This window comes from Companilactobacillus metriopterae, assembly GCF_004117915.1.
GTDB lineage: Bacteria > Bacillota > Bacilli > Lactobacillales > Lactobacillaceae > Companilactobacillus > Companilactobacillus metriopterae.
On sequence record NZ_RSTD01000001.1, the window covers coordinates 748,125 to 805,795 of the forward strand.

Genomic DNA, 57,671 nt, shown 5'->3' on the forward strand with positions numbered 1-57,671 from the left:
AGATTCAATTGACCATCAACAAAATACTTTTCTGACTCTGCTTTCTTAAACAATCCCGAAAGCATATCAATAAATCCACTATCAGAATACATGTATTGCGTTAATATAGCTGGAATTTCTGTTTGAAGTAATTTTTGAACTTGAATTAAAGGTTTACCAATCAATTTGTCATTTACAATTCGAACGATTTTTTCTATTAATTCTGAGTCAACTTTTTCATCTACTGTGTATATATTACTTTCGACATTATTATCACTTGTAACAATAATTGCCATTATCTGATGTGGATTTAAAGGGACAATTCTAAATCCTGTTAAGAGGATCGACTGCCCTTCTGGTCCCAAAGTAATAGCCGTATAACTTGTTAGATGTGATAAAATTTTGGCAGATTCCTGAATCAAATCATCAATTTGATGATATTCACGACCAAAATTCTGATCAATACTTCTAGAAATTTCGTCAGATACTGAAACTGGTTGCACCAAATTATCCAGATAATAACGATATCCTTGAACAGACGGAATTCTTCCAGAAGATAAATGTGTCTTCTCCAAATACCCTGAATCTTCTAAGGCAGCCATCTCATTTCTGATGGTAGCTGAACTTACCGAAAATGGTAAATTATTCATTAGTGTCTTGGAACCAACTGGTTGACCAGTATCTGTATAAATACTTACAACTTCGCGTAAAATAGCATCTTGACGTTGTGTTAGCATTACTACCAGCCTCCTTTAGCACTATTAAACCTTGAGTGCTAACATCCTAAAATATATCAATCTAAACGCTTTGTGTCAAGTGATTACACATAAAAAAGAAAGTTCATAATGAACTTTCTTTTTATTTAAAATATTCTTCTGTATCTTTTTGATCTTGATGAAGTTGATCGATTAACTCATCCATACTATTGAATTTCACTTCTCCACGCAAATATTTTAACCATTCAATTCTAATAGGTTCGTCATATATATCATCATGGAAATTTAAAATATTTGATTCAATTGTTAATCCTGTCTCTTCTTCAAAAGTAACATTGTAACCAACTGAAGTCATTGCTTCATACCATTTTCCTTTTATAAAAACACGTGTCACATAAACACCGACACCAGGAATCAGCTGATCCGTTGTTGGTTTAATATTAGCTGTGGGAAAGCCCATTTCACGACCTCTTTTTAATCCGTGAACTACAATCCCTTGATTCTGATAGGCGTAACCCAATAAATCATTGGCCTCAGTTACTTTATTATTTTTAAGTAATTCCCTAATTTCACTAGAACCAATTTTTCTATCTTTCTTATCAAGTCTAGGAACACTTATTACTTCAAAGTTACCTTTAGAATATTTAGGTAATAAATTCATATTAGCTATATCTTTTTTACCATATGTATAATCAAACCCAGCAACTACGAATTTTGCATTCATATCAATCATATATTGATTTACAAAGTCCTGAGGACTCAGACGAGCTAGTTCGTCACTAAATTCTAAAAAGTAAACGTCATCTACTCCTAATTCTTTAATTAGTTCTGATTTTCGGCGCATAGTAGATAAATAAGTATAGTTTTTTTCATTTTGATAAACTACTCTTGGCGATCTATCAAACGTGATCAAGACTGATTCCAAGTTGTTTTTTTGTGCTAATTCAACACCCTTTTGGATTACTTCTTGATGACCCTTATGAATTCCATCAAAAAATCCCATAATCAAAACAGTATCTTTTTGTGGTCTTTCATTCTTTTTAATTGGATAACTTACATAGTATATTTTCATATTTTTACTCTTAATTATTTTGAAGTAGCATAGTAGATGCTACCCAAAGATTTTTACTGTGATCATACTTATATATTGCTTTTATTTTATCTTCAAAATAGAGTGCTACCTCGGAGTTTTTATCACTATTTAGTTGCAAACCTACACCATTACCCACAAGATTCCATTCATCATCGTTTAATGTATACTTTGGTAGATATGAAAGAACACTTTCTATTGAAGTTAAAAATTCATAATTTTCATTTTTTACCATCTCTTCTATTTCACTTAAATGATAAGTATTTTCTATCAAAATACCTGCACTTTCAACTCGTGTTAGTTGTGACATAAATGCTGGATATCCCAGTTTTTCACCAACTTGAACTGCTAGTGTTCTAACGTAAGTTCCCTTAGAACAACGAACTCTAAAAGGTACTGTTTGTTCATTTGTGTCTTCATTTAATTCTATTTCACCATTTAATTCAAATTTATAAATATTTATTCTTCTGACAGGGCGCTCGACCGTTTCCCCAGCTCTAGCATATTCATATAATTTTTTACCATTTACTTTAACTGCAGAAAACATAGGAGGTATTTGTTCTATTTCTCCTTCCATAGAACTAAGGGTTTCTCTAATATTATCAATAGAAATTTCATTTAAAACTGGTTTGGAATCTACTGTTTCACCTTCTCTATCTTCAGTAGTTGTAGATCGACCAATAGTAATTTCTCCACAGTATTCTTTAGGTGAGCTAGTCAAACGCTCAACCAATTTTGTAGACTGACCAACACATATAGGTAATACACCATCAACTAGTGGATCCAAAGTCCCAGTGTGTCCTATTTTTTTTGTTTGCAAAATCTTACGTAATTTATATACATAATCTGAACTAGTTTTACCTAGATCTTTATTTAAAGGAACAATTCCATTCATTCTTGAATCTCCTGTTCTAAAGCTATACAGAGATTAATTATATCAAATTTTAGACAAAAAAAGAGCTAAGTCAGATATTAAAATATCTGACTTAGCTCTTTTTGATTTTATTTATTTGCTTCATCTTGATGAAGTTTTGCTATAAGTTGATCAATTTTTTCACCATATCTAACAGATTCATCTTGTTTGAATTTTAGATCTGGAATTTTATAAAGAGTTAATCTTGAACCTAGTTCTTTTTTTATTATACCTTTAGATTTATCGAGACCAGTTTGTGTTTTTTCAGCATCACTAGCCTTGTTAGATAAAATACTATAATAAATAGTAGCTGTTTGTAAGTCACCTGTCATTTCAACACCAGTAACTGTAACACCTTGAACACGTGGATCTCTGACTCTCTTCAATAAAATATCATTAACTTCTTTTTGAATTTCTTGTTCAACTCTACCAATTCTGTGTTTCATATATAATTATCTCCTATTTTACAGGAACTTCTTCCATTACATATGCTTCAATTTGATCAGCAATCTTGATGTCATTGTAGTTTTCAATTGTTACACCACATTCGAAACCTGCCTTGACTTCTTTAACATCATCTTTGAATCTCTTAAGTGATGCTAGCTTACCTTCATAGATAACAACTCCATCACGAACAAGGCGAACGCCACTTTCACGATTTATGTATCCATTGTCAACAATACAACCGGCAATTGTACCAATCTTAGAAACATTGTAAGTTTCACGAACAGTAAGGTTACCTGTGATTTTTTCTTCATAAACTGGTTCTAGCATACCCTTCATGGCAGCTTCAATTTCATCAATTGCTTGATAAATAACTCTATGTAGACGAATATCTACGTTATCTTCTGTTGCTTGAAGTTTAGCTTGTGCTGTTGGGCGAACATTAAATCCAATAACAATAGCATTACTTGCTGCAGCAAGGTTGATATCACTTTCAGTAATAGCACCAACTGCTTGATGGATAATATTTACTCTAACGCCTTCAACATCAATCTTCTTAAGACTTCCTGCAATAGCTTCAGCAGATCCTTGAACGTCGGCCTTAATAATAACGTCAACTTTCTTAAGATCTCCTTCTTGCATTGTTTCGAATAGATTATCTAGAGTAACTGGATTTGTTTTTTGACGTTCAACTTGAAGAGCACGGTTAGCACGTTCTTCACCAGCTGCACGAGCTGTCTTCTCATCTTCAAAGACAACAAACTTATCTGCTGATTCTGGAACATCATTTAATCCTGTAATTTCAATTGGTTGAGAAGGTAATGCTTCAGTTATTTCTTTACCTTGATAGTCAGTCATTGTTCTAACACGACCAAAGGTATTACCAACAACAATTGGATCTCCTACATGAAGAGTACCTTGTTGAACTAGTAGTGATGCAACTGGTCCACGCCCCTTATCAAGTTTAGCTTCGATAACAGTACCAACAGCTTTTTGATCAGGATCTGCTTTCAATTCAAGTACATCTGCTTGTAGAAGAATCATTTCTAGCAATTGATCGATATTAATATCTTGTTTTGCAGAAATTTGAACAAAGATTGTATCTCCACCGTATTCTTCAGGAATCAATTCATATTCCATAAGTTGGTCAATTACATGTTGTGGATTTGCACCTGGTTTATCAATTTTATTAACAGCCACGATGATTGGATCACCAGCTGCCTTAGCATGGTTGATAGCTTCAATTGTTTGAGGCATAACACCATCGTCAGCAGCAACAACAAGTACAACAATATCAGTAACATCAGCACCACGAGCACGCATATTAGTAAATGCAGCATGTCCAGGAGTATCAAGGAATGTAATTAATCTATCAGACAATCTAACTTGATAAGCACCAATATGTTGAGTAATTCCACCAGCTTCAGAATCTGTAATGTGAGAATTTCTCAAATTATCTAGCAAGGTTGTCTTACCATGATCAACGTGTCCCATAATTGTAACAACAGGAGGACGAGGAACCGTATTCTCTGAATTCTTGATTTCTTCTTCATAGAATTGATCGATATCAGCAATATCTTCTTGAACTTTTTCTTCTGATTGAATTCCGTAATCTTCAGCTATAAGTTCAATTGTATCTTTGTCTAGTGATTGATTTTGATTGATCATCATTCCTAGCATGAACACTTTTTTAACAATTTCAGCTGGTTCACGATGAAGAATTTTACCTAAATCTTGAGCATTCATACCAACTGTATAAACAAGTGTTTCTGGTAATGGACGTTCTTTTCTTTGTGGCATAACTTTTTTAGGTTCATTGTTACGCTGTTGTTGTTGCTTCTTGCGATTCTTCTTTTTCTTACGAGATCCATAAGGATTTCCAAGATTTTGCTTATTATCAAAGTTACGATTTACAGGTTTCTTACCGCGTGTATTTTCAGCAGGACCATTTGAAGGAGCAGCTGAAAATGCTTCTTTTGGTATTTCAACATTTGGCTTATTAGCAGCTGAATTTTGCACTGGTTTTTGATTATTATTAGTAACAGGTTTCTTGTCTCTATTTACATTATTAGCTGGTCTATTGTTACTTCCAGCATTGTTTGTAGGACGTGAAGTATTATTATTACGTCGTGATTGATTGTTGTTAGTACTTCTTTCTGGTGTTCTAGAAGCACTTTGCATATCAGTCTTAAATTGATCTAGATACTTAGCACCTGCTCCTCCTTGACGAGGTCTTGGCGCTTGTTGTTGACTAGAAATATTGTTATTACGACGATTATTGTTGTTATTATTAGGGCGACCTGAATTGTTATTGTTATTAGGTCGTCGATTATTAGGTCTTTGACCGTTAGAGTTATTTCTAGAATTATTATTATTAAATTTATTAGTTTTGTTCTTGTTTGGATCACGACGAACAGCACTAATTTTAATTTTTGTCTTTTCAGATGATTTGTTGCTATCTGAAGAAGCTGGTTTGGCAGCTGTAGATTTTTCATCTGATTTAACTGCTTTTTTAGCTTTTTCAGGTGCAGCAGAATTATTTCCACCCTTTAAAGTAGAAATAATTTTCTTTTCAGCATCTTCATCGACAGAAGACATGTGATTTTTCACATCAATGTTTAGTTTTGCGGCAGCATCTAGTACAGCTTGATTTTCAACACTATTTTCTTTTGCAATAGTATAAATTCTCTTTTTAGCCATCCTATCACTCTCCTTATTTTTCAGTTATTTCAACTAATCTCTTAGCAAATCCGGCATCAGTAATACCTATTACTTTGCGCTTACGACCAATTGATTTTATTATCTCTTCGCTACTAAATTGGTCAACTACGGGAACTTTGTAAAAAGTTGCTTTATTGTTAACTTCTTTTTTTGTTCTATCACTACAATCACTACCCATAATGATTAGCTTAACACTATGATTTCTCACACCGTCTATTGTAATTTCAGTTCCACCAATTATTTTTCTTGCTCTATTGGCAATTCCAAGTAAATTTAAAAATTCATTTTTCAATGTTTTTTACCTAAATCTCCAAATAATTCCTTACGTGCTTGTTGATGTTCCACAAAATCATGAAGTTGATCATAGAAGTTTTCAGGTATAGAAACAGAAAAAGTTTTTTCCAAAGTTTTCTTTTTCTTTGCCTTTATGACAGCTTCTGGATCTAATCCAACATATGCACCTCGACCAGATTTTTTTCCGGTTGGATCAATAGATATATTACCCTCTTTATCTTTCACAATACGAACCATTTCTCGTTTGGGAAACATTTCATTGGTTAAAATATCTTTTCTCATAGGAATCTTTTTAGTACCCAAAGCTATCACCTCCTTAAAATTTATTAGATATCTTCAATGTCTACATCTTGATCATTTTCATCAACGAATTCAACTTGAGATTCTGGCTTGATATCAATCTTATAACCAGTCAGCTTGGCAGCTAATCTAGCATTTTGACCTTTTTTACCAATGGCAAGAGACAGATGATAGTCAGGAACAATAACTAAACACTTCTTACTATCTTCTTCTTCAAATTGAACTGCAATTACTTCTGCAGGATTCAATGCATTAGCAATGAAATCTACCGGATCATCAACATATGGTACAACATCAATATTCTCACCGTTCAATTCATCTACAACTGCTTGAACACGTGATCCCTTAGGACCAACACATGTACCAACTGGATCAAGATCAGGATTTGTTGATTTAACAGCAATTTTTGTTCTATCTCCTGCTTCTCTAGCAATAGATACAATCTCTACAGTTCCATCATAAATTTCTGGAACTTCTTGTTCGAATAATCTCTTAACCAAACCTGGATCAGTTCTTGAAACAAAGACTTGAGGACCTTTTGTAGCATTTTCAACTTTTGTCACATATACCCTAATTCGATCACGAGGATTATATATTTCACCAGGCATTTGGTCTTGTTTAGCCATAACCGCTTCAATACGTCCATATGTAATATAAACAAAGCGACTATCGATTCTTTCTACAGTTCCTTGAATAATTTCATGCTCATATTGACTGTATTCATTGTAAATTATGTCTCTCTCTGCTTCACGAACTCTTTGCATTATAACTTGTTTAGCAGTTTGAGCAGCAATTCTACCGAAATCTTTAGGTGTTACTTCAAATTGCATATGATCACCAAGTTCGTAACCTTTGCTCTTCTCAAGTGCTTCTTCAAGACTTACTTCAAGTCTATCATCAACTACTTCTTCAACAACTTCTTTAACGGCATATACATGAATGTTACCTTTTTTAGCATCAAATTCTACTTCAACGTTTTGAGCTTGATTGTAATTTCTCTTATAAGCTGCAACAAGTGCTGCCTCAAGTGACTCAATCACATACTCTTTTTTGATACCTTTTTCTTTTTCAAGCGCATCAAGCGCATCAACCATTTCTTTACTCATAAATTCTCTCCTTAGAATTCAATAGCCATTCGAATTTTGGCGATCTTATCTCTAGATATTTCAACTTTTTTCTTTAAGTTTTTTACTTTAATTTCAAGAGTAATCTGATCATCAGTTAATTCTAGTAATGTACCCTCGTAAGACTTCTCCCCATCAAGCTTTTGATATAGAGAAACATTAATATATTCACCAATACTATCTTGTAATGATTCATCGTTCTTCAAAGGACGTTCTGCACCTGGTGAAGAAACTTCCAAATAGTAAGCTGGTGAGATAGGATCAAGTTCGTCCAATTTTTCACCGTATTCTTCACTTATCAATGCACAATCTTCAATGTTGATTCCACCTGGTTTATCTGCATAAACTCTCAAGTACCAATCACCACGTTCATGTACAAATTCTAGATCTACCAAGAAAAAATCATGTTCATCTAGAATGGGTTGCAAAATAGCTTTTAGTTCTTCGATTTTTGTATCCAAAAATTAACCTCCATAAAATATTGGCAAAAAAATGAGTGAGCATTTCTGCTCACTCAATACACAAATATTAACTTCATATAGAATACCATAAACTAGCGCCATATACAAATTTTGCTAATTAGAATAAAGAAAGTTGATTCTCATCTGGCATACCATCTAAAACTCCATTATCAGTCATATATTCAATAATTGTTTTAGACACTTTACCACGTGTTGATAAATCTTCTTTTGATAAGAATGGTTTTTCTTCGCGTGCTGCAACTATTTGCTTAGCAACGTTATCTCCTAGTCCAGGAATAGCATTGAACGGAGCTAGTAATGTGTTTTCATCGACAATCTTAAAATCAAAAGCATCTGATTTTTCAATATCAACCATTTTAATTGTAAATCCACGTTCCAAACACTCATTAGCTATTTCTAAAACTGTAAGTAGATTTTTCTCTTTCGTTGAAGCTTCCATACCCTTATCGTTGATAACTTGCATAGAATTTTTAACTGATAACTTACCTTTAGACATGGCAACCAAATCAAAGTCGTCTGCACGTACCGAGAAGTAGGCACTGTAATATTGAACTGGGTAATGAACCTTAAAGTATGCAATACGTAATGCCATAAGAATATAGGCAGTTGCATGTGCCTTAGGAAACATATATTTAATCTTTAAACATGATTCAATATACCAATCTGGAACATCAGCTTCTTTCATTTTTTGTTTCCACTCGTCTTTAATTCCTTTACCCTTACGTACACTTTCCATTATTAAGAATGACGTTTGGTCGTCCATTCCGTAGTGAATTAGATCGACCATGATATTATCACGACATCCAATAACTTCCTTCAAAGTAACAATACCCTGATCAATCAAGTCCTCGGCATTTTGCAACCATACATCGGTTCCATGTGATAATCCTGATATCTGTAGTAACTCTGAAAATGTTGTTGGATGTGTTTTCTCCAACATACCTCGAACAAATCGAGTACCAAATTCAGGTACACCTAGAGTACCTGTTTTTGAATAAATTTGCTCTGGAGTAACTCCTAATGAGTCGGTACCTGAGAATAGTTTCATAACTTCTGCATCATCAACAGGTATTGTTAATGGATCTATTCCTGTTAAATCTTGAAGAGTACGAATCATGGTAGGATCATCATGACCCAGGATATCAAGTTTTAAAATATTGTCATGAATTGAATGGAAATCAAAGTGAGTTGTCTTCCAAGCGGAAGTCTGATCATCTGCTGGATATTGAATGGGTGTGAAATCATAAATATCCATATAATCAGGAACTACCAAAATACCGGCAGGATGTTGTCCTGTAGTTCTCTTAACTCCTGTAGATCCCAAAGCCAAGCGTTCTTCTTCTACATTTTTGAATTGCTGATCTGTTAATTCTTCATAGTTCTTAACATAACCAAAGGCAGTTCTATCAGCAATTGTTCCAATTGTTCCCGCACGAAATACATTATTTTCACCAAATAACACTTTTGTATAATTGTGAGCAACTGGTTGGTAATCACCTGAGAAATTCAAATCAATATCAGGAACCTTATCACCTTTAAATCCTAAGAAAGTTTCAAAAGGAATGTCTTGTCCATCTTTTAGTAGATCTATATCACAGTTAGGACATTTTTTATCTGGAAGATCATATCCTGAACCTACTTCACCTTTTGTAAAGAACTCTGAATATTTACATTCACCACATCGATAATGAGGTGGTAAAGGATTAACTTCCGTAATTCCCGTCATTGTAGCGACAAAACTTGATCCGACAGATCCACGGGAACCAACCAAATATCCATCTTTATTGGATTTAGAAACTAAGCGTTGTGAAATTAGATAAATAACTGAAAAACCATTACCAATGATACTTTTCAATTCTTTATCCATTCTCTCCTGCACAATTTCAGGTAGATCTTCACCATACAATCCATGTGCCTTGTCCATTGTTCTATTGCGTATTTCGTCTTCAGCACCATCAATTTTAGGAGTATACAATTTATCCTTAACAGGAGAAATATCATTATCTATCATATCCAAAACTTTTTGAGGATTATCAACAACTATTTCTTGTACAGTATTTTCATCTAAGAAATTAAATTCATCAAACATTTCATTAGTTGTTCTAAAGTGCACGTCTGGTAATTCTCTTCTAGCAAGAGGATTGCTCTTGACTGCTTTGATAACAATTTCTCGATATATTTTTTCTTCAGCGTCTAGATAATGAACGTCTCCTGAAGCGACTACAGGCTTATTTATTTCATTACCTAGTTTAATAATGTTTGAAATTATTTCTTCCAAGGATGTTTCATCTTGAATAATTTCACGATCTATTAAATTCTGATAAATAGGTTTTGGCATTACTTCTAGGTAGTCATAGAATTGTGCTAACTCTTTTGTCTCATCGTAACCTTTTTGCATCATACTTGTGAATACTTCACCATCTTGGCATGCAGATCCTACCAATATACCTTCTCGGTACTTGTTCAGTATTCTACGAGGAACTCTAGCTGTTCGGTAATAATATTCAGTCATTGAACTAGAAACTAATTTGAATAGGTTTTTAAGCCCTGTTTGTGTCTGAGCTAATAAAATTGCATGATTTGGACGTGCTTGTTTATAAGAATCTGCTCCACCAACATTATCATTTAACTGATTAATATTCTTCGTTCCGTAAGCGTCCAACATCTCTGAGAACATCTTATACATAATATAACCTGTAGATTCAGCATCATGATTAGCTCTATGATGATGTTCCAGTGATACATTATATCTTTTAGCTAAAGAATCTAATTTATGATTACGGTGTTCTGGATGAAGATTTCTAGACATTTCTAGTGTATCTATAACTGGCATAGAAAGTCTTTCTCTACCCATTCGCACTAAGGCTGCATTCAAAAATCCCATGTCAAAAGTAACGTTGTGCCCTGCAAGTGCATCATTACCTACAAAATCCATAAATTTCGAAATTATTGTTTGTTCATCAGGTGCATTTTGAACCATAGCATCTGTAATACTTGTTAGATTAGTTGTTATATCAGATAAGGGATGTCCAGGGTTAATAAATTCATCAAATGAATCAATAACCTCCCCATCCTTCATTTTTGTTGCTCCCAACTCAATAATTGTGTCATAAACTGCAGATAAACCTGTAGTCTCCACATCAAAAATTACATATTCAGCTGGTAAAATCTCTTCGTCTCGAAGATTATATGCAATTGGATTTCCTTCATCTACTAAGTCGACCTCTACACCATAAGCTACTTTTACTCCAAATTTTTTTCCTGCACTGTATGCATCTGGAAAAGCTTGAAGAGTATGATGATCAGTTATGGCAATACCTGGTTGTCCCCAGTCACTTGCACGTTTAACAATGTCAGTAACGCTTGAGATAGCATCCATTTGACTCATATTAGTGTGAGTATGTAGCTCAATTCGTTTATTATCTTCTTCTGCTGTGTCCTGTCTATCATCATGCTTAATAACTTCGATATCATTTGCCATGATTACAAGTTCTCTAGAAAAGTTATCTTCTTGAACATTTCCGCGTGCTTTTATCCATGATCCCTTTCCTAGAGATTCAAAGAAAGCCTCATCACCTGAATCGTTAGAGAATTTTTTGATACTAAAAGATGATGTATAGTCAGTCACCTTTAAAAGTAATAGCTCACGACCGGATTTAAGTTTACGCACATCTTTATCAAATACGTAACCTTCTACAATTTTGTTACGATCTTCTTCTATTATGTCGGCCATATTGGTAATTTCTTGTTTGTCAGCAATTTTCTTACCAACTCTTGAGACGGATTTAGAAGAGACAGCTTTCTTTTCATTATTAGATGCAGATACTTTTTCTTGAAATTCTTTTGTTTTTTGTTCATTTAGACTCTTAATTTCTTCAAGAGATGCTTGAGACTTTTCTTCATCAACATTCAGTCTAATTTTAAAGTTTGGAAATCCTAGATTGATATATTCTTGTTCAATCTTTGTAGTTAAATCTCCATTCATTATGTCTTTTACAAAACCATTTGTAACTTCAAGAAATACCTGATCATTTTCTAGTTTAGGAGGATTTTTACTTAATAATTGCGGAACAATTGGTGAATTTAGGTCAGCATGTTTAAGAACATATTGCCAATAATCTAACAAATCATTTTTATTCAATTGTGAATTAACTGTTGATATTTCAAAATCTACTTCTGCAATATCTCTGAATGATTCATTTAGTGCTTCAGTAAATATTTGAAATTCATTAAAAGGAATAACACTATTAAATTCAAAATAAAATGTCCATCTTCTAGAGTTTCTGTGAACTTCAAGTTTTTCTATTTTAGCATTATCAAAAGAACCGCTACCATTTAGCTGGTTTTCCATTTTGATTTGTTTTAGTAAAACGTTAAATGATTGATTTTTGTCCATTTAAATAACCTTCGTAATCATTACGTAAAAAAAGCCTAAGACAATCTAATTGTTCTTAAGCAAAATTTTTACTGAATTAACTAATTCATCTTTATTAATTTCAATTGTTTCACCAGTGTTTCTAATTTTCAATTCAACAATACCTTGATCAGCTTTTTTACCAACTGTAATTCTTATTGGTAATCCCATCAAGTCTGAATCTGCAAATTTAACTCCTGGTCTTTCTTTACGATCATCAAGTAATACATCAAAACCTTCATCTTGAAGATTACTTACTATCTCATCGCTTAAGTCACCTTGAATTTTATCATCATATTTTATTGGAACAACATGAACTTGGTATGGAGCGAGAGAATGAGGCCAAACAATACCCTTTTCATCGTTATGTTGTTCAATAATCGCAGAAAGAAGTCTTGATATACCTATTCCATATGAGCCCATGATAAGAGGATTATTCTTACCATTTTCATCCAAGAAGTTAGCTCCAAGTGCCTCAGAATATCTTGTACCTAATTTAAAGATATGTCCAATTTCAATACCACGGGTGAATTTTAGAGAGCCATGTCCATCTGGTGAACCTTCTCCTTCTTTCACAACACGGAAATCATGAAATTCAGGTGTTTCTTCTGATATATCTTCAAAGTTGGCATTGATATAGTGAATATTCTCTTTATTTGGTCCCAATACAAAGTTTGTTAAACCAGCAACAGAACTATCATAGAGAACTTCCACGTCTTCTTTAATATTCTTAGGTCCAATAAATCCTGGTACACTTTCAAACATTTCTTTTACTTGTTCTGGTGTTGCTTCTTCCATAAAGTCAGCAGCCAAGTAGTTCTGTACTTTTACATCATTTACGTCAAAGTCTCCCCTGATCATAACTAAAACTGGTTTTTCGTCAACAACATATGCAACAGCCTTCATTATCTTACTTGCATCAATGTCTAATAAATCAGAAAGTTCAGTAATAGTGTGTACATCTGGTGTTGAAACTTCTTTAATGGATAATTTATCTTCAGATACGTTGTCATCAATTTTACTTACTGCCATTTCAATGTTAGCAGAATAATCACTTTCATCTGAATAAACAATAGTATCTTCACCGATTGCAGCCGTAGCAGAAAACTCTTTAGAAGTTTTTCCACCCATAGCTCCAGCATCACCAATAATTACTCGATAATCTAATCCACAAGCATCATAAATATTGCGGTAGGCTTGTTCCATTTGATTGAATATTACATCTAACTGATCAGTATTAGCTGTAAATGAATAAACGTCTTGCATAATAAATTCACGTCCACGAAGTAGTCCATAACGAGGACGATCTTCATCACGAAACTTAGTCTGCATTTGATAAAGAACTAATGGTAATTTTTTATAACTGTTTAAACTTTCTTTTACAATATTTGTAAAGACTTCTTCATGTGTAGGACCTAATATAAAATCTCTTCCATGACGATCTTTTAATTTAAATAGATTTTCACCATATGTTTCGTATCGTCCACTTTCTCGCCATAGGTCAGCAGGAAGTAACGATGGCATCTGCATTTCAGCAGCATCTATTTTTGCCATTTCTTTACGAATAATATTTTCTATTTTTTGAATAACTGTCCAGGCAAGAGGAAGGTAACTATATGCCCCTGCTGATACTTGTCGAACATATCCAGCTCTAAGCATCAACTGGTGGCTAATCGCCTCTGCATCAGATGGTGTTTCCTTTAATGTCGGAATAAGCAGTTTTGATTGTTTCAAGTTTTCTTCCCCCTATTTAATAAAGAACCTTTGAATATCATTCCATGTAACTGAAACCATTAGAATAACAAGAATAGCTACACCAACAAGTGTTATAACATTTTCGTATTCTTCTGGAATTGGTTTACGTCTGATAGCTTCAATGATGTTTAGCAAAATTTTACCACCATCTAAAGCTGGTATAGGAATCAAGTTAACAATCCCTAAATTGATTGAAAGCATAGCCATAAATGATATCACATAAAGTAATCCATTTGATGAAGCTTGTGCTGTCATTGAATAGATACCTACTGGACCTGACAATTGGTTAAGATTAAATCCACCAGTTACCATGACCTTTAGTGCATGGAATATTTGACTTGTAACTTCCCAACTGTGAGTGAAACCGTAAGTTATTTTAGCACCAAATCCAGATTCAGTACTTCCACCAATTCCAATCATTCCATATTTATCACCATTATAAGAAACAGACTTAGGAACTAAATTGATATTTTTGGTTTTATTTCCTGATTTAACCTGAACAGTTATCTTCTTACCAGGATTATCTTGAATATTATTCTGAACATCTGTCCACTTATTAGTTGTCTTACCATTAACTTTTATAATTTTATCATTCTTTTTAATTCCAGCCTTTTGAGCCACAGAATCCTTTTGTACCATACCTATTTGATTATTTGATGATGGTACACTACCTGACATAAATGCAAATAGCACAAATAAAAGAATCGCTAAAATAAAATTACCTAGTGGTCCTGCAAAGTTTGTAATCATTCTTTGCCAAACAGAAGCAGATTGGAGTTGTACATCTCGAGGTGCTATTTGAACTTCTGTTCCATCTTGTTCAATAATCGTTGCATCGTGATCTACAGTATAACTCTTTGTCTCTGATTCATCACCATTTTCAAAGCCTTCAATTACTAAATCATCGACTAAATCAGATTTAGAAACTTGAACTGGTATAGCATTAGCTTCTTGAATTTTACTAGAAATAATTATTTTAGTAACTTTTTCATCATCATTTAAAACTAAAGAAATCATTGTTCCTGGTTTAATTTCAGAATCGTCTTCTTGAGATCCAGCCATTCTGACATATCCACCCAATGGCAATAGTCTTAAAGTATATGTAGTGCTATTTCTGCGATAAGCAACAAGTTTAGGACCCATTCCCACAGAAAATTCTCTGACTAAAATTCCAGATTTCTTGGCTGCATAGTAATGTCCAAACTCATGAACAATAACTAAAATACCAAATACAATTATAAAAGTAATTATTGCGGTCATATAAACCTCCGAATGGATTAAACTAATCCAAATAAATGTAATAACGGTAGAACAATAAGCATACTATCAAATCTATCTAAAATTCCACCATGTCCTGGAAGAATGTTTCCTGAATCTTTAACTTTGTAGTATCTCTTATACGCTGATTCAATCAAATCACCCATTTGTCCCATAACTGAAAGGAATAAGGCAATTAGCAGCATTGTTACCATTGAATAATGTTGTGGAACAAAATACATATAAATTCCCGAAAGGACTAATGCACATATGATACCGGCAATTGTTCCTTCCCAAGTTTTATTTGGGCTAATTGTTGGCCATAGTTTATGTTTTCCAATTTTTCTACCGAAAACATATGCAAAAATATCAGTTGACCAAATTACAATAAATGCATACATCAACAATGCAAAACCATCATTAGTATTTCTAACTGCTGCTAGATAGTGAAATCCCATTCCAATATATAACATTGAAATTACTGAAACAGCGGCATCTTCAAAAGTATATTTATTCTTTGAAAGAACTGTCCAGATTAACAATAGAATAGCAAAAATATAGAATACATCAATTCTTGAGAATTTATCAGGTAACCAAATCTTATAAAATCCTACAGGTAAAGCTAGAGAAATGGTTCCCAAGACACTTATAACAAAATCCATTGAAACAATGATTCTCTTACGCATGATGTATATTTCAAAAATACCCACAACAGCAAGTGCTGCAGCTGTAACTTCTAGCCAAATTCCTCCAGCAAGCAATATTGGAATAAAAATGGCTAATGCAATCACAGCAGTAATAACACGTTGTCTCATAATAATATGTCCCCTTATTTTACAGATCCAAATCGTCTGTCTCTCTCGTTAAATATTTTTATATCTTCAACCAAGTTTTCAGACGTAAAATCGGGCCAGTAAGTCTCATCAAAAATCATTTCAGTATATGCCATTTGCCATAACATAAAGTTAGATATACGTTCTTCACCACTAGTTCTAATCAGAAGATCAGGATCAGCGTAATTACCTAAGACACTAGTCAATAGATTATCATTGATAAGATCCTCATTGATATCATCAATTTCTATTGATCCTTCTTTTACTTTTTGAGCAATTAGCTTTGTAGTATTAACAATTTCAGCTCTACTTCCATAATTAAACGCAAAGTTAAGTATCATTCCGGTGTTTTCTTTTGTATCTTCAACGGCTTTTAAAACAGTTTTCTTAGTTTTATTAGGTAATTCATCAACAAAACCAGTGACTTCAACTTTGATATTTTCCTTAATTAAATCAGGCATAAAAACATCAAAGAAATCAATTGGCAATTTCATTAAAAAACTAACTTCAGCACTAGGTCTTGTCCAATTTTCAGTAGAAAAAGCATAAAGACTTAAAACTTTCACGCCAAGATTACTTGCAGCTGTTGCAATTCTTTTAACGTTATTCATTCCTTCTTTATGCCCTGAAATTCTAGGTTTACCTACTCTTTGAGCCCAACGTCCATTACCGTCCATTATGATAGCAATATGGTTGGGAATATTCAGTTCAGAATCACTATTTTTTAACATAAATTAATTACCAGATTTAACCCTCTGTAATTTCTTTTTCCTTGTTTGCAGCTAATTCGTCAATCTTAGAAACAGCATCATCTGTAACTTTTTGAATTTGTTTTTCTAAATCATGCAAATCATCTTCTGTGATTTCACTGTTTTTTTGTTGTTTTTTAACATCATCCATTGCATCACGTCTAATATTTCTAACAGCGATACGAGCTTTTTCGGCTTCTTTTCCTACTTGCTTAGCAATTTCTTTTCTTCGTTCTCCAGTTAGTTGAGGAATAACTAGTCTTATTACATTTCCATCATTGGCTGGATTTAAACCTAAGTCAGCATTGTTTATAGCATACTCTATATCATCAAGTGCTGTTTTATCAAAAGGAGTTATTAATAAAACACGAGCTTCTGGAATATTTATCGAAGCAACTTGATTCAAAGGTACCTCAGATCCATAGTACATAACCTTAACATTATTCAAAATAGATGCGTTGGCTTTACCAGCTCTAATATTACCTAGTTCTTGTTGCAGAACACTGATAGATTTATTCATATTTTCTCTTGATTTAGATACTGCATTATTATCAGCCATAATTAGTTATTACCGTCCTTAATAATTGTTCCAATATTCTCACCAAGAACAACTTTTTTAATATTTTCAGGTTCATTTAGATTGAAAACAACTAGAGGTATATGATTATCCATTGATAATGAAGAAGCAGTAGAATCCATAACTCCAAGATTTTTATTGATTAAGTCTAATTGTGATAACTCATCAAATTTCACAGCATTTGGATCTTTGTTAGGATCTGCTGAATAAACACCATCAACATTATTCTTAGCCATCAATATTACATCTGCTTCTATTTCAGCAGCACGTAGAACTGAAGTTGTATCTGTTGAGAAGTAAGGATTACCTGTTCCACCAGCAAAAATAACAACTCTACCTTTTTCTAAGTGTCTGATTGCTCTTCTTCTAATATATGGTTCAGCTACTTGACGCATTTCAATGGATGTTTGAACACGTGAAGGGACTCCTACTTGTTCTAACCCATCTTGTAAAGCAAGACCATTCATAACTGTTGCCATCATACCCATGTAATCAGCTTGAGCTCTATCCATGCCCATTTCAGCACCTGTTTCACCGCGCCAAATATTTCCGCCACCACAAACAATAGCGACTTGAACTCCAAGATCATTGACACTCTTAATTTGTTCAGCAATTGACTTAATTACAGGTGGATTAATTCCAAAACCCTTTTCTCCGGCAAGTGCTTCACCGGAAATTTTTAAAATTACTCTTTTGTATTTGATTTCAGGCATAAATAAACTCCTTTTTGAAATTTTACTAATAAATATTTTAACATATTAACTAGTTCCGGTCTTCATAATGGTTGATTTTTCGGAAAAAAGTATAAAAAAAAAGCCTTATTGGCTTTTTATTTTACTTGATTCATAACTTCTTCAGCAAAGTTGTTTTCGGCTTTTTCAATACCTTCACCAACTTCAAATCTTGTGTAAGAAATAAGTTTACCATTTTTTGAATCAACGTATTGTTTAACTGTCATATCTGAATCTTTAACAAATTCTTGATCTGCTAAACTGATTTCTGATAGATATTTGTTAATACGTCCTTCAACAATCTTAGGTACGATATTTTCTGGCTTACCTTCTTCAAGAGTTTCCTTTGTGATAACTTCTTTTTCATGAGCAAGAACATCAGCAGGAACATCTTCACGAGTCATGTAAAGTGGATTAACAGCAGCAACGTGCATAGCAACGTCTTTAGCTGTTGTTTCATCAGCACCTTCAATAACAGTAAGTGCAGCAATTAGACCACCATTATGTAAGTATGAACCAAATGATTGTGAATCTGTTTTTTCAACCACTTCAAAACGTCTTAGAGTGATTTTTTCTCCGATAACAGCTGTTAGATTAGTAATAGCTTCATCAATTGTTTCACCATCAATCTTAAGTGCTAATGCTTCGTCCATTGTCTTAGGAGCTTCTTTAACAATTGCATTACCAATGTTATTTACAAGAGCTTGGAATTTATCATTTGAAGAAACAAAGTCTGTTTCTGAGTTAACTTCGATGATTGATGCTCTGTTTCCATCAATTTGAATATGTGCAAGACCTTCAGCAGCAATACGATCATTCTTCTTGGCAGCCTTAGCAATACCCTTTTCACGTAGTTCGTCGATAGCTTTTTGCATATCTCCATCAGCTGATACAAGGGCCTTTTTAGCGTCCATCATACCAACACTTGTTTTATCACGTAATTCTTTTACTTGAGCAGCAGTAATATTAGCCATTCTTTAATATCCTCCATTCTTTAAAAAGAAAGCCATCTTTATCAGACGGCTATTTAAAATACTATTTTATTATATATTAAATTATTCTTCAGTTGAAGCAGCAGTTTCTGTTGATTCTTCGGCAGCTTCTGTCATTTCAGCAGCTACACTTTCTTCACCTTGTTTACCTTCAATGATAGCATCTGCCATTCTTGAAACGATTAGCTTAACAGCACGGATAGCATCATCGTTAGATGGAATGATAACATCGATGTTATCAGGATCAGTATTTGTATCAACCATAGCTACGATAGGAATGTTAAGTTTTTTAGCTTCGTTAACTGCAATTGTTTCTTTATGTGGGTCAACGATAAACATAACATCTGGAATTCTTGGCATATCTTCGATACCACCAAGGAATTTTTCAAGCTTAGCTTGTTGTTTTGTAAGAAGTGCAACTTCTTTCTTAGGTAGACGTTCAAATGTACCATCTTCAGCCATAGCTTTGATTTCTTTTAATCTCTTGATACGTTTTTGAATAGTGTTCCAGTTTGTTAGTGTTCCACCTAACCAACGGTGGTTTACATAATATTGACCTGAACGTTGTGCTTCTTCAGCAATAGCATCTTGAGCTTGCTTCTTTGTACCAACGAATAGGAAAATTCCGTCATCACCGGCAACAGCCTTCATATAGTTGTATGCATCGTCAATCATGCGAACTGTTTTTTGTAGATCGATGATGTAGATACCATTTCTTTGTGTAAAGATGAATGGAGCCATCTTAGGGTTCCAACGTCTTGTTTGGTGTCCAAAGTGAACACCTGCTTCTAGTAGTTGTTTCATTGAAATAACTGACATAAAAATTTCCTCCTGGTTTTTTCCTCCACTCAAATCACTTTTAGATAAAACACATCTGTGCACCAATATCTAAATCATTAAGTGTGCGTATTTATTCATACAAGTTTCTAGTATACAGAATACTTAGTAATGTTTCAATAATTATTGCCAATTAATTCCGTGATTCTGCAAAAATAATTCCTTAGCTTTTCTAGTTTTCTTTTTCAATTCTGCTTCTCTCTTTAAAGCTTCAGATTTTGAATTGAGTCCTTCTTTATACAATAATTTTACGGGTCTTCTAAATTTAGTATACTTAGCACCCTTACCCGAGTTATGTGTTGCCACTCTCTTGTCTACGTCATTACTTGTCCCAATGTAAAATGTTGCATCCGAACAAAGTAGTATATAGACGTAATAATTGTTTTTATCCATTAATTATTTTTTCTGCCTTTGAAGTTAAATTTCCGTTTTCATCATATATCACTAAATCAGGAATTATTTTTAAGGAAGCCGATTTAACAGTTTTGATTGCGTCAATCAAAACTAAATTAGCATCTTTGTCGTCGTAACTTCTGACAAACTGAATTTTTTTTGGTTGTAAATTATGTTTGTTCATAGAACTAAATATTTCCATTAGTCTTTCTGGGCGATGTACCATGTAAAAATGTTTGTTTTCTTTTAGCAATATCTTAGCCATGTTACATATATCATCTAAGTTGGTTAGTAGTTCATGCCTTGCTTTTGAAAGCACCTCATTATTCTTAGTTTTTGTATTGTCATCAATTTTAAAATAAGGTGGATTACAAGTTATTAGGTCAACGCTATCGTGATTAATATATTTCTGTGCATTTTTTAAATCGATATTAATCATTTCAACTCTGTTTTCAAGATTATTTAATTTGATACTCTCCACCGCTAACTGAGCAAGTTCTTTTTGTATCTCTATTAATTTAATATTCGCATCAGTTTTTGATGCCAAACTCAGTCCAATAACACCATTTCCAGAGCACAAGTCTACAATAGTTCCTTTTTTTACCGGATTTACAAAATTATATAGTAAAATGGTATCTAAGTTAAATGAATAAAGATCTTTGTCTTGGTATATTTCTATACCGCTATTAGATATAATGTCTTTTGTAATTTTTTTCATATTTATACTCTTACTTTTAGGAGATTATTTAATTATGTTCTATAAATTTATTCGTGTTTTAGTATGTATTATCGTGTTTATTTTAAATGGTCGTTTCAAAATTGATGGAAAAGAAAATATTCCTGACGGTCCATATATTATAGTAGCACCTCACAGAACTTGGTGGGAACCATTATTTTTTGCGCTAGCAATATCTCCCAGAGAAGCTACATTTATGGCAAAAAAAGAAATATTTAAAAATCCTATTTTGAGATTTATTCTTGTCCACTCACACGCTTTCCCTGTTGATCGGGAAAAACCAGGTCCTTCTGTAGTTAAAACACCAATTAAAAACATGAAAAATAAAGGTCAAGTGCTAATAATGTTTCCATCAGGAACAAGATATTCTGAAGACTTAAAAGGTGGTGCAGCATTAATAGCAAAGCTTTCAAAAGCGCCTCTTGTCCCTGTAGTTTACCAAGGTCCCTTAACGTTTTGGGGACTATTAAAACATCAACAAATCACTATCGGTATAGGTAAGGAAATAGACTTTGATTTCAAAGCCAAATTAACTGAGGATCAAATAGAAAAAGTTAATGTTGATATGGAAGATGCTTGGAAAGTTGTAGACAATCACATTAATCCTGAATTTAAATATATTCCACAAAAAAAGACTGAACATTAAAGTTCAGTCTTTTTTTTAGCGTTAATACCAATATCTGATCGATAAAATGAATTTTGAGGATTTAATTTAGAAATTTGTTTATATGCCTTTGACCTTGCATGATGAAAATTCTCATCATCTGCAGAAACTAAAAACAATCTACCGCCATCACTAACAATATTCTCATCAATTACTTTAACACCAGCAAAATCAATATTCTCTATTTCTTTAATATTTTCATTTTTAAGTATTATTTCATTTTTTTGAATTTTTATTGGATAACCGTTACTGGCAATGAAGACACCAACAGAATATCCACTTTGATTCCAAGATATATCAATTGGTTCATCATTAATATATGAATTTATTATCTCTGATAAACTCGTTTCCAATCTTCTTAAAATTACTTCGGTTTCTGGATCACCAAATCGTGCATTAAATTCAATTACTTTGACACCAGTCTCTGTTGAAATTAATCCTGCATACAAAATACCTGTAAAAGATATCCCTTGTTTTTTTAAACTTTCAACAAAAGGAATTACAATCTTCTGTTTAGAAAATTCTATAGTTTCTTCAGTGAGTGATGACACTGGACTAACAGCCCCCATGCCTCCTGTATTGTGACCCATATTATTTTCCAAAGATCTCTTGTAATCTTGGGCAACTGGCATAAAACTAATATTGTTCTCCGAAACAAAAGACATTAAAGAAAATTCTGTTCCAGTTAGATACTCTTCAATAACAATTTTTTCTGTATCAAATTTAGAATCTAACAAAAGATTTTTAATTGTTTTTAGAGATGATTCCATATCTTTCTCAATGTACACACCCTTTCCGGATGCTAAACCATCTGCTTTAATCACTATTGGATATGACTCGATATTTTTTACATATTCTGTCGCTAAATCATAATCTGTAAATTCTTCATAACTAGCTGTAGGTATATCATTTTCGATCATTAATTTTTTCGAAAATATTTTTGACCCCTCAATCTTTGCTGCTTCTTTAGTAGGACCGAATATTTTTAACCCACGTTCTCTAAAATAATCTACAATTCCTGCGACTAAAGGTTCCTCTGGTCCCACAATAGAATATTCTATTTTCTGATCGATAGCATACTGACTTAGAGATTCAAAATCATTTTCTGATATATCAACAGTTTTTATTCCAAACAAACTCATACCGGAATTACCTGGAGCACAAATAACATCATTACCATCTTTAATTATTTTTTTACAAATTGCATGTTCTCTCGCACCACGGCCAATTACTAATATTTTCAACAGAATCCTCCTTAATGTTTAAAATGTCTTCTTCCTGTAAAAATCATAGAAATGCCATATTTATTTGCTTTATCAATAGATTGTTGATCCTTAATTGATCCACCAGGTTGGATAATTGCTGTTACTCCATGCTTAGCAGCATATTCAACACAATCATCCATTGGGAAAAAGGCATCTGACGCCATAATCATTAATTCTTTAGATTCATTTTGTATTGCTTGTTTTAATGCAATTTCTACAGATCCAATCCTATTCATCTGACCTGCACCAATACCCAAGGTTTGATTTTTACCTGCAATAACTATTGCATTACTTTTTACGTGTTTAACAACTTTTTGACCAAATAATAGTGCTTCTATCTCATCAGTGTTTGGTTCTTTTTTTGTAACAATTTCAAAATCGTCCAGAGAATCAACACAAGAATCTTTTTCTTGTACTAATGTGCCTCCAAGAACCGAAACATACTCCATCTTGTCTGCTTTTTGATACTCTGAAAAATCTAACTCTAAAAGTCTAAGATTTTTTTTGCTTGAAAGAATTTCTACAGCTTCTTCTGAAAAACTTGGTGCAATTATGATTTCCAAAAAAATCTTATGCATTTGTTCCGCCATTGCTTTAGATACTTCGCGATTAGAAACAATGACACCACCAAAAATGGAAGTCTTATCTGCGGAGTATGCTCTCTCCCATGCACTTAAAATATTCTCACTATCAACGCCAATTCCACATGGATTCATGTGTTTTAAAGCCACAACACAAGGTTCATCAAAATCTGCAATGATTTTGATTGCAGCATCAGCGTCTTTAATATTGTTATATGATAATTTTTTACCATTTAATTGTTTACTTGAGGCAATTGAGTAACTTGTAGGAATAGAATTTCTGTAGAATGCAGCACTTTGGTGCGAGTTTTCGCCATATCTCAAAGAATCCTTAAATTCTACAGAAATACTCTTTTCTTGGGGATATTCTTTTCCAATTTTATTTTCAAAATAACCTGCAATTATAGAATCGTAGTTAGCCGTGTGTTCAAATGCCTTACAAGCAAGTTGCATTCTATAATCAACATCATTTTGAGATAACTCAATTTTATCTATCACCTCATTATAGTCTTTTGGATCCACTATAACTGTAATATCTTTGAAATTTTTTGATGCCGACCTAATCATCGAAGGACCACCGATATCAATTTGTTCTATTGCTTCGTCTAAACTTATATCTAAATTCTGAATTGTTTCTTTAAAAGGATATAAATTTACACAAACCAAGTCGATTGGTTCTATTGAATATTTCTCTAAAGTTTCCATATGATCCTTGTTACTTCTCTTTGCTAGTAACCCTGCATGGATATTAGGATGAAGTGTTTTAACTCTGCCATCAAGCATCTCAGGAAATTTTGTTATATCAGAAACTTCTGTTACTTCAATATTATTATCTTTCAATACTTTAAATGTTCCACCTGTAGAAATTATCGAATAATTATTTTTTATTAGTTTTTTTGCAAATTCTGTAATATTTGTTTTGTCTGACACACTTATAAGAGCTCTTTTCATAATTGTTCCCCTTTATTATATTGATCTAATAATTTTGCCAAAACTTCTGAATATAATTCGTGTTCCACTGAATGAACTCTTTTTTCTAATATCGGTAGTGTATCGTTTTTGTAAATTGGTACTTTTTTTTGTTGGATAAGAGGGCCTGTATCTACGTCTTCATCTATGTAATGGATAGTAACCCCTGTTTCTTCCTCATTTGCTTCAAACGCTCTCTCTATAGCTCTTAATCCTGAGTAAGCAGGAAGATATGATGGATGAATATTTATTATTCTTCGTGGATATTCAGATAATAATGTAGAGGTCACAACACGCATATATCCTGCAAGAATGATGTAATCAATGTCATACGGCTTCAGTAATTTAATTATTGCTTCCTCATAAGAGGATCTATCTGGATAATTCTCTAATTGATTAATAAATACAGATATTTTGTACTTTTCAGCCAATTTAATAACGTTTGCTTCAGGTTTATCACATACCATGATACTTATTGATAAGCCCTTATCTCTGAGCAAAGTGTTTTTTATAATTGCTTCAAAATTAGAACCATTTCCAGATGCAAATATGGCTATTTTCATATTTTTACCTCACTAGTTCAACGGATGAATCACTTTTCGGAATAATTTTACCGATTACAATTGCATCATCTGCTTTATTTTGATTTTGAAAAGTTTTCATTACTGATGAGACATTATCTGCTGAAACAGAAATCACCATACCAATTCCCATGTTGAAATCTCTGTACATTTCAAAATCATCAATATTCCCGTAGTCTTTCAATAACTGAAATACATTGGGTATTTGCCACGAATCTAAATTTATACGTGCGGAAAGGTCATCATTAAACATTCTTGGAACATTTTCTAATAGCCCCCCGCCAGTTATATGAGCAGCACCATTTATAATATTTTGTTCAATAAGTGGTTTCATTTCATTTGTATATATTTTTGTCGGTTCTATTAAAATCTGTCCTATTGTTTTATTACAATCATCCCAAAGTAACGAATTAATATTTAATTTGTAATCCTTAAAAAGAATTTTCCTTATTAAAGAAAAACCATTTGAATGTACACCACTTGATTTCATTCCGATTAAAACATCCCCTGATTTAACATTATCTTTTTTAAATAGTTTTTCTTTTTCCACAATTCCCATAGAAAAACCAGCAATATCAAATCTATCTTCTGAATACACCCCAGGCATTTCAGCAGTTTCTCCTCCAATTAGTTTTATATCAGCTAATTGGCATCCTTTAATTATTCCTTTTAATAATTCATTAACTTTAGAATCAATTTTGGATACAGCAATATAATCCATAAATGAACTAGGAATTGCCCCCTGTGCTAGCAAGTCATTTACGCACATTGCAACACAATCAATCCCAATAGTGTTCCATTTTTTTAATTCATTAGTTAATAATAGTTTTGTTCCTACCCCGTCATTACTTGATACTACTACAGGATTTTTTATGTTATTTGGTATATTACAAATTGCCCCAAACGATCCTATATTTTCAGAATTATCTTCAACATTATCTTTTATGAATTTTGAAATTTGATTTCCGCTATTTATATCAACACCAGATTCTTTATACAAGTCATTCAATATAATTACCTCGCTTTATTTTCTATATTCATAGTCGTAAAGATACTCTGGATAATCACCATTGAAATATGACATATCAAGACCATTATATTTTTCGGAAAATTTTGTTCCTATAGAATCAATTAGACCTTCCTCACTTAGAAATGCTAATGAATCTGAATTAAATAAGTTATTCATTTCCTCAATTGATAATTTAGAAGCAATCAATTCGTCTTTATTTTGAATATCGATTCCAAAAAAAGAAGGATATTTAAACGGAGGAGAAGCAATTCGCAGATGAACTTCCTTGGCGCCAGCATCTCTCAATAACTTAACAATTCTTTTGGATGTTGTTCCTCTAACAATCGAATCATCTAATAAAACTACTTTTTTGCCTTTTACTACTCCCTTAATAGCAGATAACTTTTGACAGACACTTGACTCTCGTAGTTCTTGATTGGGTTGAATAAACTCTCTTCCCACATATTGATTTTTTATCAATCCCATTTCGTAAGGCAGATTCAACTGCTCAGAGTATCCGCTTGCCGCTGATAGTGATGAATTGGGAACACCTATAACTATATCTGCATCTACAGGTGATTCTTTAGCCAAATTAATCCCCATTTTTTTCCTAGCTGTGTGGACATTTATTCCTAAAATATTAGAGTCTGGTCTTGCAAAATATATATATTCCATTGAACAAATTGCTTGTTTAGTTTCGTCAGTCCAATGATCTATCTCTAATCCAGAATCAGATATTTTTATTAACTCCCCAGGAAGTACGTCTCTTAAAAACTCCCCACCGACTGCATCGATAGCACATGTTTCACTTGCTACTACGTAACCACCATCATTTAAAGTACCTATTGATATTGGTCTGAAACCATGTCTATCAAGAGCCACGTACATTGCATCTTTTGTGAGGATAAGATATGCAAATCCACCTTTCAAAAAGTTAAGACCCACTTTTAATTTTTCTTGAAATGTTGCCTTGTCAGACAGTCTGACTAAATGCATCAATAATTCAGAATCAGAGGTCGAATGAAATATATGACCACGCTTTTCAAGATCACTCTTCAAAGTTTTGGAATTTGTTAAATTTCCATTATGAGCTAAAGCAATTTGTTCATCAGTGAATTCAAATAACAATGGTTGTATATTTGAAATTTTATTATCACCTGATGTGGAATATCTAACGTGACCTATTGCAGAACTCCCATTTAATTGATTCAACAATGACATATCTTGAAAAACTTGAGTTAATAATCCGATATTTTTTATACAGTTAATTCTGCGATTATTTAAAGCAGCAATACCTGCTCCCTCTTGTCCACGATGTTGTAAACTGTTTAAACCAAGGTAGGATAAATTACTTGCTTGTTTGGAATTCCAGATCCCAAAAATTCCACATTCTTCGTTTAAGCTTCTTATTTCATTTGACAAGATATACCTTCTTTCCATGATCTGTGAGCAACATCTTTATTTAAATTCACACGTTCATCAGCAGTTTGAATTTTAAATTCTGAATCATCAGTAACTTCTCCAATAAGTTCATATGTTCCACTTATAAAACTTTCAACAATTAACTTGTCAGAAGGATTAACAGTTACTACAAATCGTGAAGATGTCTCTGAAAACAGTTGTTTACTATTTAATTTTGTTTTTATATCAATGCCAAAATTATTCTTAAATGAACATTCTGCTAGTGCAGTAAAAAGACCACCTTCTGAAATATCATGGCAACTAATAAGTAATTTTTCTTCTATAAGTTGCACAATTGAATTTTGATTTTCCTGAATCTTTGAAATATCTAAATTAGATAACTGACCAAATATTTTTCCGTTTTCTAATGTTTGAATTTCTGAACCATTGAAATCGTCTTTAGTTTCCCCAATTAAATAAATTAAATCTCCCGCATTTTTAAAATCTATTGTAGTTATATTCTCTGTATCCTCTATCAATCCAACCATCCCAATCATAGGACTTGGATAGATAGCATCTTCCTCAAATTCATTAAATAAGGAAACATTTCCAGATACTACAGGCAGCTCATATGTTGTACAGATATCAGAAATTCCATCAACACTCTTTGAAAAATCATAAAAAATTTCTGGATTTTCTGGATTTCCAAAGTTCAAGCAATCCGTCAATCCTACTGGCCTAGCACCTGTTGAAATAAGATTATTTACGGATTCTAATGTTAAAATTTGTCCCCCAATAAATGGATCTAAATAAACAAATCTTGAATTACTATCGTTGGTTACGGCAATTGCCTTACTTGTTTCTTTAATTCTTACTACTCCGGCATCTCCTCCTGGAAGAACCACAGTATCTGATTTAACTTGAGAATCATAGGTCTTATAAAAAGAACTTTTATCAGAAATGTTAGGCTGTTTTAAGATATTTATTAATGTATTTTCTAAATTACTTATTTCAGGAACATACTGCGATGATGGCTGAGATGAAACTCTCTTTGATTCCACCACAGATCTAATGTATCTAGGCGCTTTATCAACAATTCCACTGACAGGCACATCAACAACTGTTTCTCCGTTGAATGTTGCTTTATAAGTATCATTGTCAGTAATTTCTCCAATGATTACAGCGTCCAAACCTGATTTTTTAAAATGTTGAATGATTTTTGAACTGTTCTCTTTTTCAATACATAAAACCATTCTCTCTTGCGATTCTGAAAGTAACATCTCATATGCAGACATATCTGATTCTCTTTGTGGAATGCTATCCAGATTTAAAGTAATTCCACATCCTGTTTTGGAAACCATCTCAGCTGTCGAAGATATTAATCCTGCAGCACCCATATCTTGCATCCCCTTTACCCAGTTAGGATGATTGGTAACTAAATCTAAACAAGAATCCATAAGCAACTTTTCTATAAATGGATTTCCTACTTGGACAGCAGATTTTTGAGTGCTATTGTTTTCATCAAACTCATCTGATGCAAATGTTGCCCCGTGAATTCCATCTCTTCCTGTTTTTGATCCGACGTAGAGTAGCAGATTCCCAGTTCCTTTTGCAGAACTTGTAGTTAGATTTGTTTTTTTTATAAGTCCTATACACATCGCATTAACAAGTGGATTCTTTTTATAACACTTTTCGAAAGATATTTCTCCCGCTATATTTGGTATCCCAATACTATTCCCATACCATCCAATTCCGGAAACAACCTCACTTACTAAGTTTTTGGTCTCTTTATCCTCCAAAAGTCCAAACTTCAAACTATCGGTTAATGCTATTGGTTCTGCTCCCATGGAAAAAATATCCCTAATAATTCCACCGACACCTGTTGCTGCTCCTTGAAAAGGTTCAACTGCTGAGGGATGATTATGGCTTTCTGCCTTAAAAACTACTGCCATACCGTCACCTATATCAATTGCACCAGCGTCTTCTCCTGCTCCTGTAATAACATTACTACCCGACGAAGGAAATTTTTTTAATACGTTTTTAGAGTTTTTATATGAACAATGCTCACTCCACATAACTGAAAAAATGCCTAACTCAGTATAGTTGGGTAATCTTTTTAATACGTCCGCACATAAATAATCGTATTCTTCAGTTGTTAGACCCCAATTTTTATACAATTTTGTTTCTTTTAATTCAATGGGTGTTGGCTCATTCATTGATTTACCTCACTACTTTTGAATATAGATTTAAATAATTTAATACCGTCCTTAGAACCAAGTATTTCTTCAATTGCTCTCTCCGGATGTGGCATTAATCCCATTACATTTCCTTTGATGTTTGTAATTCCTGCTATTTTATCGATACTGCCATTAACATCATCCGAATATTGAAGAATGATTTGATTGTTCTCTCTTAAATTTTTTAATGTACTTAAGTCACAGTAAAATTCACCTTCACCATGTGCTATAGGTAATCTAATCTCTTGATTTTCTTTATATTCATTACTAAACATCGTCTGATTATTTTTTACGATTAAAGTAGGTGTATCACAAATAAACTTTCCAGAATCATTTTTTATCAGGGAACCTGGTAATAGATTCATTTCAGTTAAAATTTGAAATCCATTACATATTCCTAGTACGGGTTTGCCTTGGTCTGCAAGTCGTTTAATAGCCTTAGTAATTGGAGTTTTAGCTGCTAGAGCACCACTTCTTAAATAATCTCCGTAAGAGAAGCCACCTGGAATAAAAACACCATCAAATCCTTCTAAATTGGGCTCATCAGAATTAACAAACTCAATATTATGGTTTGTAGTTATTTTTAGTGCATGATACAAATCTTTATCACAATTTGAACCTGGAAAGACAATAACTGCCAATTTCAATTATCTTTCCTCCAAAATAGTAAATTCTTCTAAATTAGGATTAATTAATAGCTTCTCTGACAATTCTGAAATAATTTTTTCTTTATTTTCTGTGTTATCTGAAATATCAATTTCAAAATACTTACCAATTCTTATAGCTTCAATACTTTTAAATCCCATTACATCAGCAATTTTTTCCACTTCCTGACCTTGGACATCAATAATAGATTTTTTGAAATTTACTAATACCTTCACAGTTGCCATAACTAATATTCCACCAATCTTTTTAAGACTTCTTTATATGAATCAATCAGACTACCAGTACTATTTCTAAATACATCTTTATCTAGAGAATCACCAGTACTCTTATCCCACAACCTACAGTTATCAGGTGAAAATTCATCTACTAAAATAATTGAATTTTCAAATCTACCAAACTCCAACTTAAAATCGATTAAATCTAAATTTTTAGAATCAAAGTATGGCATTAAAAGATCATTAATTTTTAGTGCTTCATTTTTCAAAAAACTCATTTCTTCGTTACTCATCAGATCAATCGCAAAAATCTGTGAATCATTAATAAATGGATCGTCTAGTTCATCGTTTTTATAGTAGAATTCGATAACTGGATATTTTAATTTCAACCCTCTCTGCAAATTAAATTTTTTAGCGAAACTACCTGCTATCTTGTTTCTAACAACTAATTCCAGAGGAATGACTTCTGTCTTATGAACAATTTGAGATTTGTCATCTAAATTAGAAATAAAATGTGTTTTTATTCCGTTTGTTTGAAGATAGTCAAAAATTATATTTGTTATTTGAAAGTTAAGTAAACCTTTGCCTTCTATGGTTTTTTTATTTTTACCATTCAACGAGGTTGCTTGATCCTTATAAACCATTAAAAGTTCATCATCATTATCGGTACTATAAAGATTCTTGGCTTTTCCTGAATATACTAATTTATCCTTCATTTTTACTGTCATCCCATATCTTATTTTTCTTAAATTCTTGTTTTAAAATTACCGGATTTTCATTTGTTAATACCGTTATGTGACCCATTTTTCTATTCTTTTTAGGCAATTCTTTGCAGTAATCATGAAAATGCCACATAGGCTTTTCAAATACAGCTTCTTTCACTGCATCATAATGTTGACCTAAGACGTTAATCATCACCGCGTTGCTCTTTAAAGAAATGTTAGGCATTGGTAAATTACAAATTCCTCGTATATGAGTATTAAATTGAGAAAAATTACATGCCTCAATTGTTAAATGACCAGAATTATGTGGACGTGGGGCAATTTCATTTATATAGACTTGATTATTTTTAGAAATGAAAAATTCAACACACATTGTTCCAACTAAACAAAGTTCTGAAGCAAGCTCTTTTGCAATAGATGTGAGCTCTTCTGCTATTTCATTTGAAATATCTTGATAAAAGTAACTAATATTTAAAATGTTATTTTTGTGTTCATTATTTATTATCGGAAAAATTGAGATATCTCCATTAATATTGCGAGATATTATTACTGAGACTTCCTCTTTAAGATCGACCCTTTTTTCTAAAATGCATTCGCCACTTTCTAATAATTCCAAAATTTTATTTTCAGAAAAATCCAGGGTGTTAATATTTATTTGTCCTTTTCCGTCATAACCACCGTTTGTAGTTTTTAAAATAGCAGGTATACCGATTTCAGATAAACTTTTAGAAAATTCTTCATTATTGGAAACAATTTGAAAGTTTGTTACCGGTAAATTTAATGATTTAATTTTATTTTTTTCTAATTTTCTATTTTGAGTAATAGATAGTGCAGTTATTCCTTGAGGTACTTCAGTATACTTTTGAATTTCACTGATTGTTTCAGCACTGACATTTTCAAATTCATAAGTTAAAACATCTACTACCTTAGATAACTCAATTAAGCTTTCTAAATCGTCATATTCAGCAACAATCTGTTGATCAGAAACCTGTGCTGCAGAACAATTTTTTTGAGGATCTAAAATGACAACATAATATCCCATTTGCTTAGCAGACTGTGCCATCATTTTTCCTAGTTGACCACCACCAACTATTCCTATTGTTGAACCAGATTTAATATTCAATGTTCTTTCCACTTTCGATTGATTTGTCATGTAATTCAGTCATATAATTCAGAATATTTGACTTGTATTGTTTATTTGATAATGCACAAATTTTTGTGGCTAATATTGCAGCATTTTTCGCACCTGATTCTCCTATTGCAACTGTTGCAACTGGTATTCCAGCAGGCATTTGTACAATTGATAGCAGTGAATCTATTCCATTAAGATCATTACTCTTTATAGGTACTCCTATAACAGGAATTTCAGTTAAAGACGCCAGCATTCCTGGCAGATGAGCTGCACCACCCGCAGCGGCGATTATTACTTTAGTACCTCTGTCCGCAGCTCTTTCAGCAAAATTCATCATTTCTTTTGGTGTACGATGTGCAGAAATAATTTGCATATCATAGTTAACTTCAAGTTTTTCTAGCAAATCTGAAGTTAATTGCATAGTTTTTAAATCTGATACAGATCCCATTACTACTGAAACATCCATATTGTTCGACCTTTCTCACTTTTTAATAGATAAATAAGAAATAAAATTGATACTATAAATAGAATACGTACATTATTTGAAAATAATTTTAGATAGTATGTTTTTTTGCACAAAAAAAGACCTCGAACGTAAATTACGCTCGAAGTCCTAAAAAGTAATTATTTTTTTTGTGATTGTCTCATTGAATTCATAACTTGATTTAATTTCTTTTGTGATGGCTTTTGTCCCATTTGAGCCATCATTTGTCTTACCATATCTTCACTAATTGGAGGATTTTGTTGGAAATATCTTTGCATGTACCATCTGGCACCAAAAAATCCAAGTAGTGCACCTGCAAGAAGTGCAATTATTACTGCAATAATTATTGTAATCATTATACAAACACCTTTCTAAATAACTATCTTATATATTACAAAAAAAACAACTTAATTAAAAGACTAATCGTCACGAAGTCCTTTTTCTCTTTGAATTTTCTTAACTTTTTCTGGAGTAACTTCAGCACCTTTTTTGTCGAAAACTTGCATCATCTCAATTTGAGATTTAAATCCTTCTCTGAAATTAGCAAGATACTGCTTTCTAAGCTTTTCTTGTTGAATTTTTTCTTCAGCAGTTAATTTTCCTTCTTTTGCTTTTTTAGCCAACATATTTATTTCGTTTACTAATTTTTCTTGTTCTTCCATAATTATCTCCTTTATATACGAACACTTGTTTGATATAACTTGTTGTTTCTGTTACAATTCATATAAATGATACTATCAATGAGGTGCAGTAATGTCAAAATTAGAAGGATCAAAACAGTTACAAATCCTTTCTTATATACATGAACATTTATCAGAAAAAGGATATCCGCCTACTGTCAGAGAGATTTGTGATGAGGTTAATTTATCTTCTACGTCTACTGTCCATGGCCATCTTTCAAGACTAGAGAAAAAAGGATATATTCAACGTGATCCTTCTAAGCCTAGAACCATTGAAGTAACTGAGCTTGGACTTGACGCTATTGGAATAAAATCTACTGATATTCCTATTCTGGGACAAGTTGCCGCAGGGGTTCCAATAACAGCTGAGAGAAATCCAGAAGGATTCTTCCCTATTCCACCCGACTTAAATAGAGACTCTGGTGAATTATATATGCTAGAGATTAACGGTGATAGTATGATTAATGCAGGTATTCTTGATGGAGATTATGTCATTGTTCACGAACAAAATACTGCTAAGAATGGTGAAATAGTTATTGCTTTAACAGATGAAATTGAAACTACATGTAAAAGATTCTATAAAGAATCAGATCACATACGTCTTCAACCTGAAAATGATGAAATGGATCCAATTATTCTAGATGATTGTCAGATTATTGGCAAGGTAGTCGGTTTATATAGATCACAAATATTTTAAATAAAAAAGCTATACATCTAAGATGTATAGCTTTTTTATTTATATCTTTTTTAGTCGATACGGCGTTCTTTGATACGAGCAGCTTTACCTGTACGATCACGTAGGTAGTAAAGTTTACTACGACGTACACTACCGCGTCTGATAACTTCAATCTTGTCAACACGAGGTGTGTTTAGTGGGAATGTTCTTTCAACACCTACACCACTACTGATCTTACGAACAGTATATGTAGCACTAACACCTGTACCACGTCTCTTAAGAACAACACCTTCAAAAATTTGAATACGTTCACGAGAACCTTCAACAACCTTAGCATGAACTCGTACAGAGTCACCAGGGCGGAAATCAGGTACATCAGAACGTAATTGTTCTTTTGTAATATCTTGAATTAATTGATTCATTTGAAAATCTCCCTATTCGACACTCTTATATATTCTACTATATACAGCGGAACATCGTTAATTATGTGTGTAAACACCTTATATATATTACATTATGAATAGCCATATGTAAACTACATTTCACGTTTTAACTTATCTAAATATTTACTTTCTTCGTCGGTTAAATAAGTTTTTTCGAGTAAATCAGGTCGTCGTTCTAATGTTTTCTGTATGGATTTTTCCATTCTCCAGCGACGAATATTTTCATGATTGCCACTTCTAAGAACTTCTGGTACTTCCATTCCTCTGAAATCTGCCGGTCTAGTATATTGAGGATATTCCAATAAACCATTAAATGATTCATCTTCTGCTGAAAGTGCATTACCTAGAACACCTGGAACAAATCTCAATGTAGCATCAATCATACTCATAGTTGGTAACTCTCCACCTGTAAGAATGTAATCTCCTATTGATACTTCATCTGTTACTAACTCTTTGATTCGCTCATCAAATCCTTCATAATGTCCACAAATAAAGACAAGATGATCTTCTCTAGCAAAATCCCTTGCCATATGAGAATCAAATGTTTTTCCAGCAGGATCCAATAAAACAACTCTCTTTTTTCCTGGTTTCTTTTTATCTACATAATCCATAGCATCAAATATAGGTTGTGGCATTAAGAGCATACCAGCACCACCACCATATATAGTATCATCAACATGCTTTTGTTTTTGTGTAGTAAATTCTCTAAAATCGACTACATCCAAATCAACAAGATTCTTTTCTTGTGCTTTACCTATAAGTGATTCGTTCAGAGAATCAAACATTTTTGGGAAAATACTTAATACAGTTATATCCATTATTCTATCAATCCATCTGGTATTTCTACGCTAACAATACCTTTTTCTAAATCTACATTTTTTACTACACTTTTTATATATGGTATTAAAACTTCATCATATTTGGGACTTTTTACTACCCATACATCATTTGGACCTAATTCCATAATTTCAGTAATTTTTCCTACATTGCCAAACCTGGGATCTTGGACTTCTAATCCAATGATTTGACGATAATAGAATTCACCCTCTTCTAACTCAGGCATTACTTCATCATCTGTAAATAACTCTGATTTAACATATTTTTCAACATCATTGATGTTATCCAAATCTTTAAATTTTAACAAATAGAAATTCTTATGTGCTCTTGATGACTCAACTGTCATCTTTATATCTTTATTTTGATATTTCAAATAAAGTGTAGCACCACTTTGAAACCGTTCTTTTGGAAAATCAGTTACCGAGATAACTCTAACTTCACCACGAATACCATGAGTATTTACAATTGTTCCAACACGATATAATTTTTCAGGCATACTTAAATCCTCCATTATAAACAAATAGGATCAGATAAAATTAATTATCGGATCCTATTTTAATTAGAACAAATTATTTTGAATATTTGCTTTCATGATATTTTTGCATAATACCATGTTGTTTTAGCAAGTTACGAACTGTATCTGAAGGTTGTGCACCTTTTTGTAGCCAGTCCATAATTTTGTCATCATCTAATTTTAGTTCTTCTGGTTGTGAAATTGGGTTGTAGTAACCTACTTGTTCGATAAAGCGACCATCACGTGGTGAACGTGAGTCAGCAACAACGATTCTGTAAAATGGTCTTAACTTACTACCCATGCGTTTCATTCTGATTTTAACTGCCATAATTTGTTCCTCCTAATTACTTAACTTTAATAGTATACATATAAAATATATTCCTGTAAAGTTTTTTTCTTTACATATTTATATTTTATTTTGACTTGTAACGTTTCATTTTCTTCATTCGTTTTTTCTTGTTCTTTTTATTCTTCTTAACCATTGAATTCATAGCCATTTTACCAAGACGACCAGAAACTCCGTTTCCAAACATTTGTTCCATTCCTGACATGTTACCCTTGCTCATTTGACGCATCATTTCTTTGGATTGCTTAAACTGCTTAATCATTCTATTAACTTCTTGTACGTCACGACCAGAACCACTAGCAATTCTTCTACGTCTAGATGGATTTAAAATATCTGGATTTTCTCTTTCTTGAGGAGTCATTGAATAAACAATGGCTTTCAAATGTTCGATATCCTTTTCATCCATTTGCATATTTGCAACAGCCGGATTATTAGCCATTCCAGGAATCATTTTCATAATTTCATCTAAAGGACCCATATTTTGAATTTGATTCATTTGATCAACAAAATCATTAAAATCAAAACTATTTTCCTTCATTTTTGTTGCTAAATCTTCAGCTTGTTTTTGATCATAGTCTTCTTGAGCTTTTTCAATAAGACTTAACATATCTCCCATTCCCAAAATACGATCGGCCATACGATCTGGATGGAAAACATCTAATTGATCAAGTTTTTCACCTTGTCCAATGAATTTTATAGGTTTACCTGTAACTGAGCGAATTGATAAAGCAGCACCACCACGAGTATCACCATCTAGTTTTGTTAGTACAACACCTGTAATATCCAACTGCTCATTAAATCCTTCAGCAACTGTTGCAGCAACTTGACCAGTCATTGAATCTGCTACAAACAAAATTTCATCAGGAGAAGCTAGCTCTTTGATTTCTTTAAGCTCATTCATCAATTGTTCATCGATTTCTAATCGACCAGCAGTATCAATAATTACATAATCGTTTTTATTTTCAGCAGCAACTTTTAACCCTGCTCTTACAATTTCAACCGGATTTACATCAGTACCTTCGTCATAAACAGGCACATCCAATTGTTCACCAATTGTTTTTAATTGCTCAATAGCAGCAGGTCTATAAACATCGGCAGCAATAAATAAAGGTCTAGCATTTTGTTTTGTCTTTAATCTATTTGCTAATTTACCCGCAGTAGTTGTCTTACCCGCACCTTGTAAACCAACCATCATGATGATTGTTGGTATGTGCGGTGATTTATTTAATGGTTCTGCTTCATTACCCATTAACTTAGTTAATTCTTCATCAACAATTTTAATAACTTGTTGGGAAGGTGTTAAACTTTCCATTACCTCTGCGCCTAGAGAGCGTTCTCTAACCACTTTGACGAAATCTTTAACAACATCAAAGTTAACATCAGCTTCCAATAAAGCCATTCTAACTTCACGAGTAACAGAACGAATGTCGTCTTCAGAAAGTTTACCTTTTCCTCTTAGATTAGAGAAAACTTTTTGTAATCTATCACTTAAGCCTTCAAAAGCCATTTTATAACCCTACTTACTTTTCATTTATTTTAGAAATACGATCTACTAATTCATGGAGTTCATTATCATCTGGATATTTATCTTCAACAATTTGAGATAGTCGTTGAGAAACATAATCAATTTCTTGAGTTCGATTAATTAAGTTTAATTCACTGTCAATTTTTTCTAAACTATTGACTGTTCGATGTAAATTATCCAGTACAGCCTGTCTTGAAACATTCAGCTGTTCCGAAATTTCAGATAATGAAAAATCCTCTACATAATATAAATACATATATTGATCTTGTTTTTCAGTTAGTAGTGAATGATAAAAATCATACAACAAATTGATTTTATTTGTTTCATCAATTTTCATCTGATGATTCTCCTGAAATAATTAAATCCTTAAATAGTCCATAGATAAATTTCTCAGGATCGAAATCTCTTAGATCATCCATTGATTCCCCTAATCCTACTAGCTTAACAGGAATATGTAATTCATTTCTAATTGGTAATACTATACCACCTTGTGATGATCCGTCTAGTTTTGTCAAAACAATTCCTGTTACATTCGTTGTCTTGTTAAATTCTTTAGCTTGACTCAATGCGTTTTGTCCTGTTGACCCATCTAGTACTAATAATACTTCTTGTGGTGCATCAGGAATTTCTCTAGAAATTACACGTTTAATTTTTTCTAATTCACGCATTAATCCTTCTTTATTTTGTAGTCTACCAGCTGTATCTACCAAAAGAACATCATATTTATCTTTGACTGCTCTTTGAACAGCATCAAATGCTACAGAAGCGGGATCAGTTTGGGGCGCACTGGCCTGTACATCAACATTAACTCGTCTACCCCATTCTTGTAACTGGTCAATTGCTCCTGCTCTAAATGTATCACCAGCAGCCAACAATACTTTTTTACCTTGGCTTTCAAAACGGTGTGCTAATTTTCCAATAGTAGTTGTTTTACCAGCACCATTAACACCTACAAACAAGTATACGGTTGGTGATTGTGTTTGGCTGACAGCAAGAGAGTTATTCTCTTCCTTACCCTCTTCATCATACATATCAACCATCTTTTTAATAATGACATCTGATACATCTGATTTCTTTTTAGCATTTTCCAATTTAACTTCTTCACGAAGTTCATCAGAAATTTTTATAGCAGTTTCATAACCAACATCTGATTCAATTAATAATTCTTCTAAATCTTCAAAGAAATCCTCATCAACAGATCTGAAGTTAGATAAGAACTTGTTGAACCTTTGACTGAATGAAGTACGACTTTTTTCAAGTCCATTGTCATATTCTTTAAGTTCTTCTTTTTCTTCTTCTTCGTTATCTACTTCAGTTTCTTCTGTTTCAGAATCATCAATATCATGCTCTTCAACATCTGCTTCTTCCACTGTTTCTTCGATAATTTCAGGTTCGGGTTCTGCTTCTATCTGTTCTAATTCAACATCTTCATTAGAATCATTCTCTTCAGAAGATGGCTCTTCTGTTGAAGAACTATTATCTGATTCTTCATTTTTGTTTAATTCAGATTCATCAGTCTGGGATTGACTTGATTCACTCTCAACTGACTCTTCTTGATTGGGTGTTTCTTTAGTCTCTTCTTCGGGTGTTTCAACTTTTGGTTCATTGGAAAATGTTTTTTTTAATCTATCAAATAACCCCATAGGTTTTCTCCTTATTCTTGTACTTTTACAGAAAGGATTTTAGAAACCCCGGATCCTTCCATTGTTACACCATATAATCGATTTACGTTCATCATTGTACCCTTTCTGTGGGTAATAACAATAAATTCTGTATTATCATCATAACGATTTAAATAATTTGCAAAACGGTAAACATTTGCATCATCAAGAGAAGCTTCAACCTCATCCAGTATACAGAAAGGTACTGGGTTAACTTTTATAATAGAAAATAGTAACGCAATTGCAGTTAATGCCTTTTCTCCACCAGATAACAGACTTAATCTTTGGAATTTCTTTCCAGGTGGCTGAGCTACAATTTCAATTCCTGTTTCTAATAAGTTTTCTGGATCGGTTAATTCTAATCTTGCTTTTCCACCAGCAAACATCTCAGGGAAAATAACTTCAAATGTCGCTTCAATTTCATCAAATGTTTGTTTGAATCTAGTTGTTACAACATCATCTATCTCAGACATATTATCCAGTAACTGTTTACGTGCAGAAACCAAATCATTTTGTTGATTAGTTAAAAATTCATATCGATCTTTAACTTTATCATATTCTTCAATAGAAGATAGGTTAACAGTCCCCAGCTCATCTATTCCCGTCTTTAATAATTTTGCATTCTTCTTTAGTCTTTCCTCGTCTAAGTCCTCAGGTAATTCTGCATAAGATGCTTCAAAACTGATTTGATAATCTTCGCGAAGTATTGCAAGTTTACTGTCCAATTCATTGGACAGTTTAGTATTACGAATAGCTAAATCTTCCTGTTGATTAGAAGCATTTCTTTGAAGATCAAAGTTTCTCTGAGCAACCTCATCTAGTTCTTTACTTTTAACTTCTGTAATCTTTCTCTGCTCTTGTAAATCAGAAAGGTTTTTATTAATACGATTTACTTCTTCAGTTAAATTATCTATTTTTTCACTTATTTCACTACTATTTACATCAAGTTCATTTTTCTCTGATGATAATTGAGCAATACGTTCATCTAATTTTGCAATATTCACATTGACACGTTGAAGATCATTTTTGATTCTGTGGTTCTGTGATTCTTCATTACGAAAATTATTTTTCTCGATAGCAAGTTGTGTCTGAATTTCTTGAACTTTAACATTTATTACTGAAAGTTTGGAATCAAAATCTTTCATGATTTTTTGTTTGTCTTCAATATCAGACTGAATTTTATTGATATCATCTTGCAATTTTACTGATAAATTAATTTGTTCAGTTTGATCTTTCTCAACACTACTTAACTCATTTTGAATTTTGGATTTATTGTAGTCGGTTATTTGTTTCTGTTCATTTAAATGACGATAATCATTATCAAGTGTATCTAATTCTTTATCTAATTGCTCTTTTTCAGAATTAAAATGACTTAAACGTTCTTCCAACTCTTGCTTCCTAGAGTTACTTACTTCAATCTCAGATTTATTTTGATCAATATCTTGTTTGAAATTATCTATTACAGCTTCTTGTTTGGAGATCTGATTTTCTAATGATAGCAATTCTTGTTGTCTGGATAACAAACTAGAGTTGTTTTTACGCTGTTGACCACCTGTCATTGATCCGCCGGCATTAACAACATTACCATCTATAGTAACTACTCGGTATCTTCGATTTAGTTTTTTAGAAACTTCTGTTGCACTATCAATATTGTTGGCAACTAGAATATTACCCAAAATATTTTCAATAATATTTTTTACATTATCGTCGTAATTAACTAGGTCGCTCGCAACTCCTATAAATCCATTGACTGATTTTACATTAGAGATATCTGAATTATTGATTTTACGACCTTTTATAACATCGATTGGTAGAAGCGTCGCTCTACCAGCACTTTGTCTACGCAAATATTCTATGGCTTTCTTGGCAGATTTTTCATCATTAGTTACAATTGATTGCAATTGATTGCTAACAACGGTTTCTATGGCCAAACGGTACTCTGACGGAACAACCATAAGCTCTGCAACAGCACCAACTACCCCACCAATCTTTTCTTTGTTATTTAGAACATTCTTAGCACCTTCATAAAATCCGGCATGCTCTTGCTCAAGATTTTCCAGTAATCTCTTTCTTGCTTGAGATTCTCGCAACTCAGACATAGATTTAATATAACTATTTTGAATAGACTCTTGGTTACTAGTTAGCTTCTTAAGTTTCTGATTTAAATCTGCATCTTCCTGAATTAAATCTAAATTGTCTTCTTTTAACTCAGTAATTTTTTGTTTCAAATCTGCAATTTTTTCACTTTTACTAGATAAATCATCGTTTAACTCTGACAAATGATTGTCTTGTTCTGTCAAACTTCTTTGTAATCGTTCTAATTCTTTTTGAGTAAATTTTTGTTCATTACTGTTTGTCACTTGCTCCTGTAATGCATTAACATAATCATTTCTGAGGTTATTTATAACTTCTTGCATTTCTTCAGGAGTTTTAGTTTGATCATTTTGAATTTCAGTTAGTTCTGATTCTAGCTTCTCTATTTTTTGACTGTATTCTTCTAACTGCTTATTGCTATTTACTAGTCTTTCTTCTAATTGTTTTTTTTCACCATTAGAAGATTCAATTTGATTTTGTAATTCATCTTTTGTAGATGAATTAAATTCATTTCTCTCAGAAGAAATAGCAATCTTACCCTTAAGATTTTCAAGAAGTTGTGTCTTTTCGACCAGATCAGATTGTGCACTATCAATTTGTTGGCTCAAATTATTAGCTAAATCTCTATTTTTATTCAACTCTACATTTGATTTACGTGTTTCTTGTTCAATTTTCTCTAGTGCGGATTTAACTTCACCAATTTCGGAATCCAAAACATTCTTTTTATCAGACAAATCTTTTATTTGAAGAGTAACTAATTGCTTATAAATAGCATCATATTTAGTTTTCTGTTCTTGATAATCTCTTGCTATACTTGCCTGTTCTTTTAATGGTTCAACTTGCTTAGATAATTCAGAAACGATATCAGAGACACGACTCAAATTGTCATTTGTTTCTGCCAACTTATTTTCTGCCTGTTGCTTCTTCTGCTTGAATAATGCAACACCAGCTGATTCTTCAATAATGTATCTACGTTCAACCGGTTTACTGTTGAATATTTCCTCAACACGACCTTGAGAAATAATCGAAAAAGAACCTTTTCCCATACCTGAATCAAGAAAAAGTTCTGTAATATCCTTCAACCGTACATTTTTATTATTAATTGTGAATTCACTGTCACCATTGCGGAAAAGTTTCCTCTTGATAACAACATTTTCTAAATCAGTCTTCAACTGTTGATCACTGTTATCAAATTCTAGTGAAACTTCTGCCCTATTCATTGCTGGCTTGGTTGCACTACCTGAAAAGATAACATCTGCCATCTTATCTCCACGAAGATTTTTGGCAGACTGTTCACCCATTGCCCAGCGAATGGCTTCAGTTACGTTAGATTTACCACTACCGTTAGGACCAACAATACCAGTAATTCCACCGTTAAATTCTACTTTTGTTTTATCTGCAAATGATTTAAATCCATTTATTGTTAGCGATTTTAGCGCCATAAATTAAAAACTCCTATAGCTGTTCAAGTGCTGCCTTCGCTGCCATTTGTTCAGCATGTTTTTTACTATAACCGGTCCCTTTAGATAATGATTTACCATCAACAACAAGTTCGATTACAAATTTTTTATCGTGATCAGGTCCGACTTCATCTAGAATATTGTATTCAATATCTATCTCACCATTTTCTTGAAGTTTCTCTTGAAGTTTAGTCTTAAAATCAGTGTTTTCGGAAAATTCTCCTGATTCAATGTGTGGAAAAACTACTTGTGATAGAAAATTTATAACTGCCTCATTTCCTTGATCCAAATAGAGTGCACCATTAAAGGCTTCAAAAATATCCTCTAGAAGAGTATTACGTTGACGTGCACCATTTTTTTCTTCACCACGACCAACTTGAAGGTATTTATCAATTCCAACAATTCTCGAGAATCTGGCTAAACTGTCTGTTCTCACTATATCCGATCTCAAACGAGTTAGCTTACCTTCAGGTAGCTCAGGAAAATGATCAAATAAATATTTTGAAATGTTTATCTCTAGAACGGCATCACCTAAAAATTCTAATCGTTCATAATCACCAATTCCCAGTTCTCTATGTTCATTGGAATATGAAGAGTGCGTCATAGCTTGTTCCAATAAACTTATATTGTTAAAACTAACACCATATTCTCTGTGTATAAAATCTATAAATTTTTGATCAAGCAATATTCAGACTCCTCCTAGTTTACATAGCTATAATTATACTAAATTTTTAACTTAATTATGTTAAATTACAAAAAAAATAAGACCAATTAGCCTTATTTTTGATGTGAAGATATATATTCAGTTGCATCTTTGACAGTAATTAATTTTTCAGCATCTTCATCAGGAATTTCTGATCCAAATTCTTCTTCCATTTCCAAAACAAGTTCTACAAGATCAATTGAGTCAGCATCTAGATCGTTAGTAAATGAAGTTTCTGGTGCAATTGTTGATGCATCAATCTCAAATTTGTCAGCAATCATCGCTGTTAATTTTGTTTGAATTTCTTCTTGTGTCATTTTATTTCCTCACTAAGCATCTTTTTCTTTATTTATTTGTTCAAAATATTTATTTGCTTTACTAATTGTATCATTAATTATCATTTCTCTAATTTGTTTAACTGTATAATAAACAGTTTTTGCATCTGCTGATCCATGAGCTTTAATAACTGGGGATTTGAGACCTAGTAAAACTGCTCCACCAGCTTGTGAAGTATCAAAGATCTTTTTTAAATCATTTAGAGCTGGTGAAACTATTGCAGCACCCAATTTTGTAAAAATACCATTAGTAGTCAACGCTTGCTTTAATTGTTTTAAAAGAATTGTAGAAGTTCCTTCAGTGGCCTTCAAAGCAGCATTACCAGTAAATCCATCAGTAACAATTACATCAGCAACTCCGGCTAGAATATCACCTGATTCTACATTTCCAATAAAGTTAATTCCTTCAGTATTTTTCAACAATTGATAGGCATCTTTATGTAAGGTATCACCCTTATCATATTCTTCTCCGTTATTAAGCAGAGCAACACGAGGATTTTCAATTTTCTTAACATCACGTGCATAAATTGATCCCATAATGGCCCATTGTTGTAAAAATGAAGCCTTCGATTCAGCATTAGCACCAACATCAAGAATATTAACACCATTTGATGAATTAATAACTGGAAGTGTCGGCATAAGTGCAGGACGATCAACTTGTTTGATACGGCCAACTATGAAAATACCACTAGCCAAAAGTGCCCCTGTATTTCCAAGAGATAATACTGCCTGTGCATCACCATTTTTAACAGCTGTAGCTGCAAGAACCATGGAAGATTGTTTCTTAGATCTAATTGCTTTGACAGGTTCATCAGTTCCTAAAATTTCTTCATCTGTGTGGACAATTGTAATTCTTTCAGAATCAGTCAATACAGCTTTAATTTTAGATTCATCTCCGTAAAGAATAAATTCTAAATCTTTCCACTCATTACGTGCTTGCTCAATTCCTTGAACTACTACTTCTGGAGAATTATCTCCACCCATAGCATCAACTGCAATTTTCATATATTTCCTCACTAATCAAAATTATTTAATTGATCAAATTCTTTGGATAAGAAAGATTTTAACACTTTAGTTTCTAAATTATCTACATTCTGTTCTTTTTCAAAAAATTCTTTTGATTCTCGTTGCGCAATTTCTAATATATTAACATCATTAACCGGATTAGCAACTTTGAATTCGGGCAGTCCGGACTGTTGACTTCCTAGTAAATTACCAAAACCGCGCATTCTTAAATCAGCTTCTGCCAGAACAAATCCATCATTCGTAGAAGTCATCATTTTCATTCTTTCTACCCCAGATTTGTTTTTAGGATCTGAAATAAGAATACAGTACGATTGTTTGTCACCACGACCAACACGTCCTCTTAACTGATGAAGTTGTGAAAGTCCAAATCTATTAGCGTCATAAATTACCATGACCGAAGCATTCGGTACATCAACACCTACTTCAATTACTGTAGTAGAAACCAATATATTAATCTTCTGATTGGTAAATTTTTCCATAACAGACTCTTTCTCTATTGTTTTCATCTGACCATGGAGTAATCCTACCCTGTATTTATCACCATACAGTTCTTCAAATTTTTCAAAAATGAGTTCGGCATTTTTCAAGTCTATTGTTTCAGATTCAGATATTAATGGTGTAACTACATAAATTTGTGCGTTATCTTTCAATTGTTTCTCTACAAATTGATACATCTGATCAATTTTTTGATTTCTAATCCAGTAAGTCTTAATTTCCTTACGACCTGCAGGCAACTCATCAATTTTAGAAACAGTCATATCACCATATGTTGTGATGGCTAAAGTTCTTGGTATCGGAGTCGCTGTCATTGCTAAGATATCAGGATTTACGCCCTTTTGACGCAGTTGTTTTCGCTGATTAACACCAAATCGATGTTGTTCATCTATTACAGCTAATCCTAAACTTTTAAATTCAACATTTTCTTGAATTAAAGCATGTGTACCAACGATAATATTGGTTTTTCCAGTTTTGATAGATTCGTTTATAAGTTCTCGTTGTTTCTTAGTTTGAGAACCTATCAACAATGATGTACGAATTCCATATGGTTCTAGCATTCCTGCTATCTTATCAAAATGCTGTTGTGCAAGTATTTCAGTTGGTGCCATTATTGCTGCTTGAAATCCAGATGTAAATGAAGCAAGCATCGCAATTACTGCCACAATCGTCTTTCCATAGCCAACATCCCCTTGTAGCAGCCGGTTCATATGCTTTTCAGAAGACATATCTGACAATATTTCTTCAACAACCCTTGACTGCGCATTGGTTAAATCGAATTTCAAATTAGCAATAAAATCTGCAATAAATTTCTTATCATATGTCTGTTTCAAACCAAATTGTTCATTGCTATTTTTACGAGCAATTTCTTGGATACCACATTGAAATAAGAAAAATTCTCTAAATTTAGCACTACGCCTGGCGTCTTCATTTATTTCTTCATTTTCAGGAAAGTGCATCCCCTTAACAATATCATGGTCATTTAGTAAATGATATTTTTCTCTAATATATGATGGAATCAGGGTTGTAATTTGATCTCCATAATTTTCATATGCTTGCTTGATTAATCCAATCAGAGTCTTTTGATGAATATTCTTATTTACAGAATAAACTGATTCTAAGCCAGAGTCGTTTACTGATGAACTTGTTATTACTTTCATACCAACAAGTGAACGGCTGTTTTCGTCCCATTTTCCATAAACTGATGTCTCTTCGCCAGTGATAAATTTATCCTTCAACCAAGGTTGATTAAAAAATGTAATCATAACTGACTCGTTTTCCACTAAAACTCTGACATTTAATCTTGTTTTTTTATATCCAAATCTCGAAACCACCGGATCACTAGCTACTATTCCTTTGATCAAAATTTTTTCTTGATCTAACGCTTCATCTAGCGACTTAGCTTCCATATCCTCATATCTAAAAGGAAAATAGAAAAGTAAATCATAAATATTTGTTATTCCAAGTGATTGGAGTGCCTGGACTCTCTTGGGACCAACACCAGAAAGCGATGTAATAGGTATATCTATTAATTCCACTTTACTATCCTCCCTTTATCTAAAAATGAAAATACACCTAATTCAACTGAATTAGATGTATCTAATTATTCCACTGAAACTAAATATTGATAGACTGGTTGTCCACCATTATGAATTTCTGATTCTAAATCAGGATATTTTGAAGTAATATACTCTTCAATATGCTCGGCTCCTTCTTCAGAACCGTCCTCACCAACTAAGATAGTGATAACTTCACTTTCTTCATCAATCATGATATCTAGCATTTTTTCTGTAGCTTCAATAATATCTTCATTATCAATGACAATCTTGCCATCAACAATACCCATGAAGTGACCATTAGTAATCTTAATACCATCAATTTCAGTATCTCTGATTGCCTGAGTAACTTGTCCACTCTTAACAGTAGCCAAAGCTTCTGTCATATTCTCTTTATTCTCATCAAGATCACCTTCTGGATTAAACGAGAACATAGCAGTCATTCCTTGTGATATGGTCTTAGATTCTACTACTACTACGGGAATATCCACTAAATCAACTGCTTGTTTAGCAGCCATAACTATATTTCCATTGTTTGGTAAAATGATAGCTTTCTTGGCTTTTGAAGCATTCAACACATCCACAAAATCATTTGTAGAAGGATTCATAGTTTGACCACCATTAATTACATGAGTTACTCCTAAACTTTCAAATAACTCAGTAATTCCTGCACCTGAAGAAACAGTAATTACTGCAAAATCTACTTCTTTTGGTTTTTCAGCAGTTTCTTTTGCTGGTTCCTCGTCATCTTCTTCAATAATATTTTCATGTTGTATCTTCATATTATCAATTTTGATTTTTACTAATGAACCAAACTTGTGTCCTTCTTCCCAAACTTTGTAAGGGTAGTTTGTATGTACATGAACTTTAATAACTTCATCATCAGATACAACCAATAATGAATCACCAATTTCATTTAGGTCATTTCTCATTTTTTCATAGTCAAATTTTTCATCGGTAGTTGCACCTTCGCCTAGTTCAACCATCATTTCAGTACAGTAACCATGTTCAATATCATCTGTATCAAACTTACCTTGAACTGATTGATGATGAGTAGCATTGACCATTTCATCCATTTCAACCTCATCAGGTTGATAAACGTCTTCACCTGCAATACCTGAAAGTCCTTCTAGAAATCCCTCATAAATGAAAGTTAGACCTTGTCCACCAGAGTCGACTACCCCTACTTCTTTAAGAACAGGTAAAAGAGACGGTGTTTGTTCAAGACCGTCTTTTGCTCCGGCAACTACGGCACTCATAACTTCAACAGTATCATTTGTTTCATTTGCCTTTTTCATTCCATATTCAGAGGCAACTCTAGCAACTGTCAAAATTGTACCTTCAACTGGTTTCATAACTGCCTTATATGCAGTTTTTACTCCATTATCGAAGGCTTGAGCCAAATCCATAGCACTCAAGTTTTCTTTATCTTCAATACTTTTTGAGAACCCACGGAATAATTGTGAAGTAATAACCCCTGAATTACCACGAGCTCCCATTAATAGTCCCTTAGCAAGAGCTTTACCTAAAGTACCTACATGATTACTAGTTGATTCATTAACAGCCTTAAAACCACTCTTAATGGTCAAACTCATATTTGTTCCTGTATCCCCATCGGGAACTGGGAAAACATTTAGTGAATTAACAAACTTTGCATTCTTTTCCAATCGATGAGAAGCAACACGTACCATGTCAGAAAACTCATCTCTGGTAATTAACTCTTTACTCAAAATACATCCTCCACAAATAGGTTGGTAAGTATATTAACCAATGTCATCTAGTACTTTAATACCCTGAACATAAACATTGATGGAACCAGCAGGTGTTCCCAACATTGATTCCAAATTATATTTAACTTTTTCTTTTAAATTTTTAGCTACTTCAGATATTTTAATTCCATAACCAACAATTACATAAACATCTACAGATAATTTATCGTTTTCTTGAGATATAACAACCCCACGTGAATAATCTTCACGATTCAAAATTGTGTTCATACCATCTCGTAATTGATGTTTACTTGCCATTCCAACAATTCCATATATGTCAGAAGCTGCTCCACCGACTATAGTAGCAACAGTATTTGTTGAAATATCAATCTTACCATTTTTTGTATTAATAGTAACAGTCATTTTTAGATCCTCCTATTTACACTATGGATCAAAGTTATAAACAATAAAATTTTATCATAGCCACATTTCTAATAAAAGTTTTTACATCAATATATTTAGTCTATTGCAAGAAAGAATTAGATATGGTAAGTTATTTAGGTGATATTTTAAAAGAAAACATGTAGCCAAAGGAGGGTCGGTCCCATGGCAAAAGATATTATTACAGGCCGTAAGACTGTGTTCGGTAACAAACGTTCTCACGCTCTTAATTCATCAAAACGTTCTTGGAAGCCAAATTTGCAAAAAGTTCGTATTCTTGTAAATGGTAAGCCTAAACGCGTTTGGGTTTCAACTAGAGCTTTGAAATCTGGAAAAGTTACTCGAGTATAATAAAAAGACTAACAACTAAGTTGTTAGTCTTTTTTTTTGTCTCTAGATTGAATAACGGCAACAACACCACTATCAAAACTATAATGAATTTTATCATTCACAAACTCATTACTAGCCCAACTTATTGGATGGTCACTATTAAAATTTGAAAGTTTGTATTTAGCGTCTAAAATACTCAAATTATCGACAGCACCCAAGCCGACAAATCCGATATACTTCATATTTTCTTCTTTAGTGACCGTATAGGAACCTGGTCTTCTAAATTCAATTGTATTAGTATTCGAAACAAATTTTATCTTATCAAAGAATGACTCAAATCTTTCATCAAATGGAAGAAATAAATTAACTAAGAAATGGTCAATCCTACCGCTTGTTCCACCATAAATATAATACTCGTCAGCATTATATTTATCATTTGCAATTAGCATAACTAATTCCGAATCAGTGTCATCTTTTTCGGGCGGATATTGGTGAACGTCATTTACTTTACTTTCAATAAGTTCCCTATCAGCTTGATCGATAGAATCAAAATCTCCTACTGCAAGATCTGGAGTTATTCCATGTTGAAGTAAATACAGATTTCCCCTATCAGCTCCTGCCCAATAACCAGGAATGTCCTTGGGATTATCTACAAAATCTTGTGGGTAATCCTCTGAAGGTCCACCTAAAAGAATATTTACTCTGACCATTAGTCAGCGATAGTCTTTCTTAAACCTTCTAGTCTGTCACCAAATCCAGGTTCACCATTATATAAGTATGATCCAGCAACAAATATATCAGCACCGGCTTCAGCACAAGGTACTATTGTCTTATCATTTATTCCACCATCAACTTCAATTAGGAAGTTTGCATCGGCTGAAGTTTGGCGTAATTGATCTAATTTTTGAACTTTATTAGCCATACTTGTGATAAACTTTTGTCCACCAAATCCTGGATTTACTGTCATAACTAGAATTTGATCTAAAATAGGAAACATCCATTTTACAGCTTCAATTGGTGTTCCAGGATTAATAACAATTCCAGACTTAACACCATAACTCTTGATCAATTCAACTGATCTATAAGCATGTTGAGAACTCTCGGCATGAATCATAATTGTGTCTGCACCAGCATCAACAAGGTCTTTAATATATTCATCTGGATTATCAATCATCAAATGAATATCTAAAGGTTTATCTGTAACTCGTTTCATACCAGCAACTACTTCTGGACTAAATGACATATTTGGTACAAAATGACCATCCATAATATCAATATGGAATACGTCTGCACCAGCTTTATCAGCCATTTGTACATCTTCTTTTAAGTTCATAATATCAGCTGCCAAAATTGAAGGAGCTATTAATTTTTCAGTCATAATTCACCTCATCAGTATCTTTTTTTTGTGTTTCTAATTTCATTTAAAAAGTATAAATAATTTTCATATCTACTTTTAATAATTGTACCCTTTTCTACTTGATCTTTTACAGCACAGTTTGGTTCATTAAAGTGCATACATCCCCTGAATTGGCATAAATGGCTATATTTAACCATTTCAGGGAACAAAGTAGGTAATTCCTCTTCATCAATATCTATTAGCTCTAATGATGAAAAACCTGGAGTATCAGCGACTAACCCACCCGCTATATCAAATAGTGAAACTTGACGTGTTGTATGTTTACCTCGACTCAAAGCTTTAGAAATCTCAGCAGTAGCAAGGGCTAATTCAGGATCTATATAATTTAAAATCGTAGACTTTCCTGCACCAGACTGACCAGTAAAAACTGTTGTTTTATCTAAAAAATATTCTTTTAGTCTATTAATTTGTTCTGGGCTGTAACACTCACGATCTGTAAATGTTACATAATCTGCCTCATGGTAACTTTCGATAATCTGTTTCAATTTTTCATACGACTCATCTGACAATAAATCAGTCTTAGTCAAATAAATGAGTGGTTGAATGTTGTTATGTTCAATATTCAATAAAATCTTATCTAATAGATTACTAGAAAAATTTGGTTCTACTGCAGATGTGACAACTATAGCTTGATCAACGTTAGCAATGGGAGGACGAACCAGACTATTTTTTCTATCTTCAACTTCTAAGATGTATCCTAGCTCATCACTTTTTTCAAACTTTACACGATCACCAACAACAGGTTTTATATTTCTCTTTCTGAAATTTCCTCTTGCTCTGGTTCTAATTAATTCATTAGTTTCATCTTCCAAAACATCGTAAAAACCACTTATTGATTTTAAAATTCTTCCTGTTTTTTCCATACGTTCGTTATCCATTAACCGATCCATTCATAATTGATTGACCATCCCTAACAACAGAATATGTTCCAGTTTCTCCTGATTTTAAATTAAAACTCAAAGTAACACTAGTATCAGAAGAAATCGCCATTGTACGGTAAGGAGAATTATTATCGTGATTATTATCATTTATATAAATTGCAATATTGTTACTTCCACCAGATTCACCAGAATAAGGAATATTGATAGTTTTATTTACAGTTGATACTGCTGATGTATCCTTACCTTTAGAAACTACAACCGTGACTGTTGAACCTTGATTAATAGTAGCATTTGCTGAAGGACTCTGGCTAATTATTGTTCCATTTTCAACAGTATCTGAATAATCATAAGTTACATTCAAATTAATACCCGCTGATTCTGCATATGATTGTGCCGAAGATAATGTTGATCCAACTAAATTCTTTAATGTTATCGTTTCAACTGTCTTAGCTGAAGATTTAGCAATCGTAATAGTTAGACTCTTATCTTTAGGTTTAACTTTTGTTCCTGATTTGATACTCTGTTTAACTATTTCTCCGGCATTATATTCCGATGTAGTTATATATTTTTTCTTAATTTTAAAACCACGTTTAGTCAAATTGTCAGAAACATCATCGTAGTCTTTTCCTACTAGATTAGGCATTTTATAGAACTTTGCACCTAAACTGACAATCAAATCTACGCTAGAATTGTTTTTAAGTTTGACGCCCTTTGCGGGTATGGTTTTAATTACATGACCTGCCTCAATAGTGTCACTGTTCTCTTTTTGAACTTGACCTACTTTCAAATTAGAAGCACTTAGCATAACTTTAGACTGCTTAAGCGTAAGGTTTTGGATATCTGGAATACTTGTTTCTTGATTAGACCTAGACAACATAAATATGCCAAATATTAAAATAATTGCTGCAATAATACCTGATACAATTGCTATTTTTTTACGCCTAGATAATCCATTTTCAGGTTTATACTTGGTCAAACTACTTAATTCTTTAGTATCTAAAACTTTAGTTTCATTCAAATCTTCAGTTTCTACAGGAATGAATTTTGGTTCATTTGCTCTTTCCGGAGAAAGGCAAGTTTTCAAATCCTCAGACATTTCTTTTACTGATTGATATCTTTGTTTCGGATCCTTAGTAGTTGCTTTTAGGACAATATTTTCCAGTACCTGTGGAATATTAGGATCAAAGCTTCTAAGATCAGGAATGCTATCTTTGGAGTGTTTTAAAGCAACAGAAACAGCTGTATCACCAGTAAAAGGAACCTTTTTAGTTAACATTTCATACAAAATAATTCCCATTGCATAAATATCAGATAACTCAGTTGCGGAACCACCTCTGATTTGCTCTGGAGACATGTAGTGTACCGAACCAACCAACGAATTAGTTCTGGTGATCGATCTATCACTTAAAGCCAATGCAATACCAAAATCCGAAACTTTCACTTGAACGGGATCTTTTGAAGTATCAACAAGAATGTTCTCTGGTTTCAAATCTCTATGTATAATTCCATGACTATGAGCTTCAGAAACAGCATCTGCTATCTGTTCCATAATATCGACTACTTCATGATAAGGAATAGGATAATTTTGTTGAATATACTTCTTCAGATTAGGGCCTTCAACATAATCAATAATGATATATTGAATTCCCTTTTCAGTAGTACCAACATCCAAAACATTAACAATATTAGGACTGGATAATTCGCTAGTTGCTTTTGCTTCTCTTCTGAATCTTCTTTTAACAGCTTCATCATCTTGCAAATCATATCTTAGAGCTTTAAGTGCCACTTGTTTGTTTAATTTAGTGTCGTTTACTAAATAAACATTTGCCATACCACCTTCACCGAGAGTACGAATAATTTCATAGCGACCACTTATCAATGCACCTTTATCCATTATTAGTTACCCCCTTTGTCAGAAGTAATTAATAATGCAGTTATATTATCGTTACCACCGGCTTTATTAGCCATTTTTATTAATTTTTGACACTTAGTTTCAAGAGTTCCTTTTGATGATAAAATTTTTGTGATTTGTTCTGGTGTTACCATATTGGTCAATCCATCTGTACAAAGCATCACAATGGCATCATCAGGAATCTCGAAATCTTTTACTCTAGGTTGCACTGTCTGAGAAACACCCAAAGTTTGAGTAATGATATTTTTTTGAGGATGATTTTCAGCTTCTTCTTCACTTATTTGTCCTGTTTCAAGCAACTCATGGACTAAGGAATGATCAACACTTAATTGTTCTAATTTATTTTCATATAAAACATAACATCTTGAATCTCCGACATTTACAACAAGCATTTTTCCGTCAACGAAGAATACACCTACCATGGTTGTTCCCATACCATATAAATCTTCAAACTGATTTGATACAGAGACAATACGGTCATTTTCTCGGCTAAGTTCAGCCAATATCCATTCACGAATAGAATCAGCGGTGTCTAATTTTGTATCTTCAAAGGCATTTCCTAAATGAGAAACAGCCATATCAGATGCAACATCACCACCACGATGTCCACCCATACCATCAGCGACAATACCAAATATAATGTCTTTTTTATTTTTAAAGACATTTACGTAATCTTGGTTATTTTCTCTCTGCTTTCCTACATCGGTTAAAAATGCATATTTCATATTAGTTCTCCATTATTGTTTTTTGACAAAACTTGCAATAAAAAATCCATCCGTAAAATAATCATCTGGGAATAATTTCATGGGATTATCGACTTTTTTTTCTAGCTCAAAATTAGGATTATTTGCTAAAAACATTTCAACAACATCCCCGTTCTCTTCATTATCGAATGTACATGTGCTAAATACAAGCTTTCCATTAACTTTTAATAAACTAGAAACATTATTCAAAATATCTAATTGAATTTTTTGTAAATTATCTAAATCTTCCTGTGTTCTAAAATATCTTAATTCAGGTTTACGTCTAATTAACCCCAATCCTGAACAGGGAGCATCAACTAAAATACGATCAAATGACTCTTTGTCAAATTCATCTGGTGATTTTCTGGCATCAAGTGCTTTAGTCTCTACTACGTCACTATAGCCCAATCTTTCAGCATTTTCTCGAATCAATTTTGTCTTATTTTTGTGAATGTCTAGAGCAATTACTTTACCTGTGGTTAAGTAACTAGCAATATGGGTGGTTTTACCACCAGGAGCAGCACATGAGTCTAGAACTATACTATCTTCTTTGACATCTAAAAATGGAGCTACCATCATTGAGCTTTCATCTTGAATAGTGAATAAACCTTTTTGAAATTCAGAAGTTATAACTAAATTTCCACTCTTTACAACTAATCCTTGCTCAGATAATTTACTATCATGCACATCAAAATTTTGATCTTCTAATCTTTGTTTTAATTCTTCACGAGAAATTCTACTTGTATTGACTCTTATTGATATATCTGAAGGCTCATTAATTGTTTTTAGAATGCTTAGTGTTTTATCCATTCCAAATTGATTAATAAACAGATTAACTAACCAAACTGGGACACTGTATACAATAGATAGTGACTCTGGAGAATTATCAGAAGGTAGCTCTCTACTTCCAGTTCTCTGGTAACTTCTTAAAACACCGGTCACAAATTTACCGACGCCAGTTCTTCCAAATTGTTTAGCAACATTAACTGATTCATTCAATACAGCATGATCAGGAACTTTATCTAAATACTCCATTTGGTAGATGGCAGTTAACAACAAAGTATTAATCCATCTATCAACTACTCGACCTTTTATGTATGGCTCTAGTTGGTATTCCAAAGTTAACTTATGTTGTAAGACTCCATAAACAATATTGGTCATCAATCGAGAATCAACGTTAGTTAATTCATATTTGTTTAGTAGGTTATTAATTTCAATATTTGAAAATGCCTGATTGTATATGACTCTATTTAGTGCCTCTACTGCTACCGCACGAGGATTAGTTTTCATAGATAATTTGTTGTCCTTCTTTTAATTTGTTACCTACACCATTGATAAAGTTAGAAATATCCATAACTTTTTTTCCAGATGGTTGAATAGATTTGATTGACAAACCTTGTTTATCACCAGCAACCAAAATAAACTCCTTTTTGGAAATTTTATATACAGTTCCTGGATTTTGATCAGTTGATATTTCTACAACTTCACTCTTATAAATTTTTGTACGTTCACCATTGAAGTTAACCCATGAACCTGGCTCTGGACTCAATGCTCGAATTTGGTTAAATAATTCCATAGCAGATTTTGAAAAGTCCAGATGTTCTTGTTCTTTACTTATTGTTGGTGAGAAAACTACTTCGTCTTCATTTTGCTGAATTGGGGTGATTTCATTATTCTCTAATTTGGGCAATGTGTCTAATAGTAAATCTCGACCTAAAATAGCTAATTTTTCAAATAAACTACCATTATCATCTTGGTCAGTAATAGGAAGTTCTTTTTGAGAAATGATATCTCCTGCATCCATTTTTTTAACCATATACATTATTGTAATTCCGGTTTTTTTATCGCCATTAAGTAGTGAATACTGAATTGGAGCTCCTCCACGATACTTAGGCAATAAAGAACCATGCACATTAATCGCGCCAATTTTAGCTGCCTCTAAGAATGACGTTGGTAAAAATTGTCCATATGCGGCTGTAATTATAAAATCAGGATTCATAGCTATCAGTTCTTTTAGTTCATCACTACCTGATAATTTTTCAGGTTGAAAAACTTTTATACCATTAAGTTCAGCTAATTCTTTCACTGGACTTTTTTGTAAAACTTGTTTTCTTCCCACTGGTTTATCTGGTTGAGTAACTACTCCCAGAATATTATATTTATCTGCATCAATTATGCCCTTTAGAACTGTTCTAGCCAGTTCTGGAGTTCCTAAGAAGATTACACTAGTTGACATTAAAATTACCTCTTAATCTATATGTTGTGGTTCATTATCAATTGCTATTGAGAAACCTTTTTTTGTCTCAGCTTGAGTGTCACTTAAAATTTCTAATAAACGTTTATGAAAATTATCTTCATGTTTATATTTTACAATAATTTGATAATAATATTTATTTTGTTTTCTAGCTATCATTGTAGGGCTTGGTCCCAGAATAATGGCCTCTTCTGATAGTGAGTCTACAAGTTGTCTCTTCAATGAGTACGCCATCTTTAATGCCTGACCTTCAGACTCATGAGAAACACTTAATAACGTAGTGAAATAATATGGAGTGTAATTTCCCTGATGACGTATATACATCTCTTTTTTATAGAAACTATCATAGTCTTGTTTCGCAGCTTCCTTA

Annotated in this window: 57 protein-coding genes and 1 pseudogene (2 of these 58 cut by a window edge); 3 read left to right on the top strand and 55 right to left on the bottom strand. The window is 32.8% G+C overall.

The features are described from left to right. The 20 genes and pseudogenes from hrcA to EKN01_RS03920 form a co-directional block, all read right to left on the bottom strand. Positions 1 to 716 carry the 5' portion of a heat-inducible transcriptional repressor HrcA gene (hrcA, locus tag EKN01_RS03825; RefSeq protein ID WP_129045055.1) on the bottom strand. 331 nt of this gene lie to the left of the window's left edge, so the window shows 716 of its 1,047 coding nt (coding positions 1–716); the start codon lies at positions 714 to 716; its stop codon lies beyond the left edge, outside the window. 121 nt (positions 717 to 837) lie between these two features. Next, the gene (ribF, locus tag EKN01_RS03830; protein WP_129045056.1) at positions 838 to 1,767 is read right to left on the bottom strand and encodes a riboflavin biosynthesis protein RibF; all 930 of its coding nucleotides are present in this window, start codon (positions 1,765 to 1,767) and stop codon (positions 838 to 840) included. Positions 1,768 to 1,777: 10 nt separating this feature from the next. Next, positions 1,778 to 2,680 carry a tRNA pseudouridine(55) synthase TruB gene (truB, locus tag EKN01_RS03835; RefSeq protein ID WP_129045057.1) on the bottom strand — a complete coding sequence of 301 codons (903 nt, stop codon included), beginning with the start codon at positions 2,678 to 2,680 and terminating at the stop codon, positions 1,778 to 1,780. Positions 2,681 to 2,787: 107 nt separating this feature from the next. Continuing rightward, entirely contained in the window at positions 2,788 to 3,144 is a 357-nt protein-coding gene (rbfA, locus tag EKN01_RS03840) for a 30S ribosome-binding factor RbfA (RefSeq protein ID WP_099974858.1), read from the bottom strand. 13 nt (positions 3,145 to 3,157) lie between these two features. Beyond that, positions 3,158 to 5,842: a translation initiation factor IF-2 gene (gene infB / locus EKN01_RS03845; protein WP_129045058.1), complete on the bottom strand. Its 2,685-nt coding sequence runs from the start codon at positions 5,840 to 5,842 to the stop codon at positions 3,158 to 3,160. Between the two features lie 13 nt (positions 5,843 to 5,855). Next, the gene (locus tag EKN01_RS03850) at positions 5,856 to 6,155 is read right to left on the bottom strand and encodes a L7Ae/L30e/S12e/Gadd45 family ribosomal protein (RefSeq protein WP_099974860.1); all 300 of its coding nucleotides are present in this window, start codon (positions 6,153 to 6,155) and stop codon (positions 5,856 to 5,858) included. After that, complete coding sequence (gene rnpM, locus EKN01_RS03855; RefSeq protein ID WP_206731622.1) at positions 6,152 to 6,439, bottom strand: RNase P modulator RnpM; 288 nt, start codon at positions 6,437 to 6,439, stop codon at positions 6,152 to 6,154. Before rnpM ends, EKN01_RS03850 begins: the two co-directional genes overlap by 4 nt. A gap of 71 nt (positions 6,440 to 6,510) precedes the next feature. Further along, positions 6,511 to 7,563: pseudogene (nusA, locus tag EKN01_RS03860) on the bottom strand (transcription termination factor NusA); the annotation flags it as partial. An 11-nt stretch (positions 7,564 to 7,574) separates the two neighbouring features. After that, on the bottom strand, positions 7,575 to 8,042 hold the full coding sequence (gene rimP, locus EKN01_RS03865; RefSeq protein WP_129045060.1) for a ribosome maturation factor RimP: 468 nt from the start codon (positions 8,040 to 8,042) through the stop codon (positions 7,575 to 7,577). Positions 8,043 to 8,160: 118 nt separating this feature from the next. Beyond that, positions 8,161 to 12,459 (bottom strand): PolC-type DNA polymerase III, encoded by a 4,299-nt coding sequence (locus EKN01_RS03870; RefSeq protein WP_129045061.1) that lies wholly within the window; start codon positions 12,457 to 12,459, stop codon positions 8,161 to 8,163. Positions 12,460 to 12,504: 45 nt separating this feature from the next. Beyond that, positions 12,505 to 14,211, bottom strand: a complete 1,707-nt coding sequence (locus EKN01_RS03875; RefSeq protein ID WP_129045062.1) for a proline--tRNA ligase — start codon at positions 14,209 to 14,211, stop codon at positions 12,505 to 12,507. Positions 14,212 to 14,223: 12 nt separating this feature from the next. Beyond that, on the bottom strand, positions 14,224 to 15,492 hold the full coding sequence (gene rseP / locus EKN01_RS03880; protein WP_129045063.1) for an RIP metalloprotease RseP: 1,269 nt from the start codon (positions 15,490 to 15,492) through the stop codon (positions 14,224 to 14,226). A gap of 17 nt (positions 15,493 to 15,509) precedes the next feature. Next, positions 15,510 to 16,304 (bottom strand): phosphatidate cytidylyltransferase, encoded by a 795-nt coding sequence (locus EKN01_RS03885; protein ID WP_129045064.1) that lies wholly within the window; start codon positions 16,302 to 16,304, stop codon positions 15,510 to 15,512. 14 nt (positions 16,305 to 16,318) lie between these two features. Then, entirely contained in the window at positions 16,319 to 17,053 is a 735-nt protein-coding gene (gene uppS, locus EKN01_RS03890; RefSeq protein WP_129045065.1) for an undecaprenyl pyrophosphate synthase, read from the bottom strand. A gap of 16 nt (positions 17,054 to 17,069) precedes the next feature. Further along, positions 17,070 to 17,630 (bottom strand): ribosome recycling factor, encoded by a 561-nt coding sequence (frr, locus tag EKN01_RS03895; RefSeq protein ID WP_099974868.1) that lies wholly within the window; start codon positions 17,628 to 17,630, stop codon positions 17,070 to 17,072. Positions 17,631 to 17,632: 2 nt separating this feature from the next. Next, positions 17,633 to 18,361: a UMP kinase gene (gene pyrH, locus EKN01_RS03900; RefSeq protein WP_099974869.1), complete on the bottom strand. Its 729-nt coding sequence runs from the start codon at positions 18,359 to 18,361 to the stop codon at positions 17,633 to 17,635. A gap of 116 nt (positions 18,362 to 18,477) precedes the next feature. Further along, the gene (gene tsf / locus EKN01_RS03905) at positions 18,478 to 19,353 is read right to left on the bottom strand and encodes a translation elongation factor Ts (RefSeq protein ID WP_099974870.1); all 876 of its coding nucleotides are present in this window, start codon (positions 19,351 to 19,353) and stop codon (positions 18,478 to 18,480) included. A gap of 81 nt (positions 19,354 to 19,434) precedes the next feature. Next, complete coding sequence (gene rpsB / locus EKN01_RS03910) at positions 19,435 to 20,190, bottom strand: 30S ribosomal protein S2 (protein WP_129045066.1); 756 nt, start codon at positions 20,188 to 20,190, stop codon at positions 19,435 to 19,437. A gap of 141 nt (positions 20,191 to 20,331) precedes the next feature. Continuing rightward, positions 20,332 to 20,601: a GIY-YIG nuclease family protein gene (locus EKN01_RS03915; protein ID WP_129045067.1), complete on the bottom strand. Its 270-nt coding sequence runs from the start codon at positions 20,599 to 20,601 to the stop codon at positions 20,332 to 20,334. Then, complete coding sequence (locus tag EKN01_RS03920; protein ID WP_129045068.1) at positions 20,594 to 21,319, bottom strand: tRNA1(Val) (adenine(37)-N6)-methyltransferase; 726 nt, start codon at positions 21,317 to 21,319, stop codon at positions 20,594 to 20,596. Before EKN01_RS03920 ends, EKN01_RS03915 begins: the two co-directional genes overlap by 8 nt. 34 nt (positions 21,320 to 21,353) lie before the next feature. Between EKN01_RS03920 and EKN01_RS03925 the strand changes: the two genes are divergently transcribed. Then, positions 21,354 to 21,983, top strand: coding sequence for a lysophospholipid acyltransferase family protein (locus EKN01_RS03925; protein ID WP_129045069.1), 630 nt, complete (start codon positions 21,354 to 21,356; stop codon positions 21,981 to 21,983). Here the strand turns inward: EKN01_RS03925 and purD are convergent. The 13 genes from purD to EKN01_RS03990 all read right to left on the bottom strand — a co-directional run bounded on the left by purD (position 21,980) and on the right by EKN01_RS03990 (position 33,931). Next, positions 21,980 to 23,245 (bottom strand): phosphoribosylamine--glycine ligase, encoded by a 1,266-nt coding sequence (gene purD, locus EKN01_RS03930; protein ID WP_129045070.1) that lies wholly within the window; start codon positions 23,243 to 23,245, stop codon positions 21,980 to 21,982. The two genes, EKN01_RS03925 and purD, sit on opposite strands and share 4 nt — an antisense overlap. Before the next feature lie 11 nt (positions 23,246 to 23,256). After that, positions 23,257 to 24,798: a bifunctional phosphoribosylaminoimidazolecarboxamide formyltransferase/IMP cyclohydrolase gene (gene purH / locus EKN01_RS03935; protein WP_129045071.1), complete on the bottom strand. Its 1,542-nt coding sequence runs from the start codon at positions 24,796 to 24,798 to the stop codon at positions 23,257 to 23,259. Then, entirely contained in the window at positions 24,795 to 25,379 is a 585-nt protein-coding gene (purN, locus tag EKN01_RS03940) for a phosphoribosylglycinamide formyltransferase (RefSeq protein WP_129045072.1), read from the bottom strand. The genes purH and purN overlap by 4 nt, the downstream gene beginning before the upstream one ends. 4 nt (positions 25,380 to 25,383) lie before the next feature. Continuing rightward, complete coding sequence (purM, locus tag EKN01_RS03945; RefSeq protein ID WP_129045073.1) at positions 25,384 to 26,406, bottom strand: phosphoribosylformylglycinamidine cyclo-ligase; 1,023 nt, start codon at positions 26,404 to 26,406, stop codon at positions 25,384 to 25,386. Positions 26,407 to 26,421: 15 nt separating this feature from the next. Continuing rightward, positions 26,422 to 27,828 (bottom strand): amidophosphoribosyltransferase, encoded by a 1,407-nt coding sequence (gene purF / locus EKN01_RS03950; RefSeq protein ID WP_129045074.1) that lies wholly within the window; start codon positions 27,826 to 27,828, stop codon positions 26,422 to 26,424. Beyond that, entirely contained in the window at positions 27,813 to 30,023 is a 2,211-nt protein-coding gene (gene purL, locus EKN01_RS03955; protein WP_129045075.1) for a phosphoribosylformylglycinamidine synthase subunit PurL, read from the bottom strand. Before purL ends, purF begins: the two co-directional genes overlap by 16 nt. Then, the gene (gene purQ / locus EKN01_RS03960) at positions 30,020 to 30,691 is read right to left on the bottom strand and encodes a phosphoribosylformylglycinamidine synthase subunit PurQ (protein WP_129045076.1); all 672 of its coding nucleotides are present in this window, start codon (positions 30,689 to 30,691) and stop codon (positions 30,020 to 30,022) included. Before purQ ends, purL begins: the two co-directional genes overlap by 4 nt. After that, positions 30,692 to 30,934, bottom strand: a complete 243-nt coding sequence (purS, locus tag EKN01_RS03965) for a phosphoribosylformylglycinamidine synthase subunit PurS (RefSeq protein WP_129045077.1) — start codon at positions 30,932 to 30,934, stop codon at positions 30,692 to 30,694. It abuts the gene before it with no gap. 2 nt (positions 30,935 to 30,936) lie between these two features. Continuing rightward, complete coding sequence (gene purC / locus EKN01_RS03970) at positions 30,937 to 31,641, bottom strand: phosphoribosylaminoimidazolesuccinocarboxamide synthase (protein WP_129045078.1); 705 nt, start codon at positions 31,639 to 31,641, stop codon at positions 30,937 to 30,939. After that, positions 31,631 to 32,770 carry a 5-(carboxyamino)imidazole ribonucleotide synthase gene (gene purK / locus EKN01_RS03975; RefSeq protein ID WP_241685240.1) on the bottom strand — a complete coding sequence of 380 codons (1,140 nt, stop codon included), beginning with the start codon at positions 32,768 to 32,770 and terminating at the stop codon, positions 31,631 to 31,633. Before purK ends, purC begins: the two co-directional genes overlap by 11 nt. Next, on the bottom strand, positions 32,760 to 33,245 hold the full coding sequence (gene purE, locus EKN01_RS03980) for a 5-(carboxyamino)imidazole ribonucleotide mutase (RefSeq protein WP_129045080.1): 486 nt from the start codon (positions 33,243 to 33,245) through the stop codon (positions 32,760 to 32,762). Before purE ends, purK begins: the two co-directional genes overlap by 11 nt. A gap of 158 nt (positions 33,246 to 33,403) precedes the next feature. Beyond that, the gene (locus EKN01_RS03985) at positions 33,404 to 33,619 is read right to left on the bottom strand and encodes a YneF family protein (protein ID WP_099974886.1); all 216 of its coding nucleotides are present in this window, start codon (positions 33,617 to 33,619) and stop codon (positions 33,404 to 33,406) included. A 63-nt stretch (positions 33,620 to 33,682) separates the two neighbouring features. Continuing rightward, complete coding sequence (locus tag EKN01_RS03990) at positions 33,683 to 33,931, bottom strand: DUF896 domain-containing protein (RefSeq protein WP_179946642.1); 249 nt, start codon at positions 33,929 to 33,931, stop codon at positions 33,683 to 33,685. Between the two features lie 85 nt (positions 33,932 to 34,016). Between EKN01_RS03990 and lexA the strand changes: the two genes are divergently transcribed. After that, complete coding sequence (gene lexA, locus EKN01_RS03995) at positions 34,017 to 34,640, top strand: transcriptional repressor LexA (RefSeq protein ID WP_129045081.1); 624 nt, start codon at positions 34,017 to 34,019, stop codon at positions 34,638 to 34,640. Between the two features lie 50 nt (positions 34,641 to 34,690). Here the strand turns inward: lexA and rplS are convergent, their stop codons facing one another. The 14 genes from rplS to EKN01_RS04065 all read right to left on the bottom strand — a co-directional run bounded on the left by rplS (position 34,691) and on the right by EKN01_RS04065 (position 49,746). Beyond that, complete coding sequence (gene rplS / locus EKN01_RS04000; protein WP_099974889.1) at positions 34,691 to 35,041, bottom strand: 50S ribosomal protein L19; 351 nt, start codon at positions 35,039 to 35,041, stop codon at positions 34,691 to 34,693. A 113-nt stretch (positions 35,042 to 35,154) separates the two neighbouring features. Next, positions 35,155 to 35,880, bottom strand: a complete 726-nt coding sequence (gene trmD / locus EKN01_RS04005; protein ID WP_099974890.1) for a tRNA (guanosine(37)-N1)-methyltransferase TrmD — start codon at positions 35,878 to 35,880, stop codon at positions 35,155 to 35,157. Further along, entirely contained in the window at positions 35,880 to 36,395 is a 516-nt protein-coding gene (gene rimM / locus EKN01_RS04010) for a ribosome maturation factor RimM (RefSeq protein ID WP_129045082.1), read from the bottom strand. The genes trmD and rimM overlap by 1 nt, the downstream gene beginning before the upstream one ends. 73 nt (positions 36,396 to 36,468) lie before the next feature. After that, positions 36,469 to 36,741, bottom strand: coding sequence for a 30S ribosomal protein S16 (gene rpsP / locus EKN01_RS04015; RefSeq protein ID WP_099974892.1), 273 nt, complete (start codon positions 36,739 to 36,741; stop codon positions 36,469 to 36,471). A gap of 85 nt (positions 36,742 to 36,826) precedes the next feature. Continuing rightward, the gene (gene ffh, locus EKN01_RS04020) at positions 36,827 to 38,266 is read right to left on the bottom strand and encodes a signal recognition particle protein (RefSeq protein ID WP_129045083.1); all 1,440 of its coding nucleotides are present in this window, start codon (positions 38,264 to 38,266) and stop codon (positions 36,827 to 36,829) included. 13 nt (positions 38,267 to 38,279) lie between these two features. Next, positions 38,280 to 38,621, bottom strand: a complete 342-nt coding sequence (ylxM, locus tag EKN01_RS04025; RefSeq protein WP_129045084.1) for a YlxM family DNA-binding protein — start codon at positions 38,619 to 38,621, stop codon at positions 38,280 to 38,282. Continuing rightward, positions 38,611 to 39,927 carry a signal recognition particle-docking protein FtsY gene (gene ftsY, locus EKN01_RS04030; RefSeq protein WP_129045085.1) on the bottom strand — a complete coding sequence of 439 codons (1,317 nt, stop codon included), beginning with the start codon at positions 39,925 to 39,927 and terminating at the stop codon, positions 38,611 to 38,613. Before ftsY ends, ylxM begins: the two co-directional genes overlap by 11 nt. 11 nt (positions 39,928 to 39,938) lie before the next feature. Continuing rightward, positions 39,939 to 43,481 (bottom strand): chromosome segregation protein SMC, encoded by a 3,543-nt coding sequence (gene smc, locus EKN01_RS04035; RefSeq protein ID WP_129045086.1) that lies wholly within the window; start codon positions 43,479 to 43,481, stop codon positions 39,939 to 39,941. Positions 43,482 to 43,494: 13 nt separating this feature from the next. Then, a complete protein-coding gene (gene rnc / locus EKN01_RS04040) occupies positions 43,495 to 44,184 on the bottom strand; it encodes a ribonuclease III (RefSeq protein WP_129045087.1) in 690 nt (229 codons plus the stop codon). A gap of 92 nt (positions 44,185 to 44,276) precedes the next feature. Continuing rightward, positions 44,277 to 44,519 carry an acyl carrier protein gene (gene acpP / locus EKN01_RS04045; RefSeq protein WP_129045088.1) on the bottom strand — a complete coding sequence of 81 codons (243 nt, stop codon included), beginning with the start codon at positions 44,517 to 44,519 and terminating at the stop codon, positions 44,277 to 44,279. A 12-nt stretch (positions 44,520 to 44,531) separates the two neighbouring features. Continuing rightward, positions 44,532 to 45,542: a phosphate acyltransferase PlsX gene (plsX, locus tag EKN01_RS04050; protein WP_129045089.1), complete on the bottom strand. Its 1,011-nt coding sequence runs from the start codon at positions 45,540 to 45,542 to the stop codon at positions 44,532 to 44,534. A gap of 11 nt (positions 45,543 to 45,553) precedes the next feature. Next, positions 45,554 to 47,596 carry an ATP-dependent DNA helicase RecG gene (gene recG, locus EKN01_RS04055; RefSeq protein ID WP_129045090.1) on the bottom strand — a complete coding sequence of 681 codons (2,043 nt, stop codon included), beginning with the start codon at positions 47,594 to 47,596 and terminating at the stop codon, positions 45,554 to 45,556. A gap of 65 nt (positions 47,597 to 47,661) precedes the next feature. After that, positions 47,662 to 49,305: a DAK2 domain-containing protein gene (locus EKN01_RS04060; protein WP_129045255.1), complete on the bottom strand. Its 1,644-nt coding sequence runs from the start codon at positions 49,303 to 49,305 to the stop codon at positions 47,662 to 47,664. A gap of 72 nt (positions 49,306 to 49,377) precedes the next feature. Continuing rightward, on the bottom strand, positions 49,378 to 49,746 hold the full coding sequence (locus tag EKN01_RS04065; RefSeq protein WP_099974901.1) for an Asp23/Gls24 family envelope stress response protein: 369 nt from the start codon (positions 49,744 to 49,746) through the stop codon (positions 49,378 to 49,380). Positions 49,747 to 49,929: 183 nt separating this feature from the next. Here EKN01_RS04065 and rpmB point away from each other — a divergent pair, with 183 nt between their 5' ends. Then, on the top strand, positions 49,930 to 50,115 hold the full coding sequence (gene rpmB / locus EKN01_RS04070; protein WP_129045091.1) for a 50S ribosomal protein L28: 186 nt from the start codon (positions 49,930 to 49,932) through the stop codon (positions 50,113 to 50,115). Between the two features lie 23 nt (positions 50,116 to 50,138). Here rpmB and EKN01_RS04075 read toward each other — a convergent pair whose 3' ends face one another. The 8 genes in view from EKN01_RS04075 to priA are tightly spaced (at most 12 nt apart) and all read right to left on the bottom strand, a layout consistent with a single transcriptional unit that may run on beyond the window. Further along, positions 50,139 to 50,804 (bottom strand): thiamine diphosphokinase, encoded by a 666-nt coding sequence (locus EKN01_RS04075; protein WP_129045092.1) that lies wholly within the window; start codon positions 50,802 to 50,804, stop codon positions 50,139 to 50,141. Beyond that, positions 50,804 to 51,472, bottom strand: coding sequence for a ribulose-phosphate 3-epimerase (gene rpe / locus EKN01_RS04080; protein ID WP_129045093.1), 669 nt, complete (start codon positions 51,470 to 51,472; stop codon positions 50,804 to 50,806). Before rpe ends, EKN01_RS04075 begins: the two co-directional genes overlap by 1 nt. A gap of 11 nt (positions 51,473 to 51,483) precedes the next feature. Next, complete coding sequence (gene rsgA / locus EKN01_RS04085) at positions 51,484 to 52,374, bottom strand: ribosome small subunit-dependent GTPase A (protein ID WP_129045256.1); 891 nt, start codon at positions 52,372 to 52,374, stop codon at positions 51,484 to 51,486. Between the two features lie 7 nt (positions 52,375 to 52,381). Next, the gene (gene pknB, locus EKN01_RS04090) at positions 52,382 to 54,286 is read right to left on the bottom strand and encodes a Stk1 family PASTA domain-containing Ser/Thr kinase (protein ID WP_129045094.1); all 1,905 of its coding nucleotides are present in this window, start codon (positions 54,284 to 54,286) and stop codon (positions 52,382 to 52,384) included. A 2-nt stretch (positions 54,287 to 54,288) separates the two neighbouring features. Beyond that, entirely contained in the window at positions 54,289 to 55,029 is a 741-nt protein-coding gene (locus tag EKN01_RS04095) for a Stp1/IreP family PP2C-type Ser/Thr phosphatase (protein ID WP_129045095.1), read from the bottom strand. 12 nt (positions 55,030 to 55,041) lie between these two features. Then, positions 55,042 to 56,337, bottom strand: a complete 1,296-nt coding sequence (gene rsmB / locus EKN01_RS04100) for a 16S rRNA (cytosine(967)-C(5))-methyltransferase RsmB (RefSeq protein ID WP_129045096.1) — start codon at positions 56,335 to 56,337, stop codon at positions 55,042 to 55,044. Beyond that, positions 56,327 to 57,283, bottom strand: a complete 957-nt coding sequence (fmt, locus tag EKN01_RS04105; protein WP_129045097.1) for a methionyl-tRNA formyltransferase — start codon at positions 57,281 to 57,283, stop codon at positions 56,327 to 56,329. The genes rsmB and fmt overlap by 11 nt, the downstream gene beginning before the upstream one ends. Before the next feature lie 12 nt (positions 57,284 to 57,295). Then, on the bottom strand, positions 57,296 to 57,671 hold the end of the coding sequence (gene priA, locus EKN01_RS04110; protein ID WP_129045098.1) for a primosomal protein N'. 2,036 nt of this gene lie beyond the right edge of the window; 376 of the gene's 2,412 nt are visible here — the last part of the coding sequence; its start codon lies beyond the right edge, outside the window — the gene reads right to left on this strand; the stop codon is at positions 57,296 to 57,298.

Coding starts and splice junctions, on each gene's coding strand:
- rsmB (WP_129045096.1), bottom strand. CDS start 56,337: ATGAAAACTAATCCTCGTGCGGTAGCAGTAGAGGCACTAAATAGAGTC.
- rpmB (WP_129045091.1), top strand. CDS start 49,930: ATGGCAAAAGATATTATTACAGGCCGTAAGACTGTGTTCGGTAACAAA.
- truB (WP_129045057.1), bottom strand. CDS start 2,680: ATGAATGGAATTGTTCCTTTAAATAAAGATCTAGGTAAAACTAGTTCA.
- tsf (WP_099974870.1), bottom strand. CDS start 19,353: ATGGCTAATATTACTGCTGCTCAAGTAAAAGAATTACGTGATAAAACA.
- smc (WP_129045086.1), bottom strand. CDS start 43,481: ATGGCGCTAAAATCGCTAACAATAAATGGATTTAAATCATTTGCAGAT.
- rseP (WP_129045063.1), bottom strand. CDS start 15,492: ATGACCGCAATAATTACTTTTATAATTGTATTTGGTATTTTAGTTATT.
- uppS (WP_129045065.1), bottom strand. CDS start 17,053: ATGTTAAAAAATAGTGATTCTGAACTGAATATTCCCAACCATATTGCT.
- EKN01_RS03915 (WP_129045067.1), bottom strand. CDS start 20,601: ATGGATAAAAACAATTATTACGTCTATATACTACTTTGTTCGGATGCA.
- EKN01_RS03870 (WP_129045061.1), bottom strand. CDS start 12,459: ATGGACAAAAATCAATCATTTAACGTTTTACTAAAACAAATCAAAATG.
- ribF (WP_129045056.1), bottom strand. CDS start 1,767: ATGAAAATATACTATGTAAGTTATCCAATTAAAAAGAATGAAAGACCA.
- fmt (WP_129045097.1), bottom strand. CDS start 57,283: ATGTCAACTAGTGTAATCTTCTTAGGAACTCCAGAACTGGCTAGAACA.
- rpsP (WP_099974892.1), bottom strand. CDS start 36,741: ATGGCAGTTAAAATCAGAATGAAACGCATGGGTAGTAAGTTAAGACCA.
- rnpM (WP_206731622.1), bottom strand. CDS start 6,439: ATGAGAAAAGATATTTTAACCAATGAAATGTTTCCCAAACGAGAAATG.
- ffh (WP_129045083.1), bottom strand. CDS start 38,266: ATGGCTTTTGAAGGCTTAAGTGATAGATTACAAAAAGTTTTCTCTAAT.
- EKN01_RS04065 (WP_099974901.1), bottom strand. CDS start 49,746: ATGACTGTTACTATTAATACAAAAAATGGTAAGATTGATATTTCAACA.
- pyrH (WP_099974869.1), bottom strand. CDS start 18,361: ATGCCTGAAATCAAATACAAAAGAGTAATTTTAAAAATTTCCGGTGAA.
- rplS (WP_099974889.1), bottom strand. CDS start 35,041: ATGAATCAATTAATTCAAGATATTACAAAAGAACAATTACGTTCTGAT.
- EKN01_RS04095 (WP_129045095.1), bottom strand. CDS start 55,029: ATGAAATATGCATTTTTAACCGATGTAGGAAAGCAGAGAGAAAATAAC.
- EKN01_RS03920 (WP_129045068.1), bottom strand. CDS start 21,319: ATGAAAAAAATTACAAAAGACATTATATCTAATAGCGGTATAGAAATA.
- plsX (WP_129045089.1), bottom strand. CDS start 45,542: ATGAAAATTGCAGTTGATGCTATGGGTGGAGATAATTCTCCAGAAGTA.
- rimM (WP_129045082.1), bottom strand. CDS start 36,395: ATGCCTGAAAAATTATATCGTGTTGGAACAATTGTAAATACTCATGGT.
- EKN01_RS04060 (WP_129045255.1), bottom strand. CDS start 49,305: ATGGTACGTGTTGCTTCTCATCGATTGGAAAAGAATGCAAAGTTTGTT.
- EKN01_RS04075 (WP_129045092.1), bottom strand. CDS start 50,804: ATGGTCAGAGTAAATATTCTTTTAGGTGGACCTTCAGAGGATTACCCA.
- frr (WP_099974868.1), bottom strand. CDS start 17,630: ATGGCTGATAATAATGCAGTATCTAAATCAAGAGAAAATATGAATAAA.
- ylxM (WP_129045084.1), bottom strand. CDS start 38,621: ATGAAAATTGATGAAACAAATAAAATCAATTTGTTGTATGATTTTTAT.
- ftsY (WP_129045085.1), bottom strand. CDS start 39,927: ATGGGGTTATTTGATAGATTAAAAAAAACATTTTCCAATGAACCAAAA.
- rpe (WP_129045093.1), bottom strand. CDS start 51,472: ATGACTGAAAAATTAATAGCTCCTTCAATTTTGGCAGCTGATATTATG.
- infB (WP_129045058.1), bottom strand. CDS start 5,842: ATGGCTAAAAAGAGAATTTATACTATTGCAAAAGAAAATAGTGTTGAA.
- rsgA (WP_129045256.1), bottom strand. CDS start 52,374: ATGGAAAAAACAGGAAGAATTTTAAAATCAATAAGTGGTTTTTACGAT.
- purS (WP_129045077.1), bottom strand. CDS start 30,934: ATGGCAACTGTGAAGGTATTAGTAAATTTCAAAAAATCTATTATTGAT.
- lexA (WP_129045081.1), top strand. CDS start 34,017: ATGTCAAAATTAGAAGGATCAAAACAGTTACAAATCCTTTCTTATATA.
- trmD (WP_099974890.1), bottom strand. CDS start 35,880: ATGGATATAACTGTATTAAGTATTTTCCCAAAAATGTTTGATTCTCTG.
- purH (WP_129045071.1), bottom strand. CDS start 24,798: ATGAAAAGAGCTCTTATAAGTGTGTCAGACAAAACAAATATTACAGAA.
- EKN01_RS03885 (WP_129045064.1), bottom strand. CDS start 16,304: ATGAGACAACGTGTTATTACTGCTGTGATTGCATTAGCCATTTTTATT.
- purL (WP_129045075.1), bottom strand. CDS start 30,023: ATGAATGAGCCAACACCCATTGAATTAAAAGAAACAAAATTGTATAAA.
- acpP (WP_129045088.1), bottom strand. CDS start 44,519: ATGACACAAGAAGAAATTCAAACAAAATTAACAGCGATGATTGCTGAC.
- pknB (WP_129045094.1), bottom strand. CDS start 54,286: ATGGATAAAGGTGCATTGATAAGTGGTCGCTATGAAATTATTCGTACT.
- purN (WP_129045072.1), bottom strand. CDS start 25,379: ATGAAAATAGCCATATTTGCATCTGGAAATGGTTCTAATTTTGAAGCA.
- purE (WP_129045080.1), bottom strand. CDS start 33,245: ATGGATGTTTCAGTAGTAATGGGATCTGTATCAGATTTAAAAACTATG.
- purC (WP_129045078.1), bottom strand. CDS start 31,641: ATGAAGGATAAATTAGTATATTCAGGAAAAGCCAAGAATCTTTATAGT.
- rbfA (WP_099974858.1), bottom strand. CDS start 3,144: ATGAAACACAGAATTGGTAGAGTTGAACAAGAAATTCAAAAAGAAGTT.
- rpsB (WP_129045066.1), bottom strand. CDS start 20,190: ATGTCAGTTATTTCAATGAAACAACTACTAGAAGCAGGTGTTCACTTT.
- EKN01_RS03985 (WP_099974886.1), bottom strand. CDS start 33,619: ATGATTACAATAATTATTGCAGTAATAATTGCACTTCTTGCAGGTGCA.
- EKN01_RS03925 (WP_129045069.1), top strand. CDS start 21,354: ATGTTCTATAAATTTATTCGTGTTTTAGTATGTATTATCGTGTTTATT.